Annotated in this window: 36 protein-coding genes (2 of these 36 cut by a window edge); 18 read left to right on the top strand and 18 right to left on the bottom strand. The window is 44.7% G+C overall.

The window, feature by feature from the left end:
• The 12 genes from D1614_RS10690 to D1614_RS10630 form a co-directional block, all read left to right on the top strand.
• Positions 1-1693 carry the 3' portion of a RagB/SusD family nutrient uptake outer membrane protein gene (locus D1614_RS10690; protein WP_119437922.1) on the top strand. The gene continues 365 nt to the left of window position 1, outside the view, so only the last 1693 of its 2058 coding nucleotides appear in the window; its start codon lies off the left edge, out of view; it ends in the stop codon at positions 1691-1693.
• A 36-nt stretch (positions 1694-1729) separates the two neighbouring features.
• On the top strand, positions 1730-2545 hold the full coding sequence (locus D1614_RS10685; protein ID WP_119437921.1) for a DUF3823 domain-containing protein: 816 nt from the start codon (positions 1730-1732) through the stop codon (positions 2543-2545).
• Positions 2546-2763: 218 nt separating this feature from the next.
• Positions 2764-4965 carry a hypothetical protein gene (locus D1614_RS10675; protein ID WP_119437919.1) on the top strand — a complete coding sequence of 734 codons (2202 nt, stop codon included), beginning with the start codon at positions 2764-2766 and terminating at the stop codon, positions 4963-4965.
• Between the two features lie 58 nt (positions 4966-5023).
• Entirely contained in the window at positions 5024-7306 is a 2283-nt protein-coding gene (locus tag D1614_RS10670) for a GH92 family glycosyl hydrolase (RefSeq protein ID WP_119437918.1), read from the top strand.
• Positions 7307-7363: 57 nt separating this feature from the next.
• Positions 7364-8284, top strand: a complete 921-nt coding sequence (locus D1614_RS10665) for an endonuclease/exonuclease/phosphatase family protein (RefSeq protein ID WP_119437917.1) — start codon at positions 7364-7366, stop codon at positions 8282-8284.
• A gap of 437 nt (positions 8285-8721) precedes the next feature.
• On the top strand, positions 8722-11226 hold the full coding sequence (locus D1614_RS10660; protein ID WP_119438160.1) for a glutaminase domain-containing protein: 2505 nt from the start codon (positions 8722-8724) through the stop codon (positions 11224-11226).
• A 218-nt stretch (positions 11227-11444) separates the two neighbouring features.
• The gene (locus tag D1614_RS10655; protein WP_119437916.1) at positions 11445-12521 is read left to right on the top strand and encodes a glycoside hydrolase family 43 protein; all 1077 of its coding nucleotides are present in this window, start codon (positions 11445-11447) and stop codon (positions 12519-12521) included.
• Positions 12514-14127, top strand: coding sequence for an arylsulfatase (locus tag D1614_RS10650; RefSeq protein WP_119437915.1), 1614 nt, complete (start codon positions 12514-12516; stop codon positions 14125-14127). Before D1614_RS10655 ends, D1614_RS10650 begins: the two co-directional genes overlap by 8 nt.
• Before the next feature lie 38 nt (positions 14128-14165).
• Positions 14166-15278, top strand: coding sequence for a glycoside hydrolase family 43 protein (locus D1614_RS10645; protein ID WP_119437914.1), 1113 nt, complete (start codon positions 14166-14168; stop codon positions 15276-15278).
• A gap of 50 nt (positions 15279-15328) precedes the next feature.
• Complete coding sequence (locus tag D1614_RS10640; RefSeq protein WP_119437913.1) at positions 15329-16888, top strand: family 43 glycosylhydrolase; 1560 nt, start codon at positions 15329-15331, stop codon at positions 16886-16888.
• A 74-nt stretch (positions 16889-16962) separates the two neighbouring features.
• Positions 16963-17889 (top strand): glycoside hydrolase family 43 protein, encoded by a 927-nt coding sequence (locus tag D1614_RS10635; protein WP_241558100.1) that lies wholly within the window; start codon positions 16963-16965, stop codon positions 17887-17889.
• 40 nt (positions 17890-17929) lie between these two features.
• Complete coding sequence (locus D1614_RS10630) at positions 17930-19741, top strand: glycoside hydrolase family 2 protein (protein WP_119437911.1); 1812 nt, start codon at positions 17930-17932, stop codon at positions 19739-19741.
• Positions 19742-19915: 174 nt separating this feature from the next.
• Here the strand turns inward: D1614_RS10630 and D1614_RS10625 are convergent, their stop codons facing one another.
• Positions 19916-20488: an RNA polymerase sigma factor gene (locus D1614_RS10625; protein WP_119437910.1), complete on the bottom strand. Its 573-nt coding sequence runs from the start codon at positions 20486-20488 to the stop codon at positions 19916-19918.
• Between the two features lie 240 nt (positions 20489-20728).
• Between D1614_RS10625 and D1614_RS10620 the strand changes: the two genes are divergently transcribed.
• From D1614_RS10620 to D1614_RS10600, 5 genes are all read left to right on the top strand, one after another.
• On the top strand, positions 20729-21631 hold the full coding sequence (locus tag D1614_RS10620; RefSeq protein WP_162304470.1) for a FecR family protein: 903 nt from the start codon (positions 20729-20731) through the stop codon (positions 21629-21631).
• Between the two features lie 216 nt (positions 21632-21847).
• The gene (locus D1614_RS10615; protein WP_119438159.1) at positions 21848-25186 is read left to right on the top strand and encodes a TonB-dependent receptor; all 3339 of its coding nucleotides are present in this window, start codon (positions 21848-21850) and stop codon (positions 25184-25186) included.
• Between the two features lie 23 nt (positions 25187-25209).
• Entirely contained in the window at positions 25210-26775 is a 1566-nt protein-coding gene (locus tag D1614_RS10610; RefSeq protein WP_119438158.1) for a RagB/SusD family nutrient uptake outer membrane protein, read from the top strand.
• A gap of 135 nt (positions 26776-26910) precedes the next feature.
• On the top strand, positions 26911-29058 hold the full coding sequence (locus D1614_RS10605) for a GH92 family glycosyl hydrolase (protein ID WP_119437908.1): 2148 nt from the start codon (positions 26911-26913) through the stop codon (positions 29056-29058).
• 19 nt (positions 29059-29077) lie between these two features.
• Entirely contained in the window at positions 29078-30520 is a 1443-nt protein-coding gene (locus D1614_RS10600; protein WP_119437907.1) for a glycoside hydrolase family 125 protein, read from the top strand.
• 357 nt (positions 30521-30877) lie between these two features.
• Here the strand turns inward: D1614_RS10600 and D1614_RS10595 are convergent, their stop codons facing one another.
• From D1614_RS10595 to D1614_RS10575, 5 genes are all read right to left on the bottom strand, one after another.
• Positions 30878-31264 carry a DUF6616 family protein gene (locus D1614_RS10595; protein WP_119437906.1) on the bottom strand — a complete coding sequence of 129 codons (387 nt, stop codon included), beginning with the start codon at positions 31262-31264 and terminating at the stop codon, positions 30878-30880.
• A 128-nt stretch (positions 31265-31392) separates the two neighbouring features.
• Positions 31393-32112, bottom strand: coding sequence for a hypothetical protein (locus D1614_RS10590; protein WP_147384159.1), 720 nt, complete (start codon positions 32110-32112; stop codon positions 31393-31395).
• A gap of 5 nt (positions 32113-32117) precedes the next feature.
• Entirely contained in the window at positions 32118-33761 is a 1644-nt protein-coding gene (locus D1614_RS10585) for a hypothetical protein (RefSeq protein ID WP_119437904.1), read from the bottom strand.
• A complete protein-coding gene (locus D1614_RS10580) occupies positions 33758-34831 on the bottom strand; it encodes a DUF4249 domain-containing protein (RefSeq protein WP_119437903.1) in 1074 nt (357 codons plus the stop codon). Before D1614_RS10580 ends, D1614_RS10585 begins: the two co-directional genes overlap by 4 nt.
• A gap of 1 nt (position 34832) precedes the next feature.
• Positions 34833-37547, bottom strand: coding sequence for a TonB-dependent receptor (locus D1614_RS10575; RefSeq protein ID WP_119437902.1), 2715 nt, complete (start codon positions 37545-37547; stop codon positions 34833-34835).
• A gap of 505 nt (positions 37548-38052) precedes the next feature.
• Between D1614_RS10575 and D1614_RS10570 the strand changes: the two genes are divergently transcribed.
• Positions 38053-41310, top strand: coding sequence for a S41 family peptidase (locus D1614_RS10570; RefSeq protein ID WP_119437901.1), 3258 nt, complete (start codon positions 38053-38055; stop codon positions 41308-41310).
• Between the two features lie 195 nt (positions 41311-41505).
• On the opposite strand, the gene D1614_RS10565 is transcribed toward D1614_RS10570, so the two are convergent.
• The 12 genes from D1614_RS10565 to D1614_RS10505 all read right to left on the bottom strand — a co-directional run.
• A complete protein-coding gene (locus D1614_RS10565) occupies positions 41506-42267 on the bottom strand; it encodes a CPBP family intramembrane glutamic endopeptidase (RefSeq protein ID WP_119437900.1) in 762 nt (253 codons plus the stop codon).
• Between the two features lie 16 nt (positions 42268-42283).
• Positions 42284-42868, bottom strand: a complete 585-nt coding sequence (locus D1614_RS10560; protein ID WP_119437899.1) for a Crp/Fnr family transcriptional regulator — start codon at positions 42866-42868, stop codon at positions 42284-42286.
• Positions 42869-43080: 212 nt separating this feature from the next.
• Positions 43081-44709, bottom strand: coding sequence for a PAS domain-containing hybrid sensor histidine kinase/response regulator (locus D1614_RS10555; RefSeq protein WP_119437898.1), 1629 nt, complete (start codon positions 44707-44709; stop codon positions 43081-43083).
• Positions 44710-44717: 8 nt separating this feature from the next.
• Positions 44718-45884, bottom strand: coding sequence for an alcohol dehydrogenase-like regulatory protein ErcA (gene ercA / locus D1614_RS10550; protein WP_119437897.1), 1167 nt, complete (start codon positions 45882-45884; stop codon positions 44718-44720).
• An 843-nt stretch (positions 45885-46727) separates the two neighbouring features.
• A complete protein-coding gene (locus D1614_RS10540; RefSeq protein WP_119437895.1) occupies positions 46728-47834 on the bottom strand; it encodes a serine hydrolase domain-containing protein in 1107 nt (368 codons plus the stop codon).
• A 121-nt stretch (positions 47835-47955) separates the two neighbouring features.
• Positions 47956-48837, bottom strand: a complete 882-nt coding sequence (locus D1614_RS10535; protein ID WP_119437894.1) for a CPBP family intramembrane glutamic endopeptidase — start codon at positions 48835-48837, stop codon at positions 47956-47958.
• 61 nt (positions 48838-48898) lie between these two features.
• Positions 48899-50008: a TlpA disulfide reductase family protein gene (locus D1614_RS10530; protein WP_119437893.1), complete on the bottom strand. Its 1110-nt coding sequence runs from the start codon at positions 50006-50008 to the stop codon at positions 48899-48901.
• 53 nt (positions 50009-50061) lie between these two features.
• A complete protein-coding gene (locus D1614_RS10525) occupies positions 50062-50403 on the bottom strand; it encodes a DUF6054 family protein (RefSeq protein ID WP_119437892.1) in 342 nt (113 codons plus the stop codon).
• Positions 50404-50558: 155 nt separating this feature from the next.
• Positions 50559-52262, bottom strand: a complete 1704-nt coding sequence (locus tag D1614_RS10520) for a S41 family peptidase (RefSeq protein ID WP_119437891.1) — start codon at positions 52260-52262, stop codon at positions 50559-50561.
• Positions 52263-53110: 848 nt separating this feature from the next.
• Positions 53111-53989: a metal ABC transporter solute-binding protein, Zn/Mn family gene (locus D1614_RS10515; RefSeq protein ID WP_119437890.1), complete on the bottom strand. Its 879-nt coding sequence runs from the start codon at positions 53987-53989 to the stop codon at positions 53111-53113.
• Positions 53990-54574: 585 nt separating this feature from the next.
• Positions 54575-55480: a sugar phosphate isomerase/epimerase family protein gene (locus tag D1614_RS10510; RefSeq protein WP_119437889.1), complete on the bottom strand. Its 906-nt coding sequence runs from the start codon at positions 55478-55480 to the stop codon at positions 54575-54577.
• Positions 55481-55522: 42 nt separating this feature from the next.
• Positions 55523-57671: the 3' portion of a GH92 family glycosyl hydrolase gene (locus D1614_RS10505; RefSeq protein WP_119437888.1), read on the bottom strand. It continues 254 nt past the right edge of the window; the window shows 2149 of its 2403 coding nt (coding positions 255-2403); its start codon lies off the right edge, out of view; its stop codon occupies positions 55523-55525.

Below are 57671 nucleotides of genomic sequence, written 5' to 3'. Positions count from 1 at the left end.
TTCTTTTCCCGAAGGAAAGTACAACCATTATTTAGGGGAAGCGTATTTTGTGCGTGCCACCGTATTTAATGCCATGGCGCGTCGTTTTGGCGGGGTGCCGCTGGTAACAAAAGTTATTCCTTATCCTGCTGAACAGGATGAACTGGAAGTAGCACGCTCTACGGAAGAAGAAACCTGGGATCAGGTGCTTGCCGATTACGACAAAGCGGCCGAGTTGTTACTGCCTGCCAGTCCGAAAAGCGGTTACGCTAATAAATACGTTGCATGGGCTTTTAAATCGGAGGCTATGTTGTATGCCGGTAGTGTGGCAAAATACAACGAAACTGTTACAGGACGCCTGACTGGTTTTGGTGAAAAAACCGGTGTTCGTGTGATCGGTTTCGCCGAAGATTCATGGGAAGCGGCTTCCAAAAAATACTTCAGGGAGGCTTACCTGGCTGCCCGGAAAGTAATGGAAAGCGGTAACTATTCGTTGTATACCAAAAAATGGGCAGCCAACGATCCGGAAGCTCAGTATCAGAATATGGTAAACATGTTTAGCGACTTGTCGAGCCCCGAAAATATTTATGTGAAAGAATATACGTATCCTACTTTTGCTCACGGATACGATGCCTACAGCGCTCCGTTTATTTTCAAAGCGCCTTTGGCTTCGGGAACTTGTCCTACACTCGATTTCATGGAATTGTACGATGGTTTTGACCGTTACCAGGACGGAACCATCCGCGTAACTGACGGAGCTTCCAATACAGATGGTAATTACCTGATGTATGACAATCCTATGGATCTGTTTAAAAATGCCGAGCCACGTTTACGTGCCTACGTTATCTTCCCCGGCGATATGTTTAAAGGGAAAGAGATCGAGATCCGTGCGGGAGTGTATACCGGTGAAGGCCCGGTTCAGCCCTTCTTCAACGATTATTCATACCAGGCAGCCGAAAAACGCTACCAGCATTTGGATGCCTACAAACAGGCGCCTAAATCGCTTTATCTGAGTCCGAGGGAAGGAAACAGCCAGGAAGTTGTTGAATACAATGGTGCTGACATGACCGCGGCCGGAGCAAATGGTCCGTTCTTCGATAACGGCGAAGGTTGTTTAACCGGATTGTACGGTCGTAAATACCTGAACCCCGATCCATCGTTTGAAGCCGGTGAGGGTAAATCAGATCAGCCGTTTATTCTGATGCGGTATGCTGAAGTACTGTTAAACGCAGCCGAAGCAGCCGTGGAATTGTCACTGGCCGGAGAAGCGTCGCCCGACGGGTCAAACATGCTTCAGGTGGCTACCGATGCGGTTAACGACATTCGCGAGCGTGCCGGTGCGACATTGCTTACTGGCAACATTACGGCCGACATTGCAGGACGCGACATGGTTCGTAAAGAACGCCGGAAAGAACTGGCACTGGAACACAAAACCAAGTGGGATCTGCGTCGCTGGAGGGTACAACACTACGAAGGACGTGATGGTTTTTGGGGAGAACAAAGAGACAAAGAAACCTATAGTAACAACGCCCGCTATCGTTTCCGCGGTTTGTATCCGTTCTTCTCAACCGAAACCGGAAAATATTTCTTCGATGCCCGTTTCCAATGGGTAAGTCTGAAAACGTTTGAGTACAACGTTGTTGATTATTATTTCGCAATTCCGGGTGGCGAAGTAACCAAGAGCCCCGTAATTGATCAGCAACCCAACCGGTAATAAGTAAGGATAAGTAACAACTAAGAATACATCGAAATGAAGAGAATAGGATTTTATATATTAATGTTCGCGCTGGCATCCTTTAGTTCCTGCGGCTTTTTTGAGCTGGACAACTACGACGAACCGGCCGAAACACTGCAAGGCGAGGTAGTCGACGTAGCAACCGGCAAACCGGTGCTTACCGACCAGGGCAGCGAAGGTATCCGGGTACGTTTAACCGAGCTTAGCTGGGGCGATAACGTAACACACAACCCTGACTTTTACGCCATGAGTGATGGTACTTTCCGGAATACAAAACTGTTTAAAGGAAACTACAACGTTCGTATCGACGGACCTTTCATCCCGCTGCTTCGCGAAGATGAGCGCGGTGTGCCGCTGGCCGACGAAACAAAGACCCTGGATATTGAAGGGGTGACAAAGGTTAAATTTGAAGTACAGCCTTTTCTGAAAATAGAATGGGTGGATGAACCCACCGTAAGCAATGGTAAAATTACTGCCAAAGTGCGTGTTACCCGTGCGGTGTCGGAAGAAGAGTTTCGTGCTAAAATTGAACCGATGGGAGGTTACAGCAACAGCTTTTTAAATGTTACCGACATTCAGCTGTTTGTGAGTTACTCGTCGAGTGTTGGGTACCGGGCGCGCGACGAGCGCTGGTCCAGCAAAATTGAATACACTGGTTCTGCCTTTGGTGCATTGCTCGGAGAAACGATCACCATCGAATCGAACGGAACAATTCCGGAAGGAAGAGTCGTGTTTATCCGCGCTGCTGCCCGTATTAATTACGATACGCCCAGGGGAAGCGGTACCCGTAGATGGAATTACAACGAAGCAAAAGAAGTAATGATTCCATAAGCTTTGATAATGGTTTGAAGCCACCGGTTTTGGGGGTGGCTTTAAACCTTCAAAAAAATGGGACAGAAATCTGGTTTGATAGCGAAATCGGAGGACTTAATTGTAATAGAGCCGAGTGGATAAAAACGCTGGGCGATTCATCGTTTATTTGGAATTGGTCATCCCTGCTTATCTTAGTAGGGATGATTTTCTTCTTGTAACAAAAAATACCTTAACCAATGCAAAAAACAATCACATTTAGTCTCTTGCTGGCTTTCATCTTACAGGCTTGTTCACAGCCTCAGCCAAAAAAAGAGAAACAACCTGATCTGCCAAAGGAAAAAACAGCTTTTCAAACTTCCAATCCCTGGAAGCCCGTTATTGATGTGCGGGCAGATGTAGCGATCGTTTACAGCGTAAAAGACCACCACGAGAAGGGGAACATGACTTTCGAAGAACGCGTTCAGTCGTGGCGCGACCGGGGATACACCACGCATTTTATGAGCGGAATTGCCTGGGGAGAATACCAGGATTATTTTACCGGCGAATGGGACGGCAAATGGCATCTCGATGAGGGGCAGGTGACCCAGCATGGCGACACCATTTGGCACGGACACATGGTTCCGTACATTGTTCCGTCCATGAACTTCATAAAATACATGAAAGAGAAAGTGATCAAGCGGGTGATCGATGCCGGAATTGATGCTATCTTTTTGGAAGAACCTGAGTTTTGGGCACGCTCGGGATACAGCGATGCCTTTAAACGCGAATGGAAAGAATATTACGGTTTCGACTGGCGGCCGCAGCACGAGTCGGCTGAAAACACCTATTTGTCGAACAAACTGAAATACCAGCTTTACTACCGGGCTTTGAACGAGTGTTTTACCTATGCCAAAGAGTACGGGAAAAGCAAAGGCATGAATGTTCGTTGTTATGTGCCCACACATTCGCTGGTAAATTATTCGCAATGGCAGATTGTAAGTCCCGAAGCCAGTTTGGCGGCATTGCCCTGTGTGGATGGATACATTGCCCAGGTTTGGACCGGTACCTCGCGCGAACCCAATTATTTCAATGGTAAGGCAAAAGAACGCGTATTTGAAACCGCTTTTCTGGAGTATGGCTCCATGGAGTCGATGACCGAACCAACCGGCAGAAAAATGTTTTTCCTGACCGACCCGATCGAAGACTGGCCGCGCGACTGGGCCGACTATAAAAAGAACTACCAGGCTACTTTTACCGCACAGCTTCTGTATCCGATGATTGCTGATTACGAAGTTATGCCGTGGCCCAACCGTATTTACCAGGGCTACTACCGCACCAGCGCCAACAGCGAAGAGAAAGAGCGCATTCCGCGTTTTTACTCTACGCAAATGCAGGTGATGATCAATACCCTGAACAACATGCCTTTGTCGGAAAACAAAGTGAGCGGTTCGCAGGGAATTGGCGTGTTGATGGCTAATTCGCTGATGTTTCAGCGTTTTCCGACACACAACGGATACGAAGACCCGCAGCTTTCAAATTTTTACGGACAGGCGCTCCCTTTGCTAAAAAGGGGTGTTCCGGTTAAAACGGTTCACATCGAAAACGTTTCGTTCCCCGAAACCTGGAAAGATGTGAAAGTGCTGATCATGTCGTATTCAAACATGAAACCGATGGATCAGTCGGCACACGATCACATTGCCGAATGGGTGAAAAACGGTGGTGTGCTAATGTATTGTGGGCGCGATCAGGATGCTTTTCAAAGTGTTCAGGAGTGGTGGAATACCAATGGAAATAACTTCAGCGCTCCGTCCGAAGATTTGTTTCTGAAAATGGGGTTGAAAGCACCTTTTGTGGCCGGCGAATTTGAATACGGCAAAGGAAAGGTGTGCATTCTCCGCAACGATCCAAAAGAATTTGTGCTGGAGGAAAACAACGACAACGTATTTGTAAACACTGTAAACGCATTGTACCAGAAGGAAACGGGAAGCGAACTTGAATTTAAAAATTCGTTCGCGCTTACCAGGGGGCCTTACGAACTGGTTGCAGTAGTGGATGAAAACCCGGAGAAAACTCCGTATTCAATCAAAGGAAAGCTGATTGATTTGTTTGATCCCGAAATTCCGGTGCTGGACGAAAAGCAGATAAACCCGGGCGAACAGGCTTTCCTGTTCAATATCGGGAATGTTGAAAATCCGGAAACGCCACAGGTTTTGGCCACAGCCGCCAGAGTTTACGACGAAAACAGATCGCGAAACGAATATTCTTTTGTGGCAAAAAGCCCCTTGAATACGACGAATGTTATGCGGGTGCTCTTGCCCAAAGAAGTGAAAAAGACAGAAGTGACCGATGCAGCCGGGAATCCGCTGGAAGCTGACATGTCATGGGACGGGGAAAGCAAAACCTGCTTCCTGCGTTTTGAAAACAATCCGGACGGAGTGCGGGTAAAACTGAGTTGGTAAACCGGCTGTTTGTACAGTGAATCGATGTAAATTATCAAAATAAATAGAGGAAAGAAGGATGGTTAAAAAAATTGGATTTTTAGGTGCATTGCTTTTTTTCAGTTTTTTGCTGAAACTAAGCGCACAAACGTTTGATCCTGTTAGCTATGTGAGTACGCTGGTGGGAACTAATTCTAAATACGAACTTTCAACCGGAAACACATACCCGGCAACGGCTTTGCCCTGGGGAATGAATTTCTGGTCGCCTCAGACCGGGAAAATGGGCGACGGGTGGATGTATAAATACACCGACGATAAAATCAGGGGATTCAAGCAAACACATCAGCCCAGCCCGTGGATGAACGACTACGGTCAGTTTTCGATTATGCCGCTTACCGGCGAAGCTGTTTTTAACGAAGACGAGCGTGCCAGCTGGTTTTCGCACAAAGCAGAGGTTGCGAAACCTTACTACTACAGCGTTTACCTGGCCGATGTGGATGTAACAACCGAAATTGCACCCACCGAACGTGCTGCCATGTTCCGTTTTACCTTCCCCGACAGCAAAAACTCTTTTGTAGTGGCCGATGCTTTCGACCGCGGTTCGTACGTAAAAATTATTCCAGAAGAAAATAAAATTGTTGGCTACACAACCCGCAACAGTGGCGGTGTGCCCGATAATTTCAGGAACTATTTCGTTATTGTATTCGACAAGTCTTTTACCTATTATGCCGCCGTAAGAGACGGTGAAATTTCCAAAGGCGAAAAAGAGTTTGAAGGAAACCACGCCGGTGCCATTATTGGTTTTGCAACTTCAAACAACGAGCAGGTAAATGCGCGGGTTGCCTCTTCTTTTATCAGCGAAGAGCAGGCCATGCTGAATTTGAAAGAACTGGGTAACGATGGTCTGGACGAAATTGCCGCTAAAGGAAAAGCCCGCTGGAACGAGGTGTTGGGGAAAATTAAAGTGGAAGACGATAACATCGATAACCTGCGTACTTTTTATTCCAACCTGTACCGCACGGTTTTGTTCCCACGGAACCTTTCGGAGATCGATGCCAGCGGAAACGTAATGCATTACAGCCCCTACAACGGGAAAGTGCTGCCGGGTTATATGTTCACCGACACCGGTTTCTGGGATACTTTCCGCAGTTTGTTTCCTTTCCTGAATTTGGTGTATCCTTCTGAAAACCAGAAAATGCAGGAAGGCCTGGTGAACGCCTACAAGGAAAGCGGTTTCCTGCCGGAATGGGCCAGCCCGGGGCACCGCGACATTATGGTGGGGAACAACTCAGCGTCGGTGGTGGCCGATGCTTACGTGAAAGGTTTGCGGGGCTACGATATTGAAACCCTTTGGGAGGCTTTGAAACACGGTGCCAACAGCGTGCATCCGAAAGTAAGGGCTACCGGAAGGACCGGTTACCAGCAATACAACCAATATGGTTACATTCCGAACGATGCAGGCATTGATCAAAACGTAGCCCGTACGCTGGAGTATGCCTACAACGACTGGACGATTTTCCAACTGGGAAAAGCGCTGAACAAACCCGAAAGTGAAATCGGGATTTATGCACAGCGCGCCATGAACTACAAAAACCTGTACAACCCGAAAAATAAACTGATGGCCGGAAGGGCTACTGACGGAACTTTTTCCGGTTCATTTGAGCCCACCGACTGGAGCCGCGACTTTACTGAAGGCAACAGCTGGCATTACTCGTGGTCGGTGTTTCACGATCCGAAGGGATTGATGAACCTGATGGGCGGGAAAAAAGAGTTTGTGAACATGCTCGATTCTGTTTTTATTATTCCGGGATCGGAAGGTATGAAAAGCCGCGGTATGATTCATGAAATGCGCGAAATGCAGGTAATGGACATGGGGCAGTACGCCCACGGAAACCAGCCCATCCAGCACATGGTTTACCTGTATAATTACGCTGGCGAACCCTGGAAAGGACAGTACTGGGCCCGCGAAATAATGGACAAGCTGTATGCGGCCACTCCCGACGGATATTGCGGCGACGAAGATAACGGACAAACCTCTGCCTGGTACGTTTTTTCATCACTTGGATTTTACCCGGTTTGCCCGGGAAGCGATGAGTACATACTGGGTTCTCCGTTGTTCAAATCAGTAACAATCGAACTGGAAAACGGAAAAGAGGTCAGCATTAAAGCGGACAAAAACGAAAAAGAAAACCGCTACATTTCTGAAATGAAGCTGAATGGTAAAAAGTACACCAAAAACTACCTGAGGCATGAAGATCTGATGAAAGGAGCGAAAATCAACTTCAAAATGAGCCCGGTTCCGAACAAAAACAGGGGAGTGGACGAAAAAGATTTTCCGTATTCTTTTTCCAGCGAAGAGTAATCGTAGGTAATTATTACGAACTTTAGGGAGAATAGTTCAAATAATAATTTTAACAACATGAAACAGATCCTGTGGGCGCTTTTAGTGCTTTTTATGGTCGGTGCTCAGCAAGTAAAGGCCGAAGAACTGACCGTTGCGTCTTTTAACATCCGGTACCACAATGCTTCCGACTCGGTAAAAGGAAACGGTTGGAAACAGCGTTGCCCGGTAATTTGCGACTTAATCCGCTTTAACGATTTCGAGATTTTCGGAGCGCAGGAAGTATTGCACGACCAGTTACTCGATATGCTTGCCGGTCTCCCCGGCTATGACTATGTGGGTGTTGGCCGCGACGATGGTAAAACCAAAGGCGAGTATGCCCCGGTTTTTTATCAGAAAGACAAGTTTAAAGTGCTCGAATCCGGGAATTTCTGGTTGTCGGAAATCACCGATCGCCCCAACAAAGGATGGGATGCAGCTTTGCCACGGATTTGTACCTGGGTAAAATTCAAAGACCGCGAAAACGGGTTTGAGTTTTACTTTTTCAACCTGCACATGGACCACATTGGAGTGGAAGCCCGAAAAAACAGCGCGAAACTGGTTTTGAAGAAAATCACCGAAATGTGCGGCGACAAGCCGGTGATTCTGACCGGTGATTTCAATGTGGATCAGCACAGCCCGAACTACGCGGTGCTGGCAGGATCGGACTTGCTGAACGATGCCTATGAAGCTGCCAAAGTGAGGTATGCCTTAAACGGTACCTTCAATAACTTTAAACCCGATATGTTTACCGGCAGCCGGATTGACCATGTGTTTGTCAGCCCCGGTTTTGGAGTAGAACGTTACGGCGTTTTAACCGATACCTACAGAACTGAAATTGCTGAGAGTAAGTCGGAAAAGTCAGGAAATTTTCCGCAGGAGGTTTCGCTGAGGAAATACGAGGCACGGACGCCTTCCGATCATTATCCGGTGAAAGTAGTCTTGAGTTTTGATAAATAGAATAAAAAAACCGGAGTCGGTCTTTTTTAATGTATGCCATAAAAGGAGAGAGACTGGCTCCGGACAATTGTCTGAAATGAGTTCGGAGCGAAATGCATGATTGCTCCGAAGCATTTTAGGAACATTATTGTAAGTTTGAGAAATGTTAAACGCAGGAACCGGCAATAACGGTTTGATTTACCTGCGAGATGAATATTTTAACCTATATCAACAATTCTCCCCGGTGGATGCCTGGCTGTGTAAAGCCATGGATTTAGCCCGGAGAACAGAGACTGAATAAGTCGGAAAAGTAAAAACTGATTTGCTTTTTTAACCAAAATACGACCAACAAAATCTGATAAATAATGATGAGACGATTCGGCCAGCTAATTTATTTAATGAGCATAACCAACTCTGGCGGAAGAGCCGAATCTGTTTCAAAAAATCTTTTAATTAAAATGAACAGAATATTTTTCTATTGTATTGCTTTTATACTGACAGGAGTACTGTTGCAAAGTTGTCAGTCTGCTGCGACATCTGTAACGGTTGAACAGGGAGAAAGTTTCAGAGCTCCTGCTTACCCGCTGATTACGATCGATCCCTATACCAGCGCGTGGTCAACTTCCGATAATTTATATGATACGCCGGTAAAACACTGGACGGGTAAAAACCATTCGCTGATCGGCGCCATCCGTGTGGACGGGCAAACGTATCGTTTCCTGGGGAAAGAAGAAATTCCGCTTCAACCGGTGCTGCCAAGCGCCAAATACGAAGCCTGGGAAGGTAAATATGTGACCAAAGAGCCTGCTTCAGGCTGGGAAAAACCAGGTTTTAACGATGCCTCGTGGACAAGTGGAAAGGCTGCTTTTGGTACGCCTAACTCCGGCGAGACAAGCACCTCGTGGACAAGTCCGCATATTTGGGTGCGCCGCGAGTTTACTTTGCCGGCAATCAGCAGCGATAGCGAATTGTACCTGATCTATTCGCACGACGACGATTTTGAGTTGTACCTGAACGGAACCGAAATCATCAATACCGGGAACCGCGCCAAAAGCAATGTGGTGTTAAAACTCGACAAAAGTTTGTTGAATGCCGACGGGAAAAATACCATTGCCGCGCATTGCTGGGACCGCGGTGGTTTGGCTTATGTTGATTTTGGCATTTTCAGAGAAAGCGACGAAAAGCCTGTTTTTGCGCAAACTGCGGTTCAAAACAGTGTGAAGATGACCGCCACTCAAACCAAATATGATTTTACCTGCGGCCCGGTCGATTTGAAGGTGGAGTTTGTTTCTCCTTTATTGATGGATGACCTGGACCTGCTTTCGCGTCCGGTAAATTACATCAATTACCAGGTGGTTTCAAACGACGGACAAGCGCACGATGTGGAAGTTTACTTTGAGACGACTCCCGAATGGGCAGTAAACGAATTGAACCAGGAAGTGGAAGTAACCACCGGCAAAATTGCAAACCTTAGCGTGGCAAAAACCGGAACTATCGAACAACCCATTTTGCAAAAGAAAGGCGACAACGTGCGCATCGACTGGGGTTATTTCTACCTGGCAACACCCGGGGCAGCCAATAAAACAATTGCAATCGGCGATTTTGTGGATATGAAGAAATCGTTTGCAGAAGGTGGTAAAATAAATAGCCGGTTGGATAAAATGACAGCAGTTATGTCGAACTCAATGCCGGTACTGGCGTGTACCGATGCTGTTGGAAAAGTTTCGGATAAACCGGCAAGCGGTTACGTAATGCTGGCTTACGACGATATTGAATCGATTCAGTATTTCGAAAAGAACCTGAAGGCCTGGTGGACAAAAGATGGCCAGGTGACAATTGACGAGGCGCTGACGGCAGCGGCCAAAGACTACGAAAACATTATGGCACGCTGCGATGCGGCCGATGCAAAAATTTATGAAGAGGCTTTAGCGGCCGGTGGCGAAAAATATGCACGTTTGTGCTTGCTGGCTTACCGCCAGTCGATTGCTGCGCACAAACTTGTGAAAGACACCGAAGGCAACACGCTTTTTCTTTCAAAAGAAAACTTTAGCAACGGATCCATTGGTACGGTGGACGTTACTTATCCATCGGCTCCTTTGTTTCTGAAATACAATCCGGAACTGCTGAAAGGCATGCTCAATCCGATTTTCTATTATTCGGAAAGTGGAAAATGGGCGAAACCGTTTGCCGCGCACGATGTGGGTACCTACCCCATTGCCAACGGACAGACTTACGGGGGCGACATGCCGGTGGAAGAATGTGGGAACATGGTGATTTTAACCACTGCAATTGCTGCCATGGAAGGAAACGCCGATTATGCCGCCAAACACTGGGATGTGCTGACAACCTGGGCCAATTATTTGCTTGAAAACGGTTTGGATCCGGATAACCAGCTTTGTACCGACGACTTTGCCGGGCATTTTGCACATAATGTAAACCTTTCAACAAAAGCCATTATGGGAATTGCCGGGTACGGAAAATTGGCCGAAATGCTGGGCAAAACTGACGTAGCAGAAAAATACACTTCAGAAGCAAAAAGTATGGCACAGGAGTGGATGAAAATGGCGGATGACGGCGATCACTACCGCCTTACTTTTGACCAGCCCGGAACCTGGAGTCAGAAATACAACCTGGTTTGGGACAAACTGCTCAACCTGGGTATTTTTCCTCCGGAAGTAGCGCAAACCGAAATTGCCTACTACCTGACCAAACAAAACAAATACGGCTTGCCGCTCGACAACCGCAGAACATATACAAAATCAGACTGGGTTGTTTGGACAGCCACTTTAGCAAATGATAACGAAACGTTTCAAATGTTTATCGATCCGCTGTATGGATTTGTAACCGAAACGCCTGACCGTGTGCCAATGTCCGACTGGTACGAAACACCTACAGCAACACAGGTTGGTTTTCAGGCTCGCTCGGTGGTTGGCGGATATTTTATTAAGATGCTCGAGAAATAAGACTTAGCAATAATATTTCTCCCGTTTCGATGCCTATTCGAAAGGAGAAAATGGATATTTGTTTTCTGCCAGTGGCAGTTGGCCACTTAACTGAATCGGTAAAGGGACAAATTATTGTCCCTTTTACCGATTTCAGAAAGAAGTGGTACTTTGAATAGATTATAACAAACATCTGATAGAATTGAGAAATAGATTAAACGAAACTTAAAATCAAGAATATGGGATTCAGACTTTTGTACCTTGTAATTGGTAGCCTGATGTTGTTGGGGCATTCGGAACCGGATGCTGCGTCAAAACAAGATGTGAAAAACACTTTTACCAATCCGGTTTGGGAAGGAGCCGATCCCTGGATTCTCCAACAGGGCGATGAGTACGTTTATTGTTTCTCGGCCAACAATGGCATTTCAGTGTCACGTTCAAAACTGCTTACTCAACGCGGGGAGAACCGCAAAATATGGAGCGCTCCCAAAACCGGCTGGAATAAATCGTGTGTTTGGGCACCTGAAATTCATTTTATTGAGGGGCACTGGTATGTGTATTATGCTGCCGGCGAATCAGGGCCGCCTTTTATTCACCAGCGAACCGGCGTTTTGCGCTCAAAAACAGCCGATGTTTTCAGCGAGTACGAAGACATGGGGATGTTGAATACCGGTGACGATCCCAGCGATATTTCGAAAAACGTTTGGGCTATCGACATGACGGTGTTTGAACATCGGGGGAAATTATACGCCTTGTGGTCGGGCTGGCTGAAACAAATGGATACCGATGCCACTCCCCAGCATTTATTCATTCAGGAGATGGAAAATCCTTATACTTTAAAGGGGAAAAGGGTGTTGCTTTCGTCGCCCGAAGAAAGCTGGGAAACCGGGGGACCTCTTAACCTGAACGAAGGACCACAGGTTTTAATGCGGAACGATCGGGTGTTTATCGTTTACTCGTGTCGCGAGTCGTGGTTAAAAGAATACCGCCAGGGAATGTTGGAACTAAAAAGTGCGGATGCCGATCCGCTGAATCCTGAAAGCTGGAAAAAACAAGGGCCGGTATTCGAAGGAAACCAAGCCGTTCACGGAGTGGGGCATGTATCGTTTGTAAAATCACCCGACAGAAGTGAAGACTGGATTATTTATCATTCAAAAAAAGGAACAGAGCCCGGTTGGAACCGCGACGTGCGCATGCAGCCGTTTACCTGGAACACCGACGGAACTCCCAACTTTGGGGAAGCTGTTAAAGCGGGTGAGCCGTTGAAACGTCCATCGGGGGAAATGGAAATAGAAAAAGCTAAAAAAAATGAATAAACTAAATTGGCTGTTTATTTTTTGGGCGGCAGTGTTTGCTGGCTGCTCCGTGCCGGAAAAGAAAACAGATGAGCGCCCCAATATTCTGCTTGTGATGGTGGACGACATGGGGTATTCTGATTTGGGATGCTATGGTGGAGAGATTCAAACTCCCAACATTGATCGCCTGGCGGAAGAGGGGGTTCGTTTTACGCAAATGCACAACTGCGCCCGGTGTTGCCCAACACGAGCCTCTTTGCTTACCGGGCAGTATCCGCAGGTGGCGGGCATTAACGGTATGGGCGTAAACCTGGCGATGAATACCGCTACCATTGCCGAAGTGTTAAAGGAAAACGGCTACCGCACCGGCATGACCGGGAAATGGCATTTGTCGCAAACCAAACCGGTAAACGATCCGGTGGAGCAGCTTCGCTGGATGGCTCACCAGGTGGATTACGGCCCTTTTTCTCCGCTTGAAAACTATCCGTGCAACCGGGGTTTCGAAGAACATTGGGGAGTTATTTGGGGCGTGGTAAACTTCTTCGATCCTTTTAGCCTGGTGCACAACGAAGAGCCGATAAAAGAAGTCCCGGATGATTTTTATATGACCGATTTTATCACTCAAAAATCAATTGATTTGATTGACGATTACAGCAGGGACGACCAACCGTTCTTTTTGTACGTGGCGCATACCGCACCGCACTGGCCTTTGCACGCACTCCCGGAAGACATTGAAAAATACAAGGATACTTACAGCGAAGGTTGGGAGGTTTTGCGCGAAAAACGTTACAGCCGAATGCTGGAGCTGGGGCTGATCGACCGTGAAACTTACCCGCTTCCTGAAAACTCGTCGGGTAGAAAATGGGACGAATGTGAGCGGAAGGAATACGAAGCAGCTTGTATGTCGGTGCATGCGGCAATGGTCGACCGGGTTGATCAGGGGATTGGCCAGATCATTGAAAAGTTGAAGGCTACCGGACAATACAACAATACCATCATTTTTGTACTTTCCGACAACGGGGCTTCTTACGAACGGGGCTATCCTCCCGGTTTTGACAGACCCGGATTTACACGCGATTCTACCATTATCGAGTACAATTCGGATCATCCGGGAGCCGAAACCACCTGGAATTACATCGGAAATGCATGGGCGAGTGCGGTCAACACACCGTTTCGCTACTGGAAAAAGGAATCGTATGAAGGAGGGAGTGCCACTCCGTTTATTGTTCACTGGCCGGCTAAACTCAAACAACAGGAGAATACGATCAACCGTGGCTTGGCGCACGTAATCGATATTTTACCCACTTGTCTGGAGCTTTCGGGGAGCACATATCCGGAAACGGTTAACGGCCGAAAGGCGGTGCCCCCCGTGGGGAAAAACCTGTTGCCCCTGCTTTTTAACGAAACAGAATCGATACACGATACGCTGTATTGGGAGCACGAAGGTGGCCGAGCCATCCGCATGGGAGACTGGAAAATGTCGGCACTGCCCAACCGGGAGTGGGAGTTGTTTAACTTAGCAGCTGATCATACGGAAACCAACGATCTTTCGGCTGAGCTTCCGGAGAAAGTGAAAGAAATGGACGAGGCCTGGAAAAGCTGGGCAAATTCCATTGGAGTGCGCTAACCGGATATTTTTGAAATCAACTTAAATCAAACCTAATAATGAAACAAATCAAAATCAGTTTAAATGAATTAGCGCATGTATTGTTTTTGGCGCTAATAACCTTTGTTACAGGGTGTCAGCCAGCAAAAGAAAAGTTAACGATGGACAACCCGCTACCCGTTGAGTTTGGCGATCCGTATATTCTGAAAGCATCGGATGGAATGTACTACATGGTTGGCACCGGTGGTGTAAAAGATGGCTTCAAAATGTATTCGTCGCCTGACTTAAAAAACTGGAAGGACGAAGGCCGCATTTACCAGGGAAATACAGATGATTCGTGGAATATCGCCAATTTTTGGGCTCCCGAGTTGTATGAAAAGGACGGGAAGTTTTATCTGCTGTTTAGTGCCGACTGGCGCGAGAATCCCACCAACGAACTCGAAAACTTTCGCATCGGAGTGGCGGTTGCCGACAATCCAACCGGACCTTACACCGATCTGATGGATCGTCCGATATTTGATCCGGGATATCCCGTCATCGATGGAAACCTTTGGTTTGAAAACGACAAAGTTTACCTGTATTATTCGCGTTGCTGCTATAAAAATCCGGTAGAAAGCGAAGTGGCCGACTGGGCCCGCGAAAAAGGAATGTTTCAGGAGATTGAAGAGAGCTGGATTTACGGGGTAGAACTTCAGGCTGATTTCTCTGGAATTATCGGAGAACCCAAACTATTGCTGCGTCCCCCGGTAAAGATGGACGACCAGCAGGCCGAGTGGGAAAGCCGTTCGGTAACTTCGGGCGAAGTAAACCGCCGCTGGACCGAAGGTTCTTTTCTGCTGAAAAACAAGGATACCTACTACATCATGTACTCGGCCAATTACTTTGGCGGGAAGAACTACGCGGTGGGTTATGCCACTTCCGATTCACCCTTGGGCCCCTTTCAGAAAGCCGCTAACAACCCGGTTTTGCAGAAAAATGTAGAGCAGGGAGGAGTGGTAACCGGTACCGGACATAACTCGGTGACACTGGCTCCCAATGGGGAAACATTGCTGTGTGTGTACCACGGAAGAACTTCTAAAACAGGGGACGAACGGGTGGTTTTTATCGATCCGATGGAGATTGATCCGAATGGAAAACTGATTGTTCACGGACCGACGACAAAAGAAGAATAAGGATGACGAAAGTTTGGATCGATCATAAAGAATAGTTCAGAAAATACAACATGAAGCATATTATTACATTAATAGTTGGGGCCTTGTTTTTTACGGCTTGCACGACACCTCAAAAAGACAGGAAGCAGGTAGCTTATCAAAATCCTGTTATTAAAGGAGATTTCCCCGATCCCACGATTATCAGGGTGGGGGATGTGTATTATGCCGCCGGAACCAGCAATGATTTTGTCCCCAATTATCCGTTATACGAATCGAAGGACCTGATCAACTGGACGCGAATTGGTGCCGTTTTTAGCGAGCCGCCTGCCTGGTCTTCGGAAGATTTCTGGGCCCCCGAACTGTATTATAAAAACGGGACTTTTTTTGTGTATTACACCACTAAACGGAAAGACACCGGAATTGCCTGCATCGGAGTGGCTAGCACAAAAAATATTTATGAAGGATTTACCGATCACGGAATTATTATTGAGTGGGGCGACGAGGCCATTGATGCTTTTGTATTTCAGGATGAGGATGGAAAGTTCTACATTACCTGGAAAGCATATGGTTTGACCGAAGGCCGCGAGATTGAAATCTTAGCTTCTGAATTAAGCGAAGACGGATTGAGTTTAAAAGGCGGGCATTTTTCGCTGACCGATCAATCAAAAGGCTGGAAAGGCCCGGGACACGAAGGCCAGTGTCTGGTAAAACACAACGGCTATTATTACCTTTTGTATTCGGCAGGTGGTTGCTGCGACAATCGCTGTGATTACCATGTTATGGTGGCGCGTTCCAGAAATTTAAGAGAGGGCTGGGAACAAAATCCTGAACCCATTTTGCAGGGAGGAGAAACCTGGCGTTGCACGGGGCACGGAACGTTGGTGAATACTCCCGACGGGCGGTATTTTTATATGTACCATTCGTACAATGCCACTGATTTTGAGTTTATCGGGCGGCAGGGAATGCTGGATGAAATGTTCTGGAACGAAGAAACGGGCTGGCCATATTTTAAGAACGGCACGGCTTCGGTAAGTGCGCCGGTTCCGTTTGAAAATACGGTACAAAGAATTGATTCCGTTTTTGCAGACGATTTCTCAACCAATAAGTTTTTATCGTTTCTGGAATGGGACATAATAGGAGTGAAACCTGATGCGAAAGTAGCAGACGGTGAACTGATAATTACTCCGCAGCAAAGCGGTATTTCTTTCCTGGGGTTGCGGCCCGAAAAAGGAAATTATGAGCTGGTGTCAGAGATAATTCCTGCAGAAGGAAGAACAGGAATCGGTATTTACAGCAATATGAATTGTTTCTTGAGCCTTGCAGTCGACCAGAATGACTTGGTGCTATACCAGGCAAAAAATGGCGAAGAGCAAATTCTTTCGGAGGTGACATTGAATAAACCGGCTTCAGTGTTCCTAAAGTACGAAGCTGTATCCGGACGCTACTTTCAGTTCTTCTGGTCAGAGAACGGTGAAGACTGGATTCCGGTACAGGTGGACCAGCAACAACAGGTTGACGGGACCTTTCTGGCTCAATGGGGATTTTCACCCCGCGTTGGTTTTATTACCCAGGGAGGCGGTAAAAACGCTTTTCACTTTTCATCAGTAACAATAAAGTATCACTATAATTAAAGGAAAATATGAGTATGTACAAGATTTCGCATTTTATACTTCTGTCCTCTTTTATGTTATTGTGCCTCACGGGAATGGCACAAAAAAGAACGGGCAACAACCATAACCCGGTGTTTGAAGGTTGGTATGCCGATCCCGAAGGAATTGTTTTCGGCGATAAATACTGGATTTTTCCGACGTATTCAGCGCCTTACAACGAACAGGTTTTTATGGACTGCTTTTCTTCAAGCGACCTGGTAAACTGGGAAAAGCATGAACGAATTATTGACACTACCGAAGTAAAATGGGCCTGGCGTGCAATGTGGGCACCGGCGATTGTTCAGAAAGACAACAAGTATTTCCTGTTTTTTGCAGCCAACGATATTCAAAACGATAACGAGGAAGGCGGAATCGGGATTGGCGTAGCGGATCGGCCCGAAGGCCCCTACAAAGACTACCTCGGCAAACCGCTGCTCGATAAATTTCACAACGGCGCTCAACCCATCGATCAATTTGTTTTTCAGGATGAAGATGGCCAGTATTACATGTTTTATGGCGGCTGGCGGCATTGCAACGTTGCCAAAATGAAGGACGATTTTACCGGGTTTGTTCCTTTCGACGATGGTACCACTTTTAAGGAAATTACACCGGAAGGTTATGTGGAAGGTCCGTTTATGTTTATCCGCAACGGCAAGTATTATTTTATGTGGAGCGAGGGTGGCTGGACAGGTCCCGATTACAGCGTGGCTTATGCCATTGCTGACTCACCCTTTGGTCCGTTCAACAGAATCGGAAAGATTCTGAAGCAAGACCCGAATGTGGCAACCGGAGCGGGGCATCACTCGGTGATTCAAGTTCCCGGGACCGATGAATATTACATTGTGTATCATCGCCGGCCTTTGGGCGAAACCGACGGGAACCACCGCGAAACCTGCATCGATCGGATGTACTTTGACGAGAATGGCCTTATTAAACCGGTAAAAATTACTTTTGAAGGAGTATCTGAAAGACCGCTGAAGTAAAAGAGTTTATTGAATCTAAAACACCTAATACCTTTAAAAAATGATGAAGAGAATTTTAAGTCTGTTAATGCTTGTTGGTTCGTTGAATGTATTTGCCCAGTGGCAACCTGCCGGCGATAAAATTAAAACTTCGTGGGCTGATAAAATCGATGTAAACAATGTTTTGCCCGAATATCCCCGTCCTTTGATGGAACGCTCCGGCTGGCTTAATCTGAATGGTTTGTGGGAGTATGCAATTACAGCCGCGGGGCAAGCACAACCCGGAGAGTTTGACGGCGACATTTTGGTTCCGTTTGCGGTTGAGTCAAGTTTGTCAGGGGTGCAGAAGCGTGTGGGCGCCGAAAAAGAACTGTGGTACAAACGTACTTTTACAGTTCCATCTGCCTGGAAAGGCAAAAAAGTGCTGCTGCATTTTGGCGCCGTGGATTGGAAAGCCGATGTGTGGGTGAACGACATTAAAGTGGGGAACCACGAAGGGGGCTACGATGCTTTTTCGTTCGATGTAACGCCATTTCTTGCCAAATCAGGAGAACAAAGCCTGGTGGTAAAAGTATGGGACCCATCCGACAAAGGATACCAGCCACGCGGGAAACAGATTGGAAATCCACATGGAATCTGGTATACTCCGGTTACGGGCATATGGCAAACAGTGTGGTTGGAGCCTGTCGCTGAAAAGCACATTACAAGCGTGGTTGCAGTGCCTGATATCGATAACAACAGCCTGAAAGTGGATGCAGGTATTTGCGGCGCCTCGTACGGCGATATTTATGAAGTGGTGCTGAAAGATGCCGGAAATGTAGTATCAAGAGGAAAAGCGGTGGCCGGGCAATCGGTTGACCTGGCAGTTGCGGGCGCAAAATTGTGGAGCCCCGAATCGCCTTTTTTGTACGATCTGGAAGTAAAACTGATCAGTAACGGAAAAGCGGTGGACGAAGTGAAAAGTTACACCGCCATGCGCAAGGTTTCCTCAAAACGTGATGAAAACGGGATTGTGCGTTTGCAACTGAATAACAAGGATTATTTTCAGTTTGGCCCGCTCGATCAAGGGTGGTGGCCCGACGGACTGTACACGGCACCGACAGATGAAGCATTGAAATATGACATTGTTAAAACAAAAGATTTTGGCTTCAACATGATTCGCAAGCACGTAAAAGTGGAGCCGGCTCGTTGGTACACTCACTGCGACCAGCTGGGTATCCTGGTTTGGCAGGACATGCCTAACGGTGGTGAATCCCCGCGCTGGCAAAACCGCCAGTATTTTGACGGAACCGAGCTGAAACGTTCGCCTGAATCGGAAGCCAACTACCGCGCCGAGTGGAAGGAAATTATGGACGAACACATGTCGAATCCCTCGGTGGTTTGCTGGGTGCCGTTTAACGAAGCGTGGGGACAGTTCAAAACAGAAGAAATTGTGGAGTGGACCAAAGCGCACGACCCGAGCCGTTTGGTAAATCCTGCCAGTGGCGGAAACCATTACCGTGTGGGGGATATGCTGGACCTGCATAATTATCCCGGCCCCGAAATGTATTTGTACGACGGCAGCCGTGCCACGGTTTTGGGTGAATACGGCGGCATTGGCCTGGCTTTGGAAGGACACCTGTGGATGACCGACAAAAACTGGGGCTATGTTCAGTTTAAAAATTCAAAGGAAGTAACGGATAAATATGTTGAGTTTGCTGAGCAGCTGATCAAAATGGCAAGATCAGGATTTTCTGCAGCGGTTTACACACAAACTACCGATGTGGAAGGCGAGGTAAATGGCCTGATGACCTACGACCGGAAAGTGATTAAACTGGAAGAAGACCGCCTGCGGGCCATCAACCAGAAAGTTTGTAACGTGTTGGAAGATTAATACAGGTTAAAAGATAATCGGATTGGTATCCGGCAATAGAAAGATTCCCCTGAGAAATCGGGGGATTTTTTTTGTTTAGTCAACCGCATTTACACAGGCAGTAAATGCGAATGTTCAACATTCCCAGAACCTAACATTTTTCCCTTATCGTTTTGATGTAATATTCAGGATAACTCAGGAAACAAAAAGTTCGATAAAAAGCAGGGCAAACAAGCCGTACTCGCTCAAGTTGTCTTTTAAAAATTTGCGGGCTTTGGTAATGTGGTCTTCCACCGTTTTAACAGAAATCCCCAATTCGTCGGCAACTGCCTGGTTCGAAAAGCCTTTTTCTTTGCTTAAAACATACACTTTCTTTCTTTGCGGCGGCAACTGGTCAACCAGGTGAGTTATTTTTTCGGTTAAAAGATCATAGTTCACCCTCGATTCGGTGTCTATCGCATTTACCACTACTTTGTTCTTTAAATCTTCCAGGTATTGTTTCTCGGAGAGCTTTTTCCGGAAGACCGAAATAATGGTGTTTTTGGCAATGGTGAACAAATAAGCATTTAAATTAGAATCTTTGTTGAGCTTTTTTCGGTTTTCCCAGAGGTTGACAAATACTTCCTGTACAATGTCTAAAGCATCGGGTTCCGATTTTAAATAACCAAAAGCAAAATGGTAAAGCTTGGCACTGTATTTTTCATACAGTTCGTTTACCACTATCTTATCGCCGGAAATTAAGCGTTTTACCAGTTTAGCTTGATCCATTCTATTGTTTGTAGAGAGATGTAAAAGTATAAAAATGTTTTATTTCCTTTAATGATGAATGCCTTGCTTTGCAAGAAGGCTAAAGATAGAAAAACGAGTTTTTAAAAAAAATTTAAAACAGAGCAGGGGTTTTTACTCGCATGAACGTTTATAGTAACGACAATAAGGCTAATGAAAGGATTTTTTAAAAATTATTTGGAGAACAAGTGTTCCGAGAGCGAGTTTCTGGCTTTCATAAACATGTTTCTGAAGGCGGAAAAGCAGACGGAATTGGGGCAAAGTATGCAGGAACACTGGAAAGAAATGCCACTTGAGCTGGAAGCGCCCGACTTATCTCCGACCTTGCACAAAATTCACTTCGAAATAAATAACCGCGAACCGGGAGGGAAGCAAAGTAACAGGTTGATTACCTATCTGACCCGGATTGCGGCTGTACTTTTTATTCCGTTAACCATTGCTTTTTTTCTGAATATCAGGAAAGAACCATTAATGGAGGGAACCCAAACTATTTCAACACCCCTGGCTTCGAAAACAAATTTTACTCTTTCGGATGGATCGGTAGTTTACCTGAACGCTGGGTCATCGTTAAGTTTTCCTAAAAGTTTTTCCGGCGACAAACGTTTGGTGAAATTAGACGGGGAAGCTTATTTTGATGTGGCCCAAGGCAAGAGGCCGTTTGAAGTGGAAACTTCGTCATTAACCGTAGATGTGTATGGAACCGCCTTTAATGTAATGGCTTACAATAATGCATTGCCCGAGGTTACACTTGAAAGGGGAAAAGTGGCCGTAACAAGCAAAACCGGTGAACAGAAATTTTTAAATCCCGGCGAACAGGCCCGCATCGATACCATCAGTCACAGCATTGCTGTAAATACAGTGGAAACAAACTTGTTTACCTCGTGGATCAACAACAAATTGATCTTTAAAAATGAGCCGCTGGGAGATGTGATACAACGTCTGGAACGCTGGTACAATATTTCCATTGATATTCAGGATGAATTGCTGGCGCAAAAACGGCTCAACGCAACCATCGAATACGAATCGGTGAGTGAAGTAATGGATTTGCTGGAAATTACGCTTCCGCTCAAATTTGAATACAATAAAAACGAACGAAAACTGGTAATAAAAAATAACGAACCATAAAACTAAAAGAGGTGCCTATGACGTAAAACTATCGTGATCGATGTTCTATCGATTGTATTGTATTTGTAAAAATTGGAAGTGAGGAAGCCGCGAACCTCCCCACTTCCGAGACCAATAATTTATTCAAATTATTAATCACATCAATTCAAAATTATGAAAAAAAAGAGATTGAGAAAGATCCCTTTGGGTGATTTCTTTGTTAAAATTTTAAGAATTATGAAGTTAAGTCTTTTTATTTTGTGCTTAACCGTTTTTACCACAGTGGCTTCGGAGAGCTACTCGCAATCAACTAAACTATCGCTCGAACTGAGAGATGTTACCGTAAGTACGGTTTTAAAAGAGATAGAAGCGCAGAGTGAGTTTCGCTTTTTTTATTCAGAAGACATTGATACAAGGAGGGAAGTATCCGTAAATCTTGCGAATTCAAACATCATCGATGTGCTGGATAATATTTTTAACGGAACTGAGGTTGTCTATAAAATTGTTGGCCGCCAGGTGGCATTGTACAATAAAACCGGCGAAGAAGTAAGTTTACCCGCTACTCCGCAAACCCGCGAAGTAAAAGGAATCGTTTCCGATGCAGGTGGTTTGCCTCTGCCCGGAGTTACTGTAATAATAAAAGGGACCACACAGGGAACAGTGACCAATTTCGACGGAGAATACTCGATTAAAGGAGATATTGCCGCTGATGCTGTTTTGCAGTTTTCGTTTATTGGTATGCGCACCCAGGAAGTGCCGGTAGCCGGAAAAACATCGATCAATGTGCAGATGGTGGAAGAAACCATCGGGATTGACGAGGTAGTGGCCATCGGTTACGGAACCATGCGTAAACACGATGTTACGGGGTCAATCGCCCAGGCCAAAGGCGAAGAGTTGGTAAAAGCGCAGAGCTTTAGCGCCCTTGAAAACCTAAGAGGAAAAGTTTCGGGTGTTAACATCTATTCCAATTCATCGCAACCCGGCGCTTATCAGAGCCGTGTAGTAATCAGGGGATTATCTACCATTACTTCTTCATCCGATCCGCTTTACGTGGTTGACGGTGTGGTGATGGAAAACTTCGGACTGATGAACCCGAACGATATTGAGCGAATTGAAGTATTGAAAGACGCTTCAGCTGCTGCTATTTACGGTGCCCGCGGTGCCAACGGTGTAATTTTGGTTACTACCAAACGCGGGAAAAAAGATGGCGAAGGTGCCCGGGTAAGTTACCAGGGATCGACCAGCTTAAGCACCGTTGCCCGTTTTATGGATGTATTGAATGCCCAGGAATGGACCGACGCTTTTATGATCGGGCTGGCCAACGAAAATGAATACATGGGAAAAGATTGGTCGCTTAACCGCGCCGATTGGTTCACCGACCGGAATTATTTTGACGAGAACGGAAATCCTTTGTACGATACTGACTGGCAGAGAGAAGCCACCAGAACTGCAATTTCGCACAACCACCAGTTGAATGTGCAGCAAGCAGGCAAAAACTCTTCAACAGGTGCCTTCCTGAACTTTACGGATCATCAGGGAGTGGTAAACAACACATACAGCAAACGTGTGAATGCAAAACTGTCTTTTGATGCCGATCCTAAAGAATGGATGTCTACAGCCATTAACCTGATGGTGAATCACTCTTGGGGCCGTTATACTCCTGAAACAGGTGGCGGACAGGAAGCCCGTCGTACCATGATTGAGATGCTGCCCTGGCTACCAGTAAGAGATGCTGCCGGAAACTACACTACTTCTTCCAGCTCGTCGATGTCCGATACATTTGGTTTTGAAGGGATGTCTAACCCGGCCATGATTCTGGATTTGCAGAAAAGAATGAGGTACAATACGCAGATCTTCGGGAATGCGGCTCTTACTTTCCATTTGGCTGATGGTTTGGATCTGAAAACCCAATTGGGGATCGACAATCACAACAGAACCAACAAAGGGTACTCTTCCATTGCATTGAATAATATTTCGATGCCAAACGGATGGGCCTATATCAATCATACCAATACCTTTTACTGGCAGGAAGAAACTTACCTGACATACCAGAAAGTATTTGAATCGCATCGGTTAAATGCCATGGCAGGTCTTTCGTGGCAGGAACGTACTTCCAATTACGACAGTTCGTACACCGAAGGATTTAGCGACGACTTTTTTGAATGGAATAACATGGGAGCCGGAACAAATCCGTCTGCGCCATCATCCAGCCACGACCGCTGGGCTATGAACTCTTACTTCCTGCGTTTGGCCTATACTTACAACGATAAGTATTCAGTAACAATGACCGGTCGTTACGATGGCTCATCGAAATTTGGAGAAAATAACAAATACGCATTTTTCCCATCGGCAGGTTTGGCCTGGAACGCATCGCAGGAAGATTTCCTGAAAGACAATGCTACAATCAGCATGCTGAAATTTCATACAAGTTACGGGTTAACCGGTAACTCTGAAATCTCTACTTATAAGTCATTGGCGTCAGTTGGCTCGGGAACATTGTTGCTTGATGGTTCCAGATCACCATATTCGTACATCAACTCAATTGCCAACCCTGATCTGAAGTGGGAAAAAACAGCTCAATTCGACTTTGGTTTTAATTTAGGTTTGTTTGACAACGGTGTGAATTTTGATATTTCTTATTACCACAAGAAAACAACCGACCTCTTGCTCGAAACGCCGCTACCAACCTCTTCAGGCTTTAGTTCTATCTTCAAAAACATTGGCTCGGTTCAAAACCAGGGGCTCGATATGATGGTGAATGCAACCCCGGTAAGAACCAGCGATTTTTCGTGGGATATTAATTTGAACCTGAACTACAATAAAAACAAGATTCTTCATTTGGGAGACAACGACGAAGATATTGAAATGAATTACTGGGTAGGTGGTTCGGAAAGTATTTTACGTGTGGGTGAAAACCTGAGTAGTTTCTACGGATACAAAAGATTGGGCGTTTACACCATCGAAGATTACGAAGCCGGTGATTGCAAAAAAAGCGATATTGGCCGTGCCAAACGTTCGACCGAAAAAGAAATCATTGGTAAAGGAATGCCGGACTGGACAGGTAGTTTGATCAACACCTTTAACTATCGGAATTTCGATTTAACCGTTGATTTACAGTTTGTATGGGGCGTTGAAACCATGCAGCAGTTCTACCATTCAACTTACGACCGTTTTGGAATTACCAACGGGCTGTCAGAGATTTTGTACGATGCTTACGATGGAACCAATCCATATACCATGCAGCAGGCTATTTATTTGAGTAACTCAGGTCATGCAGGCCAAAATACAACCGTAGATTCGGGCTGGATTGCCGATGGTTCTTACCTGAGAGCCAACCTTATTCAGTTGGGTTACACGTTCTCCAATGCCAAATGCCAGTCTCTGGGAATTTCAGCATTGCGTTTATACACCAGTGTAAACAATGCTTTCCTGCTTACTTCGAAAGATTTCAACGGGTATGATCCAGAAGCAACCTCGCAGGGCGATAACTCCAGTGCTAAATTTGGACAGAACATGACCTTCTTTTCTTATCCGAGAGCCCGAACATGGACATTTGGATTAAACGTAACATTTTAATGAATTTTAAAACGATAACTACTATGAGAAAAATAATAGTATTCTTATCACTGAGCCTTGTTTACCTGACATCGTGTACCGACTTTTTGGATGAAAATCCAAAATCATCCATAACCGGTGACAATTTTTATAAAACGGAAACGCAGGCTTTGGAAAATGTGAACTATTTATACCGCATCGGAGCCACAAGGCGTATTTCACAAGCAGCAAGTGCGTACATTGGGCCGAAGGCTTCAATTCCTGGAATGTTGACAGGCTATTTTAGCAATAGTTACGAAGGTCAGGAAGTAGTTTGCAAGTATTCGCGCTTGTTAACCCGCCAGGAGCATACCAATGAAATTTCCAACACATCGGATGATATCTGGGATAACTGTTACGCTGCCATTAATGTTGCCAACAATGCAATTGTAAGCATTCCCAACATTCAGATGGATCCCAACAATGCAAGCAAACTATCGGCTGAAGCCAAATTCTTCAGGGCCTTCAACTATTTTTACCTGGTAAAAACATTTGGTGATGTGCCTTTGTTGCTCGAGCCTTCAACCCTGGAAAATCTTTATCCGGAAAGAACGGCTGCTTCGGCTGTTTTCGCGCAAATTGAGGAAGATTTAAAGGATGCAGTGGACACTTTGCCCGAAGTAACCTTTGCCAACAACGGACACCGTATTTCAAAATACGTTGCTGCCATGGCGCTGGCTGATGTTTACTTCTACCAGGGAGATTATGCCAATGCAAAAATCTATGCAAAAATTGTTGTTGAGTCGCCTCACGCACTTACGGCGAATACCGATTTGGAAGGTAACAGTGCTTTCAATCAACTGCGTTCAACCGACGATCTTAATGAGGTTATCTATGCGCAGGAATACGATGCAGGCATTTCCAATGGCAGCTGGTGGCCAACGTATGCGTTCTCTTCTTCTGCAACGGCGGTATTTGGCACCTATTCTATTTTTGAAAGAGTGTACGGTCCAACCGATCAGTTTTTGAATGTGTATGAAGGAAACGATCTTCGTATTCAACCCAACCAGTTTTTCCATTGGACTTATACCAATCCGAACAACGGCAAAACCTGGACAGCTCCGGAAGGACAGGCAGGTTGCTGGTATTATTTTGATGAAGGAGCTTTGTTGTCTACCGGTATTAGTACAAAAGACTGGAATTTTTACCGTCTGGCAGAAGCTTACCTGGATTATGCTGAATCAATTGCTCAAACAGAAGGAGTAACCGATGAAGCAGCTACATATCTGGCTAAAGTTCAGGTGCGTGCTGCTACTGAGGGAGAAACAGAAGCGGAGATCAAAGCGGGTTTGCTGGCTTTGTCAAAAGAAGATTTTATTGAAGCTTGCTGGACAGAAAGAATCCGCGAATTCCCGCTGGAGTTTAAATTGTGGGACGACTGCGTAAGAACAATGAAATTCCCGGTTATCTCTGAAACAGAGAAAGGCAAGGTTACTTATGTTGACCTGATTGGTGCCCAAAACGCAACGGGAGCCACAATCAAACAAACCGACCTGGCTTTCCCTATTTCATTGAGCGAATTGCAACGTAACCCGAACCTGGTTCAGAACGAAGGTTACGCCAGTAAATAAAAACAGCATCAGAACGTGCTGATATAAAGTACTTTTTCAACAGCCGGCGGGAGTTTTTCTGCCGGCTGTTAACTATATATTGCTTAACTTGCTGAGCACAGCATAAATTAATTTTTGGACAGTCTTTTTTATGAAATGAGGAAAGCCGCTTGTATACTGATTGTACTTTTTTCTGTTTTGTCAGCTTGTACGCATTCGAACAGGAAATTTACCCCATATGTAAATCCTTTTCTGGGAACAGCGCCACTGCAAGACAGCATCGATTGTGGTTACAATCCGCCCAATGACTGGCGGGTGTGGGCCGGGCTTACTTACCCGGGAGCTTCGTTGCCCAACGCAATGGTACAATTGAGTCCGCTTACCGAGTGGCACAGCGGTGCCGGCTATGAATACGAGGATACGGTAATTTACGCTTTTACACACACCAATAAAGGACACTGGAATTTGTGTCACATTCCGCTTCTACCGGTGACCGAAAATTTCACCAGCGATGATTTCGCTTCTGCTTTTAGTCATAAAAATGAGTCAGCCGAACCGGGTTACTACCAGGTGTACCTGGAGCGCTACGGAATTAATGCTGAACTGACTACAACACTTCGTTGTGGTTTTCATTCGTACCATTACCCCAAAGACAAACCGCAAAAACTGGTTGTGAACCTTGCCCGGTCGAACGAGCGGGTGCAGGACTGGCACATTGAACAAGAGGGTGACCATGTTTTTAAAGGTTTTCAGAAAACAGGGGATAAGATATTTTTCTATGCCGAAACCAACCGGACCATAGTAAACCTTGAAACAACCGGCGACGGATCTCGAAAAGTCGCCGTTGTTTCTTTTGATAACAGCGAATCAGAAAAGCCGGTAGAAATTAAACTGGCACTTTCGTTTGTCAGTGCCGAAAATGCCCGGCAAAACCTGGAGGCCGAACTTTCGGGTAAAAGTTTTAGCCAGGTAAAAAAAGAGGCCTCCCAAATCTGGGAAGATCTGCTTTCAAAAATAAAAGTAACAGGTGGCAGCGAGCGCGAAAAGGAACTGTTCTACTCTTCGCTCTACCGCTCGTTTTTGTGGCCCGCCCTTCGCAGCGATGTAAATGGTGATTTTACCGATGCCGCCGGAAACGTGGTAAACAAAGGTTTCCGTTATTACACAAATCCATCACTCTGGGATACCTACCGCAATAAACTGGTTTTACTGGGTATGTTGGCGCCCGATGTTACGGCCGATGTTATTCAGTCGTTGATTGATAAAGGTGAAAAATCCGGGTTTATGCCTACTTTTTTTCACGGCGACCATGCTGCACCATTTATTGCCGGTTCCTATCTGCGCGGAATAAAAGGATACGATATTGATAAAGCTTACGAGTTATTGCTTAACAATGCAACCAAAGAAGGAGGTACGCGGCCTTATATTTCGGAATACATTGCGAAAGGATACATTTCAACACCCGTAGTTGAGTATCCGCATGTGGAAACCAAGGCAAAGGCGGGTGTAACCAAAACCCTCGAATATGCCTACGATGACTACTCTCTTGCACTTCTTGCCAAAGCACTGGGAAAAAACGGGGATTACGAAATGCTGATGAAGCGAAGCCGGAATTATAAAAATCTGTTCGATCCTTCCAGCGGATTAATGCGTGGGCGTCTGGATAACGGGGATTGGGTAAACAATTTCAATCCTGAATATCCGTATTACGAATACATGTACCGGGAAGCCAATGCATGGCAGTCTTCCTTTTTTGCACCGCACGATACCAGGGGGCTGATAAGTCTTTATTCCAGTGAAACTGCTTTTGAAAACAAGCTTGATTCCCTGTTTTCAATTCCTTGGAAGGGGAATTACATCGCACGCAATGTATCCTCGTTTTTCGGGCAGTATTGCCACGGCAATCAACCGGATCACAGCTTTCCGTATTTGTACACATTTATTGGCAAACAGGAGAAGTCTCAGGTTGTTCTCGACAGTATAATGAACCGTTTCTACGGAATGGGAGAACATGGACTGGCGCTTTGCGGAATGGATGATGCGGGTGAAATGTCGTCGTGGTACGTGTTTGCAGCCATGGGCTTTTATCCGTATTCGCCGGCCGACGCCGAATACATCGTATCAGTCCCGCTTTTCGATAAAGTGGAACTGGCGTTAAAAAAGGCAAAAAACACGGTGATCCAAAAACAAAATTCAGGGAATAGAATCCAGGATATTACTTTTGAAAATTCAAGAATCAGCGGGTATTTCATCTCTCACGAACAACTTGCGGGAGGTGGAACCATCCTTATTAAAACAGAGTAGAAACAAAAAATACCGACAAATGACTAACAGAAGAGATTTTTTGAAAAAGGGAACCCTTGCCGTAGCTGGTGCATCCCTCATGGGGACGAATCATTTATGGGCGGTACCGGTTGAGCAGAAATATGTAAGCAACCGTCCGGCTCCGGGGAAAAGACATTTTACTTCAGAAGCAGTGGAGAAAACCATTGCGTCAGTAAAAGCAAAAATCAAGGATCCGAAACTGGCCTGGATGTTTGAAAACTGTTTTCCGAACACCCTGGATACCACGGTTGAGTTTGGGACATTGAACGGAAAACCGGATACTTTTGTGATTACCGGCGATATTCATGCGATGTGGTTGCGCGATTCTACAGCCCAGGTGTGGCCTTACATGCCATTGGCGGGTGAAGATAAAGAATTGAAAAAATTACTGGCGGGCGTGGTGCATCGTCAAACGCAATGTATTCTGCTCGATCCGTATGCCAATGCTTTCAATAAAACCAAGGAAAAAGAAGTGCACTGGATGAGCGACCATACCGACATGAAACCGGGTTTGCACGAACGTAAATGGGAAATCGATTCGCTGGCGTATGCCGTTCGTTTGGCTTATAATTACTGGAAGACCACAGGTGATACGTCTGTTTTTGACGCCGACTGGCAAAAAGCAGCCCAATTGATTGTAAAAACATTTAAGGAGCAACAGCGCAAAGAGGATCACGGCCCATATGTGTTTATGCGCACCACCGATCGTCAGTTGGATACTGTTTCAAACGGTGGTTACGGACGTCCGTTAAAACCGGTAGGGCTGATCAACTCAACGTTCCGCCCTTCGGATGATGCCACCACCTATGGCTTTCTGATTCCATCGAATTTGTTTGCGGTAGTTTCGCTTCGTCAGCTGGCTGAAATCAGCACCCAGATCACGGGAGACAAAGCTTTTGCAAAAGAATGTAAAGATCTTGCCGATGAGGTGGAGAAGGCCATTGAAAAGTATGGCATTGTGGAACATCCGCGTCATGGAAAAGTGTATGCTTTTGAAGTAGACGGTTTTGGCAACCATGTTTTTATGGACGATGCCAATGTGCCCAGCTTGTTGGCGCTTCCATATTTGGGGTTGGTCGACCTGAATGACCGGGTTTACCAGAATACGCGTAACCTGGTTTGGAGTACCGACAACCCGTATTTCTTCCAGGGAAAAGCTGCTGAGGGAATTGGCGGACCACACGTTGGTTACGACATGGTTTGGCCGATGAGTATTATCATGAAAGCTATGACCAGCAACGATGACAAGGAAATCAGCTGGTGTGTAAAAACGCTTCGCAACACCGATGCGGATACCGGTTTTATGCACGAAACCTTCCACAAGGATGACCCTTCGAATTTCACCCGTTCGTGGTTTGCGTGGGCAAACACTTTGTTTGGCGAACTGATCCTGAAACTGGTGAACGAAGGAAAAACGGATTTGCTCAACAGTCTTTCATAGAAACATTCAGTTGAATCAGTGAGACTATGATTTTGTTTTTCAAAATCATTTAGCCGAACTGATCCCGAGCGAAGACGAGGGATCTCATGGGGTATATTCTCCGCACCTTGTTGCGAGGAGTCTCATTAAAATAATAAACCCGGGTTGGCAGTGCTTTCCCGGGTTTATTTTTTTGTTTGCTGAAGTTTGTGGAAAGCCCTAAGCCATAATGCCTTTTCCCCTTACAAAGACAGTCCGGACAGTGACGATTTTGTCTGGTTTTACAACAACCGCAAAACTCTTTTTCAGAAAGAGGTTTCGATGTTGAAGTTGTATGAATAAACGGAAGCAAGGGGAGGGGGTTAGTCATTTCCCGGTTTAGTAAATCATTTTCCGAATCACATCTTCCGGACTTACTAACTCTCCCGAAACATTAATTTGCGAAAAATAATTGTACCAACCTGCAGTAGCAATGGCGGTTTCAAACTCTTCCATTGTTTCGCAATCGGGAAACTTCCAAACGGCAAAAAAATCAAACTCGGCTCTGTTGACGGTAGACGGTTTATTGGTTCCCCAACCAACAATCTCAACGTCTTTACCGAGTAGCTCTGCCATGTGTGGGCCAATCTGGTTCAGGTAACTTTCCTTCTCATTTTTTGGAAGCTTTTTCCATATTTCCTTTTCTTTCCAAAGTTCGATGTAACATTCCATATTGTTGTTTTTTGAAAGTGCAGCATTGAAAGTATTGCCAATCAATTCTTTCATACGTTTACTTCCTTAAATTAGTTGGGAGTTTTTTTTCTTCATGGCCGGAAAAGTCAAAGAATGATCAAAATTGACTTTTGATGACAGTGGGGAATAAGTGTGTTGGCAGATTTAAGGTTGACGGAGTATCAGTAAAGTTCCTTTTCTATTACGCCAATTGCGCGAATGAAGTCTCTTTCATGGAACAGCCGGATTTGATTTTGCCGAAGGACCTTTCTCACTTCTTTTTTCTTTACTCCGAAGAGATTTAGAAAGGGGGTGCGTTTCAATTTGAATTTTTCAAAGTCGTTACCCGGAAAGATGAGGTAGTAATCGGTGCGCATTTCAAAGCTTGTATTGCGCATGAAACCAAGCTTATCTCTGTAAGCGGGAACCTTTTTTTCGATGGTTTGGTACAAAATGACAATTTTTAATTTCCCGTCATAAAGCATTTTGAAGTAATGGCTATCTTCCGGATCATCTTTCCGTTGCAATTTTTGAAACGACATCAGGTTATCAATTACAGAATAAAAGCCAAATTCCTTTATAACGTTTTTGTCGAGTTCAATCATGGACATAGAGCGATTGTGAAGACAAATTACTTCGTTTTTATAGGTGTTAAACTTTAAGCGTAAACTGTCGTATCGATCTTTGTTTTCGAGTATTACGTAGCCCAATTGCCATTTGTCGTCCATAAACTCTGATCCCGAGGGCACATAGAGCGGATAAAACTGTTTTCCGGGAAGTTTATATTTTGTTGAATTGGCTTCCGTTGTCAGCGTAAAACCCTGGATGGTAATTTGCGCATGAATCTGGACTCCCGCAAAAATCAGTAAACATGTTACAATGGTTTTTAGTCGTTTTTGCATGGCTTTCAATCTAAGTGGATTACTTTCCGGGTTTTGACAATACGCTTGTCTTTACAAACAGCAATTACTTCAATCAAAAAATCGCCTTTGATATCTGACCGCTCAAAACGAAAGTTTATCGGATCGGCAAGTTCGGTCCGGTGTTCCCTGTAAAAAACGGTTCTGAAATCAGGGATATTTTTACTTTGAGGAGATTGATTGTGTAGAGTTGGTGTTAAAGCAGGTTGAATAAACGTGTATTTAAATATATTTAGCTCCGGAACGGATTCAACCCAACCGAGCGTTGGATTTTTACTGTAAACCGCCAGAACTCCATCAAAACTGATATCTCCAAAATACCTTTTGAAGTACACAGCATCAATTTTTTCAATGGTTTGAGTATTCAGTTTCGAGAGCAGTTTTGGATCAAAGATGGGTATTCCGTCCATTAGTTTTAATGGCTCACTGTTGAAAATAGACCTGTTTCCCCGGTTGAGCAAGCGAATGCTTACCTCATCTTTCTTTTCCCGGTATTGAACACCGTTCAGGATTTCGCGGGATATCTCCTGAAAATTGGGTAAATCAATAAATAATTCGGGATAGAAAGTAAACGTTGGCGGGCCGTAAAACGGATACTGAAAATCTTTGCTGATTGAAAACGAATCAGCAGGCAGTGATCTGTATCCTTTATAAATCCGACTAAAATATGCTGCTTTTACAAGGTCGGATGCAAAAGTGTTCTGAGCAAGCGTTAATATTTGGCGGGTTGTTGAGATTCCCTCTGTTTCAATATAATTGCCCAAAAGTTCGATTCTGTTTTCCCTGGCTTGTTTTGATACCTCCTGAATAACGATGTCTCCTTTTCCAACAGCGTTTCTGACATAGAAATAGAATCTTCCCTGCTCATCTGAAACACAATAATCAAAATAAGGTAGGGTGTCGGCTATACTAAGAAAAACAGGGGTGTTTTTTACCGGAGTTTCCGTTTGGTTTTGCACAATCCGGCCGCTTATAAGAATACCATTGTTTTCGCGTACCGGCATATATGCATTCTGCATTGAAGGATCAGGACGAGATTCGATCGCCTTAGTAAATTGGTCTGCAAACGGATCGAACAAACGCGCCGTAACAATCATTTCAAGAGCTTCTGAGCGCAAGGATTTCTCCACGTTTACATCCACTTCAACTGTTTTGCTTTTTCCGCTGTGCGGAGTGGCTGCAATTGAAATGCCTTCGTCAGAATTCTTTTCAGGAAGATCGATATCAGGAATGTTAAATTCCGAAATGTTTTCATCGAAACGGTTGTATACAACCAGCAAGCGTGTAAAGAAGACTGCAGATGGATTTTTTTTCTGCACATTACTAAAAGCTTTTAAAGCATAAATTCCGGTCGAAAGCGAATCGGGAACAAGAAGATAGCCGGAACCACTGTTTTTGTCGCTTGCTACCGAGACCTTTGTAATGTGGTTGCTTCTGAGATCATCCAGTTGAATATGAATGATGTTGTTTGTGTTATCTGTGCCGTTACCGGAAATAACCGCGCTAAACCATACCGTATCTCCTGAAACACAAAAGGTGCGGTCGGGAAACAAATGAATTTGTTCCTGCGCCCCTGCACGAAAAGAGAGCAGGCCGGTAACAATCGTTATAATACAAATTAGCTGTTTCATTCGCTCATGTATATTGAATCCCAAAATTCCGGTTTCACATTTTTTATTGCTCCTTGGGTTGGGATGTAAACATTTTTCGGAATTCGTCTGATGGTCTGCTTTTCCAAAGACGGGTAATACATCAGGTAGTATCTGCTTTCAGCATATGAAGAAATCTCGAAATTTCCCAGCACAACTTCGTCCGGATCTGTGAGGCATTTTATGTTTCCGTTCGCTTGTATATATACCGGGTCGAAGATTCTGCCTTGCGCATCCAACTGGTTGTTCAAGTCTTTGTAATACTCATGGGTGTCCTCATTTAATCCATATTGATGCACAATGTATATCCATCCCGAAAAAAGAACAGTATCGGGTATGATTCTGAAATAATCCGAGGTGAAAAATTCAAGCGGATGTTTGCTAATGTCTTTTTCTGTGCTGTATTCGGGTGGCCCGGCAATATTAAAACTGCCGGTTGGATACAACGATTTCCAGGAATATATGGGCCTTGTTTCCATATTGTCAATAATGAGGGTGTCGTAGTGATTAACGTAAAGTAATACTTTTCGGGCGTAAAAGCGATAATGACTTACCTGGCCATCATTGTTTATATTAGCGTATGCACGCACTCCTTTTTCTTTTATAATATCTTCTTTGTCGTTGGCTGCTCCTGATATCTTTATGTCGGTCGTAAATTCTGCATAAACTGAATCAAGTTTTGGCGTTTCCGGAACGGCTTGCATCCTTGATTCATATATTTTTCCATCAAGTTCAATTTGAAGTTGATAACTTAGGCTTTTGTCTAACTTATAATCCAGCAGATAAGTGCCATTGCTCATTTCAATAAAAGGAATTTTATGGTGCAGGTTGTCTGTCAGGTAGATTTTAGCTCCACTTACCGAAGGATATGTTTTGTTTTCGCTGTTGAACCCGTGCGAACGGTACAGTTTGATGGTGTTTTGCTGTAGCTCGGCATTGAGAGCAGCTTCCACCACAAGTTTATTATCGACTTCTTCCAGATCGGGATGATAAATCTCTTCACATGCCAGGATTGTAGACAGCATCAGCAATATGATAATCAATCTTTTCATGTCAGAAGGTAAAATTGTAGGTTAACGATGGAACAGGGACTCCAATTACCGATAATTTATACAAGGCAGTATTGGAACTTATGCCGGCACTTTTTCGGTAATAAACCGAGTACGGGTTTTTTCTTCCGTAAGCATTGTAAACCGAAAGTGTCCAGCTTCCTTTCCACATTCGTTTTCTTCTCAGGTTCTCATCAAACGTGATGGAGAGATCAAAGCGGTGATAAGGCGGCATCCGGTATTTATTCCTGTCGGAGTAGTAAACCAATGTTTGGCCTTCGTATTGGTACGAGATTTCGGGCAATGTTACCGGCCTGCCAGATACAAATACAAAATTGCCCGATACCCTCCACCGGCGGCTAATATTATAGGTCGCTACCATCGATAGATCGTGGGGTTTGTCGTAAATCGACGGGTAATATTTTCCTTTGTTGATTTGTTCTTCTTCAAACGCTCCGGTTGTTTTTCGTTTGGTTCGTGAGTAAGTATAATTCATCCAACCGGTAAGTCGGCCCTGCTTTTTGTTTAACGACAGTTCCAAGCCATAGGAAAAACCGTCAGAAGGAATCAGGTCGGTTTCCAGGTGTTTATTCATGATAATTTGTGCGCCGTTTTTGTATTCAATCAGGTTTTGAAGTTGTTTGTAATATGCTTCGGCCGAGAACAGGTAGTTCTTCAAAAAGTTGTTGTTTGAGATGCCTACGGTAAGCTGATCGTTTATGAGTGGTTCAAGGTAGTAATCGCTGGTTTTCCATATTTCGGCCGGCGAAATTACCGCACTGTTACTGATTTGGCTAATGTATTGCCGGGTACGCTGGTAACTCATTTTGAGTGAATACCCCGATGAAGTTTCGTAATTCAACGAAAGCCTGGGATCGATTCCCTGGTAGGTTTTTACTGCTTCGTTGCTGCCAAATTCCAAGGTGCCGGTAACAGTTTCGGGGGTTTTCTCTTTTCCTTCTTCGTACAAAAAAACGGTGGTAGGACCCAGGTAGGAAAACCTGCTGTAACGAATGCCCAGGTTAATGGTAACTCCCGGAAGAACCGTAAATTCGTCGCTGGCGTAAAGGGCTCCTTCAATAGCTTTTTCTGCATCTACTTTGTCGGGAACAATGATCGTGGTATCGGAGTAGGGGCTAATCTCGCCGGGGTTGTTTTTGTAATGAATCAGGTTGATTCCCGTATGTACGTTATGGTCCGGTGTCGGGTGCCATATGAGGTTGTATTTTAGTGAATTGTACCGGAATTTATTGTCGAGGTAATAGGCCTCGAAATCTTTTCCGTAGGCTAAATCGGTTAGACGAAAATAGTAGTTGCTGTGCGAGAGATCTGCTTCCCCAAAAAGGCGCTCTCCCCATTTGTTTCTTACTTCTAGATTAAATAAGGTATTTCCGTATTCATTGATTGATTCACTGCTGGTACTAAATTCGTCGTTGCTTTTGTACCCCATAAACCGGATGGAGTTGTTGTGGTCAAATTTGTAGGTGAGTTTTCCACTTACATCATAAAAATTGGTGGTACTTCTCGAAATGTCTTTGTCCGGAACCTGTTTCAAAACCCAGTCGGTATACGATAAACGGCCGCCGGCAGCCACCGTCAGCTTTTTATCTTTTGAAAGCGGTCCGTCCAAAGCCAGCCTTGAGTTAATAATTCCCAGTCCCCCGTAAACACGCAGCAGGTCTTTGTTCCCGTCTTTGAAATCCACTTCCATAACCGAGGCTACACGTTCTCCGTACCTGGCCGGAAGCCCGCCTTTGTATACCCGCATGTCTTCGACCATATCGGGATTTATCATCGACAGGAAGCCAAAAAGATGCGTGGTGTTAAACACCGGGGAGCCTTCTACCAGCACCAGGTTTTGGTCCGAATTTCCGCCGCGGACATTAAACCCCGACGAAAGTTCACCCACCGTTTGAATACCGGGCATCATTGTAATCGTTTTTATCACGTCTCTTTCTCCCATCAGCAAGGGCATATTCTTGATGTCTTTCGACGACATTTGCACCAGGCTTGTTTGCGTTCGGGATGCCGTATATTCATCCGCGACAACAGTTACCTCCTCCAGGTTATGCGATTCCTCAAAAAGCTCAAACTGAGCTTCGCCCGATTCGATCAGGTTTATTTTTTTGTCGTAGCCCTGAAAACCCATGTAGGAAATCTGAAGGGTATGTTCTCCTGTTGGCAGATCCAGTTTGAAACTTCCATCCTTTCCCGAAGAAGCTCCTTTTTCAAGTTTGCGCTCAAAAACGACTGCACCAGTCAGCGGATCGCCGGTTTTTCCATCCAGTACTTTTCCCGATATAGTAGCGGTTTTATACCTCCCGAGATTTATCGGATCGCCGATAACCAGTATTTGCCCGGTTTCATCAATACTGCGGCGGGTATCCATTCGGCGGGGAAATATCAGTATAATATTATCCTGGAATATCTCATAGGTAAGATCATGGTCGTTAAAAACGCTGTTAAGTGCGCGTATTAAAGGGTTTTTGTTAAACGTAGTGTTAAGGGAATACTGGTCAATCCATACTTCTTTGGTATAAACCTTTAATCCGTAATCTTGCTGAAGCGTTTGAATAAAGCTACTCAAAGGTACATTCCTGAAATTTCCTGAAATAGTAATTTCGTCCACATTTTGGGCGCTGGCTATTCCGGATGAAACAAGCAGCAGCAGGATCAGGAAAAGAAGCCGGGTTTTATAGGCTAAGCTCTTAGGTGTCACGTTCGTTATGGGTTATTGGTCTAATTTTAATGTCAGCTAAATCTAAACAAAATTATTTAATATAAAAATCGACAGTCAGGAATAAAATTATGCAAGCAAATGTACACAAACACTCTAGTCAAACTTGCCTCCCGGAGCAGCGTAGTATCTGTTGAAATATAAGTTTCATTCACTAAGTTTCAATTACACGGTTTACATGAAATAAAAAGGATTCAATTTTTTACATATTCAGTATTTGTAGCTTACGTCATGTAAACTAGTAATTGACAGGAGTTAATCAAAAAGGGTTTACTATCTTCTCGCTTCATTTTGTAATGAAAAGAACCTTTGTCGAACTTATCTTAACACAGCTTGTTGATACAATTTTGAGTGACCCTGGTCAAAAGAGTAAAGCGGATGAAATGATTAAGTGTAAATTCCGTCTTTCAATGTAAATCAAGATAAGTTGAATAAAACCAGAACAAGAATTGCATACACATAAAAACTCAATACAAAATTTAAACAAATGAAGACAATTTTTTTGATGCTGGCCGTTTTCTTGCTGGCTGGCTTTTCTGCCGGGGCGCAGGTAGATGCCCGCTTATTCCGGTATGCCGATGTTTCCAAAACTCACATTGCCTTTGTATATGCAGGCGATATCTGGATCGTAGCCAAAGAGGGCGGGCAGGCTACCCGGCTTAGTTCTCCTGAAGGAGAGGAAGTACTTCCCAAATTTTCGCCCGACGGAAAAACACTGGCATTTTCGGCCAACTACGACGGGTCGCGCGATATTTATACCATCCCGTTTAATGGCGGGCAACCGCAACGGGTAACCTGGCGTGGCTGTGTTATCCAGGACTGGACACCGGACGGAAGTAAAATTATTTTCTCAACCGGGCAGGAAAGCGGAAGACAACGTTTTTCGCGGCTGTTTACCATTGATAAAAACGGCGGACTTCCCGAAGTTCTGCCTCCGGCTTATGCCGAAATTGGCAGCATGTCGCCCGACGGATCACAATTGGCTTTTACCGATAAAACCCGGATCAGCCGTACCTGGAAGAGATACCGTGGCGGAATGGCCCCTGATATTTTAGTGATGAACCTCAGCGATCATTCAACCACCAATATTACGAATAGCGATAGCAACGACGAACTTCCGATGTGGAGCGGCAGTACCATTTATTACCTGTCGGACAACGGGAAGGAAAAACGCTACAACATTTGGGCTTACGATACCCAGTCAAAAACCAATGAGCAGCTAACCCGTTTTTCGGATATGGATGTGCGTTTCCCTTCCATCGGGCCCGACGACCTGATTTTTCAGGCAGGCAGTGATATGTATTTGATGGATCTGGCCACAAAAAAATACAAAAAAGTAAAAATTGAAGTGGTGACCGACCAGATGGCCACAATGCCCAAAACGGTAAAAGTGGAAAGGTATCTCCATAGTGCGGCAGTTTCGCCCGATGGCAAACGGGTGCTGGCCGAAGCAAGAGGCGAGATCTTCTCGTTACCGGCCGAAAAAGGATTTGTACTGAACCTTACCCAGAGTTCCGGCTCAGCACAACGTTACCCTGCCTGGTCGCCCGATGGCAAAACCCTTGCCTGGTGGAGCGACGAAAACGGCGAATACGAACTGGCGCTTTACGATGTTGAAACCGAAGCAGTAAAAATCATCACCAAGCTGGGGGCCGGTTTCCGTTACAGTCTGTACTGGTCGCCCGACTCCAAAAAACTGGTGTTTATTGACCAGACCATGAGCATCCAACTTTGCGATGTGGAATCTGGTGCAGTAAAAGAAATCGACAAAGCGCTTTGGATGATGGAAGGCCCCTTGCGCGGATTCTCCGTATCCTGGTCGGCCGACAGCAAATATGTAACCTGGGCACGGGGCGCTGAAAACCGTCATTCGGTTGTATGGATCTACGACGTGGAAAACAACCTGAAACGGCAAGTTACATCTGACTTCTACAGCAACACCGACCCCGCTTTTGATCCGGAAGGGAAATACCTGTATGTGCTGACCAACCGTTCGATGAATGCGGATTACAGCGATTTCGATAACTCGTGGATTTATTCCAGATCTACGCTCGTGGGGGCGATCACCTTGCAAAAGGATACGCCTTCGCCGCTGGAGCCTGAAAACGATGCGGTAGAGGTGAAAGAAGAAAAGAAAGATACCGATAAAGAGAAGGCTGAAGACAAGGACGAAGATGCCAAAGACGAGAAAAAGGACGAGGCCAAAGACGAGAAGAAAGTTACCATCGATTTCGACGGGCTGGAACAACGACTGGTGTTGCTGCCGGTGAGTGCCGGAGATTACGGTGCATTGACGGCCGCCAAAGGCAAAATCATCTACCAGAAAAGCGTGCAATCGCCCGATGGGAAAACCAAACGCCCGATTGTTTACTGGGATTTGAAAGACCGCGAAGAAAAAACAATCCTCGACGATGCCGGTGGTTTCAGCCTGGCTGCTAACGGCGAAAAAATGCTGGTGTCGAACCAGGGAAGGCTAAACGTAATTGATGTTCGCGAAAACCAGAAAGCCGATAAAAACGTGCCGTTGCAGGAAATGGAAACAACCGTTATCCCAAAAGAGGAGTGGAAACAACTGTTTACCGATGCCTGGCGCATTGAACGCGATTATTTCTACGACAAGGGAATGCACGGTGTAGACTGGAAGAAGATGAGAACGCAATACGGCGCACTGATCGAGCAGGCGTCGAGTCGTGAAGATGTAAACTTTATACTGGGTGAACTGATTGGCGAAATGAACGCATCGCATACTTACAAAGGCGGTGGCGACATGGAACAAACACCCCGGACAAGTGTGGGCTACCTCGGCATCGACTGGGGCATCAGCAACGGCGCTTACCAGGTGAAAAAGATTTTGACCGGAGCCGTTTGGGATGCAGAAGAACGTTCGCCGCTGGCAGAACCCGGAGTGGATGTGGCCGTGGGCGATTACATCCTGGAAGTAAACGGGAAAGCGATTACAACCGACCGCGAACCGGCTGCTGCTTTCCAGGGGCTGGGAGGAAAAACCGTAGTGCTGACAGTGGGGAAAACTACTGCGAAAGCCGATGCGAAAAAGATCACGGTGAAACTGATGAGCGACGAGTCGAGGCTGCGGCACCTGGAGTGGATCGAAGCCAAACGCAAACGCGTGGAAGAAGCTACCGGCGGCAAAGTGGGCTACATTTATGTACGCAGCACCGGCATTGACGGGCAAAATGAACTGGCCCGCCAGTTCTACGGACAATGGAACAAGGAAGGCCTGATCATCGACGAACGTTTTAACAGCGGTGGCCAGATTCCTGACCGCTTTATTGAATTACTAAACAGGAAGGCACTGGCATATTGGGCCGTGCGTGATGGACACGACTGGCAGTGGCCCCCTGTCGGGCATTTTGGTGCCAAAGTGATGCTGATCAACGGCTGGAGCGGATCGGGTGGCGATGCCTTCCCCGATTTCTTCCGGAAAGCAGAACTCGGCCCGCTGGTAGGTTCGCGTACCTGGGGTGGTTTGATCGGTATCAGCGGAACACCTTCGCTGGTCGACGGTGGCTCGGTAACGGCTCCTACCTTCCGGATGTATGACCCCGACGGGAAATGGTTCAGGGAAGGACACGGTGTGGATCCCGATATTCCGGAAGCAGAAGACCATGAAAAACTGGCCAACGGGGTCGACAACCAGCTCGAAAAAGCCATTGAAGTGGTAAAAGAGGAGCTCAAAAAGAACCCGGTAAAATGGCCGCAACACGAGCCGTACGAAAAAAGATAGTTGAAATAAGGTATGTAAAAATAACAGGCTGTCCGTCGTTTTGGCGGATGGCCTTTTTTGATAGTGTAAGCGCAAAGTGCTAGTCCTTTGTGGGGTCTGGTTTTTATTTTTCAGAACAAAGAATGAGGGAGTTAGAAATTACGGGGGTTGTGTAAGGGCTACCGGTGTTGGTGACAGTCCTTATCATCTGTCGTGTCAGAATGTATTTTGCTTAACATTCATCATCATCAAAGCTGTAAAAATTATAATGTCCTGTACGAAATGTATTGTCCACGCAATGGAAAGTCCTTTTGTTTCTATTGTCGCCTTACACAAGATGTAACCCAACACGCCTGACATTAAAATGCCAATAACTCCCCCCGGATTTCCGAAAAAATGTGGTAATCCGAACAATACAGCTGATAGAATCATTATGGTTAGTTTGGGATAGTGGTTGAAAAGTCCGCCAACAATGCCAAAACGGAAAATAAGCTCTTCCGCCAATGAGTTTGTCAATGAAAACAGCAGTATCAAAGGGACAAAACTCCAGTTAAAATTGCTGATACTGTTTGTGTGTTTTACTGCAAAGAACATAAATATTCCTGTCGCAATGCTTATAAATAACAGTAATTGAAGGCCATTTACTGTCCAGGAAGATTTGCCGTTTATTCCAAGCCATTTTTCTTTCTCCGCAATGGTGCCAAGTTGCCCTGCTCGTAAAAGATGTTTGCTTTCGGGGTTTAAAATCAGAATCGCTATCGTTGTTAAAATTCCAACTGTCAAAGCAAAGAGCTGATACTTTGCCAGACTATTCACAAAATTACTTGGGTGAATTTGCAGAGTAATTTTTTTCGTAAAAATCCCGGCAGTTACTAACAAAGTGGTTGAAATTCCTAAAATAAAAAGGGTATAAAACATTTTCATATCAGACTTATTTTCGGCAAAGATCTGATTGAAAAATGCTTTTTCTGTTACCATACGATAACTTATTCAACTAATGTCTTGTTGTTTGCTCTTTTCTTATTCTGCTCAAACTTTGAGGTGTTATACCAAGATATGAGGCAATGTGTTTTTGTGGTGTTCGCTGTAAAATTTTCGGTTGCCTGGTTTGTAGCTCAATGTATCTTTCCGTTGCTGTTTTTGTTAGGATATCTATTTGTTGTTTTTGTTTGTGAACAAAGAGTGCCTCGGAAGCAAACCGGCAGATTTTATCTCCGAACTCCGTGTTGCCACTCAGCTTGTGGAAATTAGCTTTGGAAATCCTAAAAAGTTCGGATGGTTCGAAAGTTACAACTTCAAGCGGTGTTGGCTGTTGATTGAGGAATGACATATAATCTCCAAAGAATTCTGCTTCATAGCATAAATCAATACACACAAAGTTGTTATTATTCCAGAGTAAAATTCCACCGCTCCCTTTTAGAATAAAGCTCAAATATTTTTCTGTTGTGTCGGTATCTTTTATGACTTGGTCTTTTGTCGTTGATATGATTTCTCCCAAGTTGGTAAAAAACTTCCATGCTTCAAGAGGGACATTGAAGTAAGGGTCGAATGCTTGTTTTATTTTTTCTTCAGTTCTCAATTTTTCTATTTGTCAGAGGTCAGTTGTTTGATGTCTGCATTCATTTTATTTTGTGTCAGTATATCCTCAAATAATTCAATATTATTACTTAATCCATAAGGACCATCTGTTGAAACAAGAATGTGTAACTTTTCAAATAACATCTTTCTCCGTTTTTCCAGAATGCTATTTATAATCTCTGATCATTGGAGAGCATTTAAACGCCACCAATGCTATTCCGTTACTAAATATGCATTTATCAATTTCAAAAGCACTTCTTTCTTTAAAGGTTTTGATAAAAAATCATCGCATCCGTGTTTTATGGCTAGTTCTTTGTCGAGTTTGGTCGAATAGGCAGTTTGTGCGATAACAGGTAAATCGGGGTATTTTGATTTTATTCGTTTGGTGGCTTCATGCCCGTTCATTACAGGCATTTTTATGTCCATTAAAACCAGATCGATGCTATTGTCATTCATACAAATATCAACGGCTTCCTTGCCGTTTTTTGCATGGATTAAATTGAATTTCGAGTTCCCTTCCAAAAGTGCTTCAATGTAAAGGTAATTTACCTCCTCATCCTCAGCGATAAGAATTTTGTATCGTTTGTTTTGTGTCTCCTCATCTTTATTCCATAACGACTTTGACACATCATGAACTCTGTTCCCGGATGGCTCGTAGGGTATTGAAACATAAAATACGGAACCACGTCCTTTCTCTGATATTATTTCTATATCTCCTCCCAATAATTTCGCATTTTCTTTAGCAATTGACAGGCCCAAACCAAGTCCGCCATATTTTCTCGACATGTCTTTTTCTTCTTGCGAGAAACGTTCAAATATTTTATCTGAATTTTCGGGAGATATACCTATTCCTGTGTCTTTTACATACAATACCACCGTTTGGTTTTCTACCCTATAGCCCATCTCAATAAATCCCTCATTCGTATATTTAATAGCATTTTCCAATAAATTACTTAATATTTTAGCCAGTTTGGATTTATCTGAGATTATCTTACTTTGATGCTGTGGAAGCCCTTTTTTTATATAAATAGGGATATCTCGCTCTTGCGATTTCACACTATATTGTGAAAACAATGCCATCAATAAGCTGTTAATACAAAATTCTTCTTTTTTGACTTTTATCTGCTTCGTTTCAAGTGACGATATTTCCAGTATGTCATCAATTATTTTTAAAAGTTGAAAACTGCTGTTCTGAACAATTTTTGAATAATTTATTCGCATCTCGTTGCTTAAATCCGGATCTTCCAGCATTTCTGCAAAACCTATTATCCCGTTCATCGGTGTACGAACTTCGTGCGACAAATTATGTAAAAACTCTGTTTTAAGCTTATTGGCCTCTTCTGCTTTCTCCTTTGCAAGTATAAGTTCTTGTTCAAATATCTTGCGCTCGGTAAAATCACGTACAACAGCTACAATTGCAGGCTTCCCATCCCATATGGTATGATTAATTGATACCTGTACGGGTAATTCTTTATTTGTGTTTATTTGAAGCGTTAACCATTCGAATACTTGTGGGGTATTGTTTAATACATTATTCCATGTTGCAGATAAGTCTCCACCTTCCTGATTGGGTGATGTTATGTCATGTATAGTATATTGTTTTATTTCGTTATCTCCAATATTATATAATTTCTTTGCGTGCTCATTTAATGATAAAATGCATCCGCTGCTATCGTGAATTATAATAGCATCACTAATGCTGTTTATAATAGTCTGAAGATTTTTTTGTGAAGCTTCAAGTTTATCAATTTTTTCTTGTAGCTCAGGATAGTAGCTTTTTCGCAGCGAATGCTCGCCCAATCCCACTATTTTGTCTCTGTATTTGCTCCAATCATTTTCCATAGTTCCAATTACAATGCTTCTGAATATATTGCTTTAAGATCATCAGCAACAGGCGATTTCGGATTTGTTGCATTACAGGGGTCTTTGATTGCTTTTGATGCCAGTTGTTGTATAATATCAGGTGTTACACCTTTATCTCTTAGGGTTGTATGGATACCTACACTTTGCTTAAAATGAATAAGATGTTCTACGAATGCCTTCTTTCTATCATTTTTGTTATTTCCATGAAAAGGCATTTTAATAGTTTCTGCAATTTTGATGTATCGTTCGCTTGCTGATTCAAAATTATAATCAACCACATGGGGCAATAAAATGGCATTGCATTCTCCATGTGGCAGGTCCAAATACCCACCTAAACTGTGTGCCAGTGCATGCACGCATCCGAGGCTTGCATTTGAAAAGGCCAAACCTGCATACAAACTGGCCAACATCACCTTGCCTCGTGCCTGTATATCGTCGGGGCGGGTAATACAGTCGTGCAGATTATTAATGATTAGTTGTATAGATTCGAGGGCATATAAATCAGTGAAAGCAGAATTTGCATTGGAAACAAAAGCCTCAAAGGCATGCGATAATGTATCCATTCCGGTACATACGGTAAGGAAGGCATCCATGCTTGTCAAAACCAGTGGGTCGATTAATGCTACATCGGGGACAACAGCTTTACTGACAATCGCAAATTTATATCGCTCTGAAGTATTGTTTATTATTGCAAACTGGGAAACATCAGCCGCAGTTCCACCCGTGGTTGGTATACAAATCAAGGGAGGCATGGGTTTGTTGATCATATCAACTCCTTCATAGTTATGAATATGTCCCAGGTTGGTGCTGACAATTCCAATGCCTTTGGCACAATCCATAACGCTCCCTCCCCCCAGTGCAAGTATTAAATTGCATTTATGTTCTTCATACTTCGTTTTACCTTCCATTACTTCGTAATCACGAGGATTGGGCGATATGGAAGAAAAAACAATATACTCAAGGGACTGTTTTTGCAGTTCTTTTTCTATTTCTGATAACCATCGCGTATTTTCGATCCCTTGATCCGTAACTAAGAGTACTTTTCGGCCGCCTAATTTTTTGCAAAAAATACCAGCCATTAGTCGTGAATCCACACCATAAATATATTCTGGGGCAACAAACTTCCTCGGGCTTAATTGGATATCTTTTGACATAGTTAGTTTTTTAGCGTGGTTAAAATAACTAATTAATGTACTACTTTTTACAAAATCGAGAAGTTCTTTCGAGAAGAAGTAAGCTCTAGTCAGTGTATGACACAACGGCAATCTTCCGATTCATGTATGAGTAGTAGCAGACTTCAACGCGTTTTTGTATTAAGTTACAAAGTAGCTAAAACAGTCCTGTTTAACCATTTAATAGTTTGGCAATGACTTGTAGTTCAGCGTTCAGAGTTGTGCCCCATGCCCTTTGCTCCGTGCAATTTATCAATTTCACAGTTTTAAAATTTGACAGTTTTCTTCAGAAAGAGTTGGCGTCGCAAGCTCGCCATGATGCCAAAAAGGATGTGTTCCGGCAGCGGACAGCAGCGGACAATTTCCAGTTACGACACCTTATGTCCGCTGCCAAACGAAAACAAAAACGGGCGTCATTGCGATTCGTCCGGCAGTAGACGGACGGAGAAGCAATCTGAAGGAGCGGTGTTGCCGTATTGCTGTGATGCCGTGTTGTTGTACTCGAGGCTCGCAGCTTGTAGTTCAGAGTTTAGTGTTCAAAGTTCAGAGTTGCGCTCCATGCTCTTTGCAATTTAACCATTTAACAGTTTTACAATTTAGCACAGCTCGCAGCTTTTCTTTGTCCCCATTTTCGAGGGGGACGAGGAATTCCGTGGCATCGCCACCGGGATGACGGAGGGGGTGAGGTAGTAGCGGTGTTGCAGTGATGCCGTATTGCGGTGATGCCGTGTTGTTGTACTCGCAGCTCATGGCTCACAGCTCGAAGCTTGTCGTTCAGAGTTCAAAGTTTTACTAGTGGCTCGTGGCTCGTAGCTCACAGCTCATTTACTCTAAACTCATGAAGAGCGAAATGCCCGAAACGGCGGCGTTGTTAATGCCAATCACGCAAATGTCGTGGGTTTGCGGGTTGACGGCCAGGTACGATTGAAATCCAAAGGTTTGTCCGCCATGCCCAACGGTTTCGTCAACAAGCATGGTGCCGAGCGCATATTTTACGGCGTCTGATTGGGTGCTCATGCTGTGAACGCCCGTCGAAATCTGCTGCCGAAAAGTAGCCGGGTTCTTATAGAATTTTCCCTGGCTCCAGAACAGCAGAAACTTGCGAAGGTCGTACACATCCGAAATGATCTCTCCGGCGCTTCCGGCCAGCGAATAAGGTATCTGCGTGGTTTTATCTCCGTAGTAGCCGGTCATGAGCCGCCGGTGGTTCTCTGGCGATATTTCCGATCCGAAGAAGGTATTTTCCATCCCGGCTTTTTCCAGGATATTTTTTCGGATGTAGGTTTTCCAGGGCATTTCAGAAAGCTTCGAAACAATATCGCCCAAAATAATGTAGTTGGTGTTGGAGTATTTAAACCTGTCGCCGGGGACGAAATGGGCATCGCCATGACCGGCCGACAAATGGATCAGCTCGTCGAAAGTGTACTCTTTTTTCCGGCTGAAAACCTCGAGCGCTTCCTCGTCGGAGTCGTAAATATTCAGGTAATCGATAAAGCCGGAGGTGTGGTTTAAGAGCATTTCAACCGTCACTTTGTCCCAGTAGTTTTGCCCCTCGTAATTGGCAAGCGCCTGTATCTCGCCGTCGGGATACAGGGTATTGAGCGTAGTTTGCAACGACAACTTGTTTTCTTCAATCAACTGAAAAACAGCGATGGCCGTGAATATTTTGCTGGCGCTCCCGATTTCAAAAAGATGGCTTTCGGTTACCGGTGTTTTTTGGGCAGCATTGGCATAGCCCGCGGTATGTGTGAAAATGCTGTCGTTTCGTGTTGTCAGCACCAGAATGCCCGCGTGGTTGTGGGCTTTTGAATAGGCCTCGATCTTCTCTTTCGGCGACTTCCCCGAAGTATTTTCCCGGGGGTACCCGGCAAAGGGAATCAGACAAAGTGTTATGAAGAGCAGCTTTTTCAGCTTGTTTTTTAACTGGTTCATCGGTTTAAAATGGTTTTATGGTTGATTCCCGTTCAAGGCCGGTTCAAACGAATAGCGGTTTTGTTAATTCTCTTTTGGCGACCGGCTGACCGGCATTTTCCGGTAAATATATCATCAATTGTTATTGCGCGCTATTTTCACTGTCTGCCGGAAGGGGAGTGTCCGCCGGGAAAATTTGCTCGGTTGGGCGGGGCAGGTCTTTGGGTGGCAGTTGTTTCTGAAATTCTTTGTGCAGAAAGTAGGTGCATATGCCCACAACCACTACGGCTCCGCTTATTGCCAGAGCCAGGTTGGTCGGTCCGCCATAGGCTTCCGTTAAGGTTTCGTCCATCGATGCTTCAAGATCTATAAAATGGCGCGCTATGTACCCGCTTAAATTGGCCGATGCATGAATAACAATGGCAAGCGACAAACTCCTGGTTTTGTAATACACCCATCCCGAAAAAATTCCGATGATGAATCCGGTAACAAACTGCCAGGGATTTAGATGAACCAAGCCGAAGAGCAAACTGGAAATCAGTATGGATTTGGTGGGGGAGTATTGTTTCAGCAAGCCATCCAGAATAATTCCCCGGAAGATTAGTTCTTCCAGTACCGGCGCCGCAATCACCATTAAAACAAAGGCAAAAAACCCGGTTTGACTGCCAAAATCCATAAATGCTTTTTCAAGACTTTCGGGCATGGGAATTAGGCTGCTAATGGGCGAGATGACTCCAAAAAGCAAAGCGATGGTGCCAATTACCACCCACGGGATGGTTCGTTTATTTTCGATACCCAGGTTGAACGAACAGCGGCTTGTTTTACTTTTTCGGATGGAGGAGACAAGCCAGAAAGACAAGCCTAGAGCTAAAATGTAGTAGACGAGCATGGAAGCTTCCTCGCCGATCAGTTCGTTTAGCAGCAATAATACCGGGCTGAATACGAGGGTGGCGAGCACTACTATGCCTGTGATGCCAAAGCTTTGGGCGATGTTGGGGTAATGGGCGGCGGTTGATTTGGTCATGGTTGAATATTACTGATTTATGATGCAGCGGAAAGGCAATATTGGGTACAAGCTGTAGTTTTTAGTCTTCAAATAATTTTCCTATTTCATAGTTGGCACCCGCTTCAGTACTCAATCCTTCCTTGATAATAATTCCTTCGGGGTTGATTAGAAAATTGCGGGGGATGTACCGGATGTCGTAGCGCAAAAAGGCTTCGTTTTGCCAGCCGTTTAAATCCGAAATGTTTTGCCAGGGAACTGAATCTGCGGCAATGGCGCCGGTCCATCTTTGTTTTACATGGTCGCCCGATACGGCCAGAATTTCAAAGCCTTTGAAATGGTATTGTGTATAGATTCTTTTCATCCATTTAAAATCGGCCCGGCAAGCGCCGCACGACGAAGACCAAAAATCGAGCAGCACATATTTTCCCCTGTAGTCCGAAAGTTTTAGGGTATCGCCTGCGGGAGTTAGCTGTACAATCTCGGGCGCCACATCTCCCACCCGGGGAGGTTCGGGCAACTCGGCGAATTTCTTGATTGCCACTGCCTGTTTTAGGGCTTTTAAGTTTTCGGGTAAGCTGTTATAAACCTTCGCGATTTGTGTTTTATTTAAATGCCTGGGGTTAAGAAAACACTCGCTGTGCAGCGAATACAGCGTGACATACGAGTCGGGGTGTTTCAGCAGAAAGTCAACAATACTGTCGCTTAAACCGGTTTCAAGCGCTTCTATTCTGATGGTATCCTGTTTCTTCCCGGCGTCTGTTTTAAAATGAATCTGTTCTTTTAATTCATTGATCTGTTTGGTGGCAGTTGCGATGAGTGAGTTGTAGTTCTCAAACTCGGTTTGCGCGGCAGACCCTTCTATTTTGAGGCTTTTTAAAAACTCATATTTCCCGCTTATTTTAATTTCAGCCGGCTCCAGCCAAACCACCTTTCTGTCTCTGAAATCGTATTGATTCCGTTGGTTATGGAGGTAGAATTTTTGGGGATGATCCAGCTGAAATTTGTAATCGATCGCGCCGTTAAGCACCCGGACGGTATCCGATACGACTCTGCTTTCCCAGTCTGCCAAGTAAAGAGTTGCCGTGTCGGGGGCGTCTTCCAGCACGCCGCTTAAATGACACGTTTTTTGATCGTTGTTACACGAAACAAGCAAAAACAGAAGAAGAAATAAGCTTAGTTGTGTTTTCATTGGTTCTTGTTTTTATGGGTTGGTAACGCTTTACTGGTGCAGATTTGTTCTTTTTATGATGCAGCTAGTTCCTCAAGTGTTAAGCTGAATTCTTTGGCGTATTCGTCGAGTACTTTCTTTACTTTTTTGAGGTAGCTTTTTTCCGAGCCCCAGTCCCAGTTCTGGGGGCCTCTGCCTCCGGCACTGCCCATCACATCAATCAGTAAATAGGCTGCCTCTCTTTTGGCGATGATCATATTCAGTTGTGTGGAACCGTTTCGCATGTAGTAAGCTTCTGAGGCTAAAACCGACATATCAGGGCTATGGTTTTCATAATCAAAAGGCAGGAATTCGATCAAGTAATTTACTGTTTTATCCAGGTCGTCAGTCGAGAGCTTGTATTTTGCGGTATTCATGGTGTGGGTTAGATTGTGTTTTAATGTTTTGTTGAACGGTGATAATATGGGGCGTTTGGCATTTCAAAGCTTTTAATTATCAAACCGCTATATATTTTATTAAATGTTACCATGCTCAAATTTAGCATTATCCGCCAAATGACCTATGTTTATTGTTATGGGCTGGTAATTATTTCAATCGCTTTTTCTAATACTTCATCTCTATCTTCCTTTACTCCTTTTATAGTTGGTCGTACTATAATATCAGGAATAATCCCAATACCCTGTGTTTCTCTACCGTCAGGATAATAAACACCTGCAATTGTGAATTTCACCAAAACTCCACCAGGCATTTTAAGAGATATTACTCCACCGTCTGCTCCTGCAGTTGTACTACCAATAATAATTGTGTTTTTAGCAATTCCGTATTTCATTGCCATAAACTCTGCATGACTTTGTGTAATCTCATTTACTAATATTATTTTTTCCCTTTGATAAGCATTTGGATTTTCTGAACCTACAGTAGTTTCCCCCATATATTTGAATAATCCAGGGAATTTAGAATCTCCCATAGTAAACTTAACAAAGACATTAGGCTCCGAGTATAATTGAAGGTAATCCCAATACCCCTTAACTTTATCATATGAAGGATAACATCTTAGGTCAATTATTAATCCTTTAGTCTGAATATCTTGAGGTACTTCTCCTCCCTGAGTACTTCCTAAATACAAATAACCAATACTATCATTAATTATTTTGAAAAGCTTATCATCTCTATTAAATTTTGAGGGGATTTTTACTTGGCTCAAGTTGTAACATGACAATTCGGTTTTTGAATGTTTTCCCTCATTAAGAAATTCTACTTCTAATTTTTTCTTGTTTGTTCTTAATATTAAATCTGCAATTTTGCGCAATCGTGCTGTATAATTTGAACCAGGAATATATTTTATTTTTTCATCTACGATATTATTTATAAGATTTTTGTTTATCGAGATAATAACATCTCCAACTTGAATAGAATTATTTGTATTAATTGTGTCAATTACTTCGTAAACATCTGTTACAACAAGTTTTCCTTCAATAAACGATACTTCATAAGGTGCTATTCTATTTCCTTTCCATTTTTCAATTGTGCTGTCCCATTCAATCCTAGCATGAGTATCGTTAAGTTTTGTAACCAGTTCTAATATAACCAACTTATATTCAAGTTCATTTTCTGCCTCAATAAATTTAGGGATGAAATCTTTAAGAACTTTATGCCAATTTTCATCAATCAAATATTTGTAAGGATAATAATACTGAATTACATTCCAGAACCGAAATAAAGCAAGAAGACGATATTCTGTTACTGGATATAATGGTTTGTTATACTCTGCTTCGCCACTTATAGTCATACCAGAATATTGGATATACTTGTCATATTTAAAATCCCTTTTTGCTGTCTTAATTTTTTCGAGTTGGTTAGAAAGAGTTCCTAATTCTTTTTTATCTTCAATCCAGTCCAAATCAGGGTATATTCTAATACTGTCAGGATTAAATTTTGGTAATGAATCTTGCTCAAACTCTTCCAATAATGTTACCCATTCAGTTAATAATCTGTTTCTTTCATTTTTGTTTTTGGATTTTAAAACTTTGGGTATCATTTTTATCAGTTCATCATCCCAGTTATATTTTCCTTCTATCACCGAAGGATGATAGTATTTTACATATCCCCAGACTTTGCATAAAACAGCTAAATCTGAAATGTTTTTTGAAGAATAATTGCTTATTCCAGCTATCTGTTTGTATTCATTTTGTTTTTGTATATAGAAAAATCCAAATGACATTAATAAACCAAGAATGAAAATAATGGAGATAACATATTTTATCTTTTTTCTCATTTTTAGTTTTTTTCTGGTCTTTTAATCATTATAGAATCAATAAAGCTTAATCAGTAACGTATGTAGTTTTTTACTTGCCCATAACTAGCGCATAACATTACTAGTCATGTTATTTTCATTATCTCATTTTTTAAGGTAATGTTATACCTCCAATAGGGTGGAATAACATCATCTATTATGTTGAATCGCTAAAATTTCTGAAATCCGAAGCCGTAACTTAAGCGTGATTTCTTGTTGGTGATATTCGCGTATTCAAGGCCTTTTTTTTAAAGGTGTTCTAAAAATAAACATAAAAGCGAATCCCGCTACCGGGGAAACGTATGTTTTAGGTCAGGGTTTTGTGTTTAGAGTTCAAAGTTCAGAGTTCAGTGTGGCCGTGTTGCCGTATTGCAGTGATGCTGTTCTTCTGTGTTTTGCTTGTAGCTCGCAACTCGCAGTTTAAAGTTCAGAGTTCAAAGTTCAGTGTCGTACTTTTTGCTCCATGCTTTTTCCAATTTGACAATTTAGCACAGCTCACAGCGCTTCCCATTTGTCCCCATTTTAAGGGGGACGAGGAATTCCGGAGGCTTTGACGGCGGAATGACGGAGGGGGTGAGGCAGTAGCGGTGTTGCAGTGCAGGCGTATTGCCGTGATACCGTGCTGTTGTACTCGCAGCTCATGGCTCACAGCTCGCAGCTTTTAGTTCAGAGTTCAGTGTTTACTCGTTGCTCGTAGCTCACGACTCAAAGCTTCTTCTGCAATTTAACAGTTTTCCAATTTTCCAATCGCCCTAAGCTTGGGGCTTGTGTCTTGCAGCTTATTTCTGCATTCAGTCCATCTGTCCTTCAGTCCCTCAACCCTTCAGTCCTTAAAAGTTATGAATAAGCATGTCGGTTATTTCCAGCAGGTTTTCTTTCCAGGCTGGGTTTAAGGGCCACATTTCAACAACTTCCCCATCGATTTCTTCGGCAAATACCCGGGCCTGTTCGCGGTCCATATCACTTTGAATATAAATTACCCGGATGTTTTCTTTTTGTGCCAGTTTCACCAGTTCGGCCATTCGCTGGGGCGTTGGTTCTTTGCCGCCCGGTTCAAGCGAGTATTCATTAAGCCGGTATTCGCGGGCAAAGTACGAAAGGCTCGGGTGAAACATAATGAATTCCCGGCCTTGGTAGTCCTTTAATTTACTTCTGATTTCAGCATCCAGCTGGTCGATCTCGGAGGCAAACTTGCGGTAGTTTTCGTTATAGACGGTACTTTTCTCGGGATTCAAAGCCGAAAGCTCATCGGTAATGCGTCGGGCCATTTGTTTGGCCAGTGGCGGCGACATCCAGATGTGGGGATTGGCTCCTTTTCCGGTTGCCGGTCCGGTGTTGCTTATGGAGGATGGTGTAATTAAATCCAGGCCCTGCGAAAGGTCAACTACCTTCATTTCCGGGTTGGCCTGCTGTATTTTTTCTTTCCACGAATACTCAAAGCCAATATGCCCGATGCGCAACCATACTTTTGAACGAACGATATCTTTTAGCTGAGAAGGTAAAAGAGTAAAAGCCGCAGGACTTGCTCCGGGCGGCAGTAAAACGTTTACTTTGAAGTCGGTTCCGGCAATTGTTTCTACAAATGTTTTTTGAGGCAAAATGCTGACGGTTACTACCGGTTTTTCGGTGTCTTTGTTGTTTTTGGAGTTACACGAAAAAAGGCAAAGTGCTAAAAAGATGATGAAAATTTTGGATGTGCTTACCTGCATTTGCTTCACTTTGTTGGTTTATTAAATCTACGCTGATTTGTGATGTGCGCCCGTGAATATTTTGCATTGTGGCATTTACATATCCAAGACCCCTCGTTTTTTGCGCGACCTAAAAATAAACATAAAAAAGATTGCGGCTTTGTAAAACTGTCTGTTTTTGACTCGGGTTTTGTGGCAGTGTTGCCGTATTGCTGTGTTGCTGTATTGCCGTGTTACTGTGTTGCCGTTTTGCCGAAAAAGCTCGCGGCTCGAAGTTCAGAGTTCAGCGTTCAGCGTTCAAAGTTGCCATGAAACTATGTTCCCGAAAAGCTCGCAGCAGCACATCGCTCCCTGCTAATTCCAGCATTCCAGCATTTTCCTCAATCCCTCAATCCTTCACCAGGTAAATCCCTCAGTCCTTTGTTGTTCTGTATTGCCGTTTTGCTGAAAAAGCTAGTGGCTCGAAGTTCAGAGTTCAGCGTTCAAAGTTACTATGAAACTATGTTTCCAAAAAACTCGTGGCTAGCAGCTCACAGCTCGCAGCTAATCTTAGTATTCAAGCATTAACGCATTCACGCATTCTCTCTCCTTCAATCCCTCAATCCTTCAGTCCTTCAGTCCTTCCTTTGCCTTCGCAATCATATCAAGCCAAACACGTCGCTGTTCTTTCAGGGCGGCTACCTTGTCAGCCGGGTCGGTGCGGCATTCGAGCAGGATCCATCCCGGGTAATCCATTTTCACAAACAGGTTCATCAGCTCCTGGTAGGGATAATCTCCTTCGTTCATCTCGCGCACATGGCAGATATCAGAAAAGCGGTCTTTCACCAGGTTAAAGTTGTATTCGAGTCCCTGTCCGGCAAGGTCTTCGGGGTTACAGTTCCAGCAAACGCCCGTGCCTTTGTTATCCACGTAATCCATCATAGCTTTGATATTGGGCAAAAGCTGCGTTTCGCGGCCGTGTACTTCGAGCCGGATCACTTGTCCTAGGTCGAGGGCATATTGTCCCAGCTCGTTGAGCGCCTTACCGATTTGCTCAATGGTTTTTTCGTGCGGCACACCTTCCGGAAAAGCGTTGGGTTTTACTTTTACCCCCGAGCCACCAATGTCTTTGCTCAGTTGCAGCCACTGTTTGGTGGTTTCTACCGACTCCTTCAGCTTGGCCGGATCGGGTGAGTGATAATCCTGGTTGGTGCCCATTCCTATAATTTCCACCGGGCTGTCGGCAAACTGTTTTTTTACTTCGGCGCGTTGTGCCGCGGTAAGATCGAGCGTTACTCCGTGGGCATGCTCCACGCGCAATTCAACACCTCCGATTTGTGCTTCGGTACAATTCCGGATAATGGTCGGAATGTCCCAGTCTTTGGCCCAGAGGTAAGTGACCAGGCCCAGTTTCATTTGCGCTCCCTGCACGGGATTACAGGCTGCCAGCAGGCTTCCGGGCAGTGCACTGGCTCCGGCGATCAACGACAGGTTGCGGATAAAAGTTCTTCGGTTTTGATTTGCTTGTTTCATATCGATAAGGTTTAGTTGTGCTTAAGATACATAATATTCTGATTAGTTGGCTCCCGACATCGAAGGCGGCGCGGCATTGGCTCCGGTTCCCCAGTTTTTATTGGGTGTTGGTCCCATCTGAAAAATGAGTTCGCCACCTTTTACAATTTCCTCGTGCGAAATCCAGGTGCGGTTAAAACTTTCGCCGTTTAAGGTCGCCGACTGAATGTATTTGTTTTCTTTCGATTGATTTTCGGCCTTTATGGTAAAGGTTTTGTTTTTCCCGGTTTGAAGCGTGGCTTGCCCAAACAAAGGACTTCCGACGACGTAAACGGGCAGACCCGGTGTAACGGCGTAAAGTCCCATGGCGCTTAGCACGTACCACGACGACAGCGAACCCATGTCCTCGTTGCCACACAGTCCTCCGGGGCCGGGGCGGTACAGTTCTTCACAAACCTGCCGCACACGTTCCTGTGTTTTCCAGGGCTGGCCGGCATAGTTGTACAAATACGCCACGTGGTGCGAGGGCTGGTTGCCATGCACATACTGCCCGATGGTGCCCACCACTCCCACGTATTTGGGCGGCGTAATCAGCGGACTCATGCTAAAGAAAGTATCGAGTTTGGCAGCGAAAGCTTCCTGACTCCCAAACAGGTTGATGAGGCCCTGCACATCGTGCTGAACCGACCAAATGTACTGCCAGGCATTGGATTCGGTGTAATGCCGGTTAGGGCGGCGGCCCACCAGCAGCGGATCAAAATATTTGTAATACGAATGATCGCTTTCGGTTACGATTTCCTGCTCGTTTGTTCCCAGCGCTTCGAGCCAGTTGCCATCGGCTTTTTTCGGGCGCATAAAACGGGTTTCGGCATCCCACAGTTTTGCATAGTTTCCGGCGCGTTGCATAAACAGCTGGTAGTCGTCGTCTTTCCCAAGTTCTTTGGCCAGTTGGGCAATGCACCAGTCGTCGTAGGCAAGTTCGAGGGTGTTCGGAACCGATTCGGTGATGCGGTCAACCGGGGTGTAGCCCAGTTTCATGTAATATTCCAACCCGGCGCGCGCCATGTTTTCCCGCACCGGAGGCTTGGGCTTTTCCAGGGCTTTGGTGCGCATGGCCTTGTACAAAAGTTCCACATCGTAGTCGCGGAAACCTTTCATATAGGCATCCACAATTACCGGAATGAGGTGATCGCCCACCATTCCTTCGCCAAAAACATTCAGAAAATGCTGGGCGGGCAGCCAATTAAAATTCTGCACTTTGGCCACAATCGAACGGATAAAGCCATTTACATGTTCGGGCGCGGTGAGCGTTAACAGCGGGTGTTGCGAGCGGTAGGTGTCCCAGCACGAAAACGATCCGTAGAAATCAAAACCATCGGCCGTATGGATTTGTCCGTCGGAACCCAGGTATTTTCCGTCCACATCCTGCGAAATGTATTGTGCCAGAAACGAATGATACAAGGCCGAGTAAAAAACCTCTTTCTGATCATCGCTGGCACCGTCAATTTGAACCTTCGACAATTCGTGGTTCCAGATTTCCCGGGCGTCGTTTCGCACCTGTTCAAAATCCCAGTGCGGAATTTCTGCTTGCAGGTTTTTGCGGGCTCCCTCCACGGAGGTGTACGAAATACCCACTTTTACAAGAATCTGTTCACCGGCTTGGGTATCGAAACTCACAAAAGCACCTACTTTTTGCCCGGTTTCGGCATTTTTATAGGGAAACAAACTCGCTCCCGACTCAGGTGTCACATACGAAGCATCAAAAGTTCCGTAGTATTTAAATGGTTTGCTGAATTCGGCCACAAAATAAACCTGCCCCAGTCCGGCGGCCTTTTTGCCTTCAATACGCTTGTTATCCAATATTTTTAGTTCTGAATTTTCATCCGAATAATGAGTACCGATCTGATGTCCGAGGTCAAGAATAATGTGTGCATTCTTTGATGCCGGAAAAGTATAACGGTGAAAACCTGCACGGCGGGTAGCTGTTAGTTCCGCCTGGATGTCGTAATCTTTTAGCATGACCGAATAATAACCCGGCGATGCGCTTTCCTCTTCGTGGCTGTAACGTGAGCGATAACCTGCATCCGGATCTTCTTTGGTGCCGGGGAGTATCTGCAATTCGTTGCTCACAGTGGGCATCAGCAGCACCTCGCCGCCGTTTACCATTCCAACGCCACTCCAGTGCGTGTGGCTAAAACCGATGATCGAGCTC

This window comes from Maribellus luteus, assembly GCF_003576475.1.
In the GTDB taxonomy this organism is placed as follows: Bacteria; Bacteroidota; Bacteroidia; order Bacteroidales; family Prolixibacteraceae; genus Draconibacterium; species Draconibacterium luteum.
This window is presented reverse-complemented; position numbering and strand designations above follow the sequence as displayed.

Excerpts from the sequence above, each read along its gene's own strand:
- D1614_RS10655 (WP_119437916.1), top strand. The coding sequence starts at position 11,445 with ATGGGATTCAGACTTTTGTACCTTGTAATTGGTAGCCTGATGTTGTTG.
- D1614_RS10520 (WP_119437891.1), bottom strand. The coding sequence starts at position 52,262 with ATGAGAAAAAAGATAAAATATGTTATCTCCATTATTTTCATTCTTGGT.
- D1614_RS10625 (WP_119437910.1), bottom strand. The coding sequence starts at position 20,488 with ATGGATCAAGCTAAACTGGTAAAACGCTTAATTTCCGGCGATAAGATA.
- D1614_RS10685 (WP_119437921.1), top strand. The coding sequence starts at position 1,730 with ATGAAGAGAATAGGATTTTATATATTAATGTTCGCGCTGGCATCCTTT.
- D1614_RS10535 (WP_119437894.1), bottom strand. The coding sequence starts at position 48,837 with ATGACCAAATCAACCGCCGCCCATTACCCCAACATCGCCCAAAGCTTT.
- D1614_RS10660 (WP_119438160.1), top strand. The coding sequence starts at position 8,722 with ATGAACAGAATATTTTTCTATTGTATTGCTTTTATACTGACAGGAGTA.
- D1614_RS10540 (WP_119437895.1), bottom strand. The coding sequence starts at position 47,834 with ATGAACCAGTTAAAAAACAAGCTGAAAAAGCTGCTCTTCATAACACTT.
- D1614_RS10585 (WP_119437904.1), bottom strand. The coding sequence starts at position 33,761 with ATGAAACAGCTAATTTGTATTATAACGATTGTTACCGGCCTGCTCTCT.
- D1614_RS10635 (WP_241558100.1), top strand. The coding sequence starts at position 16,963 with ATGGCACAAAAAAGAACGGGCAACAACCATAACCCGGTGTTTGAAGGT.
- D1614_RS10610 (WP_119438158.1), top strand. The coding sequence starts at position 25,210 with ATGAGAAAAATAATAGTATTCTTATCACTGAGCCTTGTTTACCTGACA.
- D1614_RS10570 (WP_119437901.1), top strand. The coding sequence starts at position 38,053 with ATGAAGACAATTTTTTTGATGCTGGCCGTTTTCTTGCTGGCTGGCTTT.
- ercA (WP_119437897.1), bottom strand. The coding sequence starts at position 45,884 with ATGTCAAAAGATATCCAATTAAGCCCGAGGAAGTTTGTTGCCCCAGAA.
- D1614_RS10645 (WP_119437914.1), top strand. The coding sequence starts at position 14,166 with ATGAAACAAATCAAAATCAGTTTAAATGAATTAGCGCATGTATTGTTT.
- D1614_RS10600 (WP_119437907.1), top strand. The coding sequence starts at position 29,078 with ATGACTAACAGAAGAGATTTTTTGAAAAAGGGAACCCTTGCCGTAGCT.
- D1614_RS10630 (WP_119437911.1), top strand. The coding sequence starts at position 17,930 with ATGATGAAGAGAATTTTAAGTCTGTTAATGCTTGTTGGTTCGTTGAAT.
- D1614_RS10665 (WP_119437917.1), top strand. The coding sequence starts at position 7,364 with ATGAAACAGATCCTGTGGGCGCTTTTAGTGCTTTTTATGGTCGGTGCT.
- D1614_RS10620 (WP_162304470.1), top strand. The coding sequence starts at position 20,729 with ATGTTTCTGAAGGCGGAAAAGCAGACGGAATTGGGGCAAAGTATGCAG.
- D1614_RS10605 (WP_119437908.1), top strand. The coding sequence starts at position 26,911 with ATGAGGAAAGCCGCTTGTATACTGATTGTACTTTTTTCTGTTTTGTCA.
- D1614_RS10580 (WP_119437903.1), bottom strand. The coding sequence starts at position 34,831 with ATGAAAAGATTGATTATCATATTGCTGATGCTGTCTACAATCCTGGCA.
- D1614_RS10555 (WP_119437898.1), bottom strand. The coding sequence starts at position 44,709 with ATGGAAAATGATTGGAGCAAATACAGAGACAAAATAGTGGGATTGGGC.
- D1614_RS10640 (WP_119437913.1), top strand. The coding sequence starts at position 15,329 with ATGAAGCATATTATTACATTAATAGTTGGGGCCTTGTTTTTTACGGCT.
- D1614_RS10565 (WP_119437900.1), bottom strand. The coding sequence starts at position 42,267 with ATGGTAACAGAAAAAGCATTTTTCAATCAGATCTTTGCCGAAAATAAG.
- D1614_RS10510 (WP_119437889.1), bottom strand. The coding sequence starts at position 55,480 with ATGAAACAAGCAAATCAAAACCGAAGAACTTTTATCCGCAACCTGTCG.
- D1614_RS10530 (WP_119437893.1), bottom strand. The coding sequence starts at position 50,008 with ATGAAAACACAACTAAGCTTATTTCTTCTTCTGTTTTTGCTTGTTTCG.
- D1614_RS10670 (WP_119437918.1), top strand. The coding sequence starts at position 5,024 with ATGGTTAAAAAAATTGGATTTTTAGGTGCATTGCTTTTTTTCAGTTTT.
- D1614_RS10525 (WP_119437892.1), bottom strand. The coding sequence starts at position 50,403 with ATGAATACCGCAAAATACAAGCTCTCGACTGACGACCTGGATAAAACA.
- D1614_RS10615 (WP_119438159.1), top strand. The coding sequence starts at position 21,848 with ATGAAGTTAAGTCTTTTTATTTTGTGCTTAACCGTTTTTACCACAGTG.
- D1614_RS10515 (WP_119437890.1), bottom strand. The coding sequence starts at position 53,989 with ATGCAGGTAAGCACATCCAAAATTTTCATCATCTTTTTAGCACTTTGC.
- D1614_RS10650 (WP_119437915.1), top strand. The coding sequence starts at position 12,514 with ATGAATAAACTAAATTGGCTGTTTATTTTTTGGGCGGCAGTGTTTGCT.
- D1614_RS10675 (WP_119437919.1), top strand. The coding sequence starts at position 2,764 with ATGCAAAAAACAATCACATTTAGTCTCTTGCTGGCTTTCATCTTACAG.
- D1614_RS10590 (WP_147384159.1), bottom strand. The coding sequence starts at position 32,112 with ATGCAAAAACGACTAAAAACCATTGTAACATGTTTACTGATTTTTGCG.
- D1614_RS10595 (WP_119437906.1), bottom strand. The coding sequence starts at position 31,264 with ATGAAAGAATTGATTGGCAATACTTTCAATGCTGCACTTTCAAAAAAC.